The sequence below is a fragment of the Pseudomonas caricapapayae genome (assembly GCF_001400735.1).
GTDB lineage: Bacteria > Pseudomonadota > Gammaproteobacteria > Pseudomonadales > Pseudomonadaceae > Aquipseudomonas > Aquipseudomonas caricapapayae.
In genome coordinates this window covers 1-57,671 of record NZ_LJPW01000152.1, presented here as the reverse complement: position 1 = coordinate 57,671, position 57,671 = coordinate 1, and the positions used below count along the sequence as shown (strand labels likewise).

Below are 57,671 nucleotides of genomic sequence, written 5' to 3'. Positions count from 1 at the left end.
CCCGAGAGTTCAACTGTTCGATGGCCACGTTGCCATCCTTGAAGAGCTTCTTGCGAACTGAACCCGGCCCACTGCCGGTGACTTCGGTACTTTCCAACGCCGGTATAAACGCCTGGAAACCACCGAAATTCCCTGCGACAGCCCACACGCTAGCGGCATCACCAGGGACTTGCACGGTCGAAACCACTCGGCACGATACTGGGTTCTTTATAAGTGTGTCAGGCTTCAGATAGCTGTGAAATGTGCTCATGTCTTTCTCCAGTTACATCAGTAAGGTATTGGCTCAGATAAAGCCGATTTCTTTCAGGTAATCGCAGCCCTTGCGCAGCAACGCCGGGCTTTTCTGTGGGTATTGCTCGCCCATACGGCGGATGCCGGTCAGGGTGTTCTGGTACTCGATCATCGATATGTCGCCGATGTCTTCCTCGAATCCGTCGAGATAGAAACCCAGCACCCCAAACAAGGCGTTATGGCTGTCGACACGGCTGAGTTGGGCTTGCCATTGCTCCACGCTCACCAGTTCGAACTGGCGGCCTGCCTCGCGGAAGGCTTCCACGTAGTTGCTCCAGCTCAAGGGCTCGGGGTTATGCAGGTTGAACACAGCGTGATCTGGCTGATAACGGCTGGCATGGAAGCCGATAAAGCGCGCTAGAAAGTCCACCGGCATCAGGTCGAAGTTGATTGAAAACTCCGGCACCTGACCCAATTGCAAAGAGCCTTTGAGCATCAGCATCAGGCGATTTTTTTGTGGCTGGCAGACGCCGGTGAGGCTGTTGAACGCGATATTGCCGGGGCGATAAATGTTCACCCAGACACCCTGGTCCCGGGCACATTGCAGAACGCGCTCCGCCACCCACTTGGAAAGGTTGTAGCCATTCTTGATATAGATCGGCGCAGTAGCCGCAGCGGGTTGTTCGAGCACGTTGCCTGCGGCATCGATAGCGCTGCAGGCCGACAGGGTCGAAACGAAGTTGAAGACCTTTTTACTGCGCCCCTCACACAACTTCAGGCATTCAAAGACGGGAGCAACATTGTCTGTAACAAGGGTTTCATAGTCCTGAACATGATTCACATTGGCCGCGTTATGCACCAGCGCACCGAACTCGCTGTCCAGCCGTTCGTACACCGCTTCGCCGAGACCCAGCCTGGGCTTCGTCACGTCGGCGGGATAGACCGTCACGCGGCTCAGATCCAGATGATCCAGACGGTTTTCCCGCAGTGCATATTCGAAACGTTGCTGCGCGCTTTGTCCCGGAGTTTCACGAACCAGGCAGGCGATCTCTGTCGCCCCCCAGTTCAGCAGCGCCTCAACGATGTGTACACCGAGAAAACCATTGGCACCGGTAACAATCACCTTATGAACGTCGCCCAGCCTGCTGACCGGCAGTGTCGACAGTTGAATGTCGGGGTTTGCATCCCGCGCTGCCTGAGCGCTGATGGTGCCGGCCGAGGTGCCTGTGCTGTCGATCAGGCCAGCCAGTGTCAGTACGGTAGGCGCTTCGATAAAACGGTTGATCGGGATGCTGCGCCCAAACCGTTCACGAACCCCCAGCAACAGGCGCGACAGCAGGATCGAATGACCGCCAAGATTGAAAAAGCTTTCGTCAGTCGAGATGTCTTCCGCAGGCAGCTCCAACAGTTCGGCCCATAGCACCAGCAGTGCTTGCTCGATCTCGCTCTGGGGCAGACGACACGTGCGCTGCCCGCTGAAGCTCAGCGGTATTTCCAGAAGCGCCTTGCGATCGACCTTGCCATTACTGGCAAACGGCATATCGAGCAACTTCGTATAGACAGCAGGATGCATGTAGTCAGGCAGCAGGCCTTGCACATGGACCCTTAATGCCTGTTCGTCATGCTCCAGACAAGGTTGGGCGAGAAACGCCAGAATTCGCCGCTGCCTGTCGATCACTACGGCGACCTGTCGATACAGCCCGCTGTCGCGCAGGCAATGCTCGATCTCTTCCGGCTCAACGCGAAAGCCGCGAATCTTCACCTGATTATCACGGCGCCCGCTCAATACGATGCCGTCAGCCGTCCACCTGGCGATATCTCCGGTGCGATAGGCCCGCAGTGGCTGCCCGTCCGGTTTGATCAGCCACACATAGCGCTCGGCGGTAAGTTCGGGATTGTTGACATAGCCCAGGCAAACGCCAGGACCTGCGATGTACAGCTCACCCTGCGTGTGCTCCGCCACCGGCTGCAAGTGCTCATCGAGAATCCAGGCCTGGCTGTTGGCAATCGGTCTTCCCAGGTGCCGATTGCTGCTGGAAGGTCCGAACTCGCAGGCCGTGACCAGCACCGTGGCTTCGGTAGGACCATACAGGTTGTGGAAGTGGCATTTTCCGGCGAGCTGCGCAATCACGTGCGGCTCGCAGACATCTCCGCCGGTCGTTATATGCTCAAGCCCCAGCGGCTGATCCAGCGGCAGAATACTCAGCAGTGCCGGTGGCAGAAACGCGTGGGTGATGCCTTGTTGCAGCACGCCGACCAGTTGCAATGGATCACGCCGCTGGTCCTCATCGGGCACCACCAGCTCGGCACCACTGAGCCAGGTGGGGAAGATGTCGATGATCGACGAATCAAAACTCAGCGTAGAGAATTGCAGCACCCGGCTGTGTTCGCTCAGGTTTACATACTCGGCGTACCAGGCCGTGAAGTGGCTTAGGTTGCGTTGGCTGAGCAGTACACCTTTTGGTTGCCCGGTAGTGCCCGACGTATAAAGCGCCATGCAGGGCGCATCAGGATCGGTGCTGACGCCTATCCGCGGTGAACCCACATCTTCCAGGCGCACGGCAGCGATATCCAGCGCTGGAAACTCTGCAGCGGCCAGCGGGTGCAAGCCATCGTGAAGCAACAGCATCGCCCCGGAGTTTTCCAGAATGTACTGTTGACGCTGCACAGGCTGGCCTGGATCAAGCGGCAGATAAATCGCGCCGCAGCGCAGAATCGCCAGAATGCCCGCATACAGCTCGGGTGACTTGTGCAGGCAAATGCCGATCACGGGCGGGGTGTCAGCTTTTGCCTGCGCCAGCAGCGGCAGCAGCAGACGTTGAATGGCGATGCTGTGCGCGTGCAGTGATCTATAGCTGAGCGTCTGGTTGCGAACCGACAGTGCCGGGCGTTCGGCAAACTTCAGCAGTGCCTGCTCCAGCCGGTCAGTGATCGGCGTTTCAGCCAGTGTCAGCAGATGCGATTGTTCCGTTTGATTGAGGTGGTGCTCGAAGAGCAAGTGATCAACCGCCTGCAAGCCATTCAGTCGGTCGCTATAGGCGTGGGTTATGGCAGGCAGACTGTTGAAATACTCATCGTCTCTGGACAACCGACTGACCTGCAACGCCGCCAGATCCACCATGCCTGCGACAGCAAGATCCCGCAGTACGCGGCCGTTGCCTGATGCCTCGGCCGTCAGCCATTCATGAGCAATCAAGCGTCGAGCGTCGGCCGTGCCGTGCCAGCACAGCAGCTCCAGGCGAGGCAGTCCGTGTTCCAGCGCCGTGCTGAAGCCGACCCGCAGGCTCAGATCTGTGCGCTGGTCAGACGGCTCAAGCCGTACCTCGCCCAAATCCAGGCTGCCGTCGTCGATCAAGACGCACGGGTCAGGCACCGTCAACATCTGCAGCGCCTTTTGCTCATTCAGGTGTCGTACGCCATGCCCGTGAGCTTGCAGCTCGGCATTCAGTTCACTCAGGGTCAGGCTGTGACCGATGAGTACAATCTCCAGGCGCTTCATTGCAGCGTTCCTTGCGCCGGCAGGTAGTCCGCCAGTGCACGTTGCACACAGGGATCGTCCAGCATCGAGCTGCTCTTGAAGAAGCGCACGATATTGGCGACCAATGGGTGGTGGCGGTTGACGGGAAAGCTCACGGCCCTGGTCTCGTCCTTGAGCGCCTGCTTGACGGCATCCGGCACCTGCAAGTGCTCGATCAGGGTGAAATCGAAGCCGTTCTGGATGTCGTTGGTCAAATACTGAGCGATGAATACCGGCATGATCCGGGCGATGGACTCCCGATCCTGATCGGTCGCGGTGTGCCAGTAAATTCGTACCAGCCGCGCCCAGAATCCCGAGTGACGTCCCTCGTCCAGCAAATGGTCAGCCATCAGTCCCTTCACCGATTGCTTGACCGAGTCGTCCCTGGCGAACGCCGCTACGTCATTGGTGACGGTGTTCTCCGCGATCGCCACGCAGATCAGTTCGACCGCGCTGCGCAGATGCTCGGGAGCCAGTGCCAGCGCGGCGGGTATGGCTCGGCTGAGTTCGATTTCGTCAGGCAGCCGGATAGGCTCGATGCCGGTCAGAGCGATGGTCTGTTGCATGAAATCCATCGCCACCAGCGCGTGATAGTCCTCGTCGACCACCACTGTCATGGCGTCATAGCGGCAGGCAAACGGGAAGCGAATCGTGAAGTTGTCCTTGGCGATACTGCGCGCGGTCTTGTCGACGATCTCGGTTTCAAAGATCACCACATCGTTGATGAACTTGTAGAGGCTTTGGACCAACGCGTAGTTGCGTAAATGCGCGCATTCGCGGGTAAACGTATCGCTGAGCACCAGCGGCTGACGGCTGACCGGGTAGATCAGTTTTTCATCGTTCTCGACGATCCTGCGTGGGCGAGTGCGAATGGTTGCGCGACCTTCCCACGCATCGATGAACGACATGTAGTCTTCTGCTTTCATGATGGCTTCCTTGTAAAGGCTTCAGGATGTTGCGAACGGGTCTACGCACTGGCCTGCATCAGCGGCGTTCGCATACTCATGCGCAGCGTGTCCCACAGCCGAATTCTGCTTTCCACTGCGGCGATGGCCGCCTGATAAACCTCTCGCTCGCGCTGCGTGTCGCCAGCAACGAGGCGGGCCAGCAGCTGCTCGGCCGCCGGGCCGTGGTCCTCGGAGTCCACTTCGATGTGGCGCTCCAGGTAGTAGCGAAAGGTGGGTGCCTGGTCGACGGTTATGCCCCAGTCATCGAGGATGTTCTGGAACATCAGCGGGATAACGCTCTCTCGACCATGCAGGAAGGCGGCGGCAACGCTGTGTGCCGGTGCATGAAGGGCGGTGTCGAGGGTGTGGGTCACAAATGCCGAAGCGGCCTGGCCTGCGTTGACCCTTTGCAGCGCGGTCGTGTAATGCAGGCCCTGATTCTGCAGTTCGATGAAACGCTCGATCTGTAATGTGCTTGCGCCTATCTCGCGCATGGCATCCAGGTACAGTTCGAAATGGCTGTAATGACCGGTGTCCAATCGGTCATCGGACTCTTCCCCCAGCACGATTTCATTGATCAGCCGGGCAGCGGAAGCATCCTTGGGTGGCAGCCACGGTAATTGCGTGCAGGTCAGTTCCTGTTGCAGGCGTTTGGTCAGGGACATGAAATCCCAGACGGCAAATACATGGGTTTCCATAAAACGTCGCAGGACGTCCAGTGTGGTGATTTCTGCAAAGATCGGGTGACGGCCAAGTTCAGCTTTCTTGTGTTCAAGCAACGTTTTCTCACAATGCATGATGATGATGTCCTTGTGCTCAGGATAGTGATAAGTAGTCGTGCAGTTATTCACGTTATAAGTTGCCGTCAGTGCAGAATGAACGTTATGAAGTACCTGACGGCGGGGCGAGCAAGCGCCTGAGCGTGGCGACGCTCATTCGTCACGCACACGTCGGTTATTTCAATTAAACAGCCGGTCGCCGTTTTGTTTTTTCCGACAGCAGCCCTTGTAAGGACAGTGTCGAGCCAGGCTTGCGGTCAATGACACAGACGGCGAAGAAAACTTAAAACAAATTTAATACGGTACGCAATCATTTTTTTATAATATTAAAGTTGCTGTTTTGCGGGTGCGTAAGTTGTCATGTAAAACATGAGGAATATGTTTTACAGGGGCGCAGGCAACCCGTCCGACTGATTAAGTCAGAATAATTAATAATGAGCGAATGCCTCGCTCGGCGTTGCCGTTCTGCTGAACAATCAGACTGCTGGACTTTTAATGGGCGAAGTTGGAAATGACTTCCAATGTCTGTGTGCCCCGTTCAACAACTCCTTATCCATTGAGTTCAGATGAACAGAGAACTGCCCCCCGATCCCGCGCGGGCAGTTCAGCCGCAGCCAGGGAACACCCTCCGGCAGGTTTCCTCAGGCCACGGCCGAGTTTGCCTTATTCCAGTGTCAGGCCAACCGGCAGAATCAGGAAAACAGCGATAAAAACATCACGCCAGGGGAAAGCCTGACGGTGTTCCAGGCAGATAGGCGGGGAGCACGAGCGGCCAATCTGCAGGCGTTGTGATCGCCCTGCGGATAAGCCGCCTCAATGATTCAGGCGGGGTTTTTCTTTGTTGCGCGGGGTTGTTTCGCGTCGCTGGTTTTCTTGCTGTTCAGATATTGAGTGACGGCCTGAACACCGCGATTGAGGTGGTACTGCAGCGCTTCGACACACGGCTCGACCGCTTTCTGTTCGGCAAGCCGCAGCAGCTGCCAGTGGTCATCCTGAGACAGCTTGCCCAGCCCCATGGCCGACAGGTTGAAACGCAAGAAGCGCTCCTCTTCGTTCAGGCCTTCTTCAACGAGGCGCATCAGGCGCTTGTTATGGGTCTTTGCATACAGCGACAAATGGAACATGCGATTGAGTCTACCGATCTGGCCGAAGTCCGTCTCGACTTCAAGCTGCTCGATATAGCCCGCCGCCGCCGCCAGATCGTCCGCGTCCAGCAACGGGATGGACAGACGCAACGCCTCGGACTCCAACAAGATCCGCAAGGCATAAGCGTCCACCGCGTCCTCGGTTATCAACGGCGCGACGACTGCGCCCTTGTGTGTTTCGACACGCAACAGCGACTGTGCCTCGAGCTGGCGCAGTGCTTCGCGCACAGGCATCCGGCTGACGCCGAACAGGGTTGCCAACTCCTGTTGGCGCAAGGCTGTGCCACTCGGAAGGCTGCCATCGATAATGGCATTTCGCAGTTTTTCTTCAATTACGGTTCTGGCAAGGTGCGCCGGAGGCTGCTCATTGCCCAGTACGGCGCCCAGAAAGGCTTCTCTATCTGATTTGCGCATCGGCCTACTTCTTCATCAACCTGGCTGGACAAGGTCCAATTAAATCGCTGGATTGCCGACAGACTAGCCAAGACTTGCCAGTAAGTCGCGAAAATAGAAGCATCGTGATGTGTTGCAGCGTGCACCGGATTACGTACCAGCCCCGCGAGCTCCAGTAAATACCCGCCTATCTTAGCGCTCATCGGCTCGGCTTACCGGTCGAGCATTCATAGATAACAGGAATTTCACGTTATGCTTTTATGACGTGACGCTCTGAAACGGGCGTTTCAGAGCGCGTCAAAACAGCGTTCGCGGCATAAGGCCGCAGGCAGATCGCCTCAGCGAATCAGGCGGCCTGACACGAAGTGCTGAACGTCATTGAAACCGGGCGTCGACGCGTGCCCGGGCGTCACCAGAGAGTCGATGAATGTTTCGTCCTCAGCGGTGATATCGACCTCCAGCGCCTTGGTGTAGCCGTCCCACTGCTGCTCGGTCCGCGGGCCAACGATTGCCGACGTCACGGCCCGATTGTTGAGCACCCAGGCAATGGCGAATTCGACAATGCCGACCCCCTTGTCCTGCACGTACTCCTGAATTCGCTGTGCGATACGCAGTGATTCCACGCGCCATTCGGTTTCCAGCAGCCGCTTGTCCTGACGCCCTGCACGGCTTTCACTGTCGGGGGCGATGTCTGGCGCGTATTTACCGCTGAGCACCCCACGTGCGAGCGGGCTGAAGGGCACCACGCCCAGACCGTGATACGCCGCTGCCGTGATCTGCTCGACCTCGGCCTGACGGTTGACGATGTTGTACAGCGGCTGGCTGATGACCGGCTTGTCCACGCCCAGGCGCTGCGCGACGTTGACGATTTCGGCAATACGCCAGCCGCGGAAGTTAGACACGCCCCAGTAGCGGATCTTGCCCTGCCGGATCAGGTCGCCAATGGCCGAGACCGTTACTTCCAGCGGCGTGTCCTGATCTTCCTTGTGCAGGTAATAGATATCCACATAGTCGGTGTCCAGGCGTCGCAGGCTGTTCTCGATGGCATTGAAGAGGTGCTTGCGATTCAGGCCGGCCCGGTTGGGCACGCCATCGACGGGTCCGATGGCAACTTTGGTGGCCAACACCCAGTCACTGCGTTGTGCGGCGATGGCGCGACCGACGATTTCTTCCGAGCGGCCGGCGTTGTAGACATCCGCCGTGTCGATGAAATTGATGCCCTGATCCCTGGCCTTGTCGATAATACGCAGGGACTCTTCGGCACCCGTCTGTTCGCCGAACATCATTGAGCCGAGTGTCAGTGTGGAAACCTTGAGGCCGGACTGGCCGAGGGTTCGATAATTCATGCTCAACATCTCCATGTCATTCAGACGAGTTCAGGCAACCCCCACGCCTTGAGCGGGAAGTCGGCCAGCGAGGCAAGCAGCAGGTCCGCATGCTCGTACTGCTCGACCGGCATGTGTGAGTCCGGCACAGCCACCGCGTACATGCCTGCAGCCTTGGCGGCTGTCACACCGAACGGCGAGTCTTCGAAGACCAGGCAATCACTCGGTGATACGCCAAGACGGCGAGCAGCGACCAGAAAGATATCCGGTGCCGGTTTGGCTGCGCCGACTTCCGGGTCATCGGCCGTCACGACGGTATCGAACAGCTCGAACCATGCGCGGTGCAGGGTCGTCTTGGCTTCGAAGTAATGCACTGAAGAGCTGGTGCCCACGGCGATGGGAATATTGTGGGCGGCCAGATGGCGGACCAGCGCCTCGGCTCCGGGCATTGCAGGCGCTTTGGGAAAACGCTCGTCGAGCATGGGCTCACGAATTTCGAGAAACTCGTCTATCGACATCGGCAGTTCAAGCGCCTTGATCACGTAATCCGAGAAGTCCCGGGCGCCGCGGCCAATGGTGTGCTGTTTGATGGACCAGTCGAAGGTGCGACCGTGGCGGCTGGCAATCAAGTGGGTGACCTCGGTGTAAACCCCCTCGGTGTCCAGCAACAGGCCATCCATGTCGAAAATAACGGCCTTTATCGGGCCTCGTTGGTTGTGCTGTTCGCTCATGTGATCACGTCCCGTTCTCAAATTCGTTCCAGCCTAACGTTTCCTTGAATACCGTGGCTACCCTGTGTTTCTGATAATCTTTCGCGGTTTTCAAGCTGTGCTGCCGGTCCCGGTACGACTTTTCCATCATCAGAACGGATATCTTCAGGTCACTATGAATAAATCAGCAGGTATAGCGATTGGCGTCATCGTCGTAGCGGGCGCATTGGTTACGGCAGGTGCCTGGTACACCGGCAATCAGCTGGAAGGTGCGCTGAACGATTCGATCAGCAAGGCCAATCAGGAACTCGCGAAGTCGTTCAAAGGCACCGACACCAGCGTCAAACTGGAAATGCTCTCGCTGGAAAAGCATTTCTTCAGCAGCACGGCGCATTATCGAGTCGACATCCAGAACCTGTCCGATAGCACCCAGGGCGGTCAGTTTCTGTTTGTCGATCAGATCGAACACGGCCCCATTCCGTTGTCGCGTCTGAAGACCCTGAACCTGATACCGGTCATGGCCCTGAGCAATTTCCAGATGGAGAAGAGCCCCAGCGCCGAGAAGTGGTTCGCCATGAGCAAGGACGTACCGCCGCTCAAAGGACAGGCCAGTATCGGCTATGACCGCGCCACCAAAGGCACACTGCAGATGGCCCCGCTGGAAATGACCGACGTGGACGGCACGTTCAGGTTTTCAGGGCTCGACCTGAACGCCGAGTCGTCCGCCGACGCGGAAAAATTCAGCCTTGCGGGCAACATGGATAACCTGCAACTCAATGTCGCATCGCCTGACGGCCCGGTGAGCATCGACGTCAAAGGCATGACTTTCGACACCGGCGGCACTAAAGGCAAGTCCGGTTTCTATCTGGGCCACACCAACATGAAAATCCAGAACGCGGGTTTTCAGGTGGTGGGTAAGCCGCCGGTACAGATCAAGGATTTCACCAACACCAACCTGGCGCAGGAAGATGCCGGTAACCTGGCGGCCCAGATCAACTACGATGCCGACATGATTTCCTACGCGGGCAAGGACGTAGGTTCAGGGCATATGGGCTTCAAGATCGCCAACTTCGACGTAGTGGCCACTCAGGCGCTGTATCAGTTGTATCAGGAGAAGATTCTGCCGCAGCAGCAGGAGGCTGCGCTGGAGAAGCGTCCGTTCCGTCTGGAACTGAGCACGGCTGATCAAGAGCTGATGAACACGCAGATGAAGAAGCTGCTGATTGCCAAGCCGCACATCGAGCTGGAAAAACTCTCGCTCAAGACCAGCAACGGCGAAAGCCACATGCGTATCGCCGTGGACCTGGCCGATCCAGGCCCGCTTGATCAGCCTTCCGATGCGCTGCTCTTGAAGAGCCTGGGCGAAGTCAACGCCAAGGTCGTCCTGTCCAGGCCGATGATCCGCGACCTCGCTACCCAGCAGGCCATTCGTGAAGGTCAGACCGACCTCAAGGTCATTGCAGAGCAGGCCAAGGCCGCAGCTGACATGGCCAGCGCGATGGCTGAGATGATGCAACTGGCCAAGGTCGACGGCGACAACATCGTCTCCGATCTGCGTTATGCCAACCAGATGGTCGACTTCAACGGCCAGAAAATGACCGTGCAGCAGTTCATGAGCAACGTCATGGGCAGGGTCGGCGTGCTGGGCAACCAGTAAGCGTCGGCAACGCGGGTGTCGGGACGGGCAGAGTGCCGACCCGACACCAGGCTCTGCTACTGAGTCAGCCCGCGCAGGGTATCGGCCAGCAGCCGGGTACGTTGCGAAGTGCCCGCGGTCATGTCACTGGACCCTTCCAGCTCCGACAGCAGCCCCGTGAGCGTTCCGACTTCCAGGGATTGCTCTTCGATGTGCTGCGCCACCTTGCGAATCTCCTCGGCCAGACGCTCGATATCCGTACCGATGTCATTCGCGTTTTGCGAGGTTTTCTGCGCCAGTTGACGCACTTCATCGGCGACCACTGCAAAGCCACGGCCCATTTCACCTGCCCGTGCCGCCTCGATGGCAGCATTCAGCGCCAGCAGGTTGGTCTGCCCGGCGATTTGCTGGATCATCTGCACGACTGACTGAATGCGCAGGCTGGATTTGGCCAGTTCCCGTGAGCCAAGCACCACATCGTCGGCCTGGCTGACCAGGCTTTTGACGGTATTGCCAGCCTTGTCGATGACGGTTTCCTGCTGCGTGATGGTCTGGGATAACTCATCCATCGAAACGTGCAGCTCGCCGGAGTAGTGGCGCAGCTGAGCGGCAATTTCTTCCTGATCCTGGTGAGCTTTGACCAGAACATCACCCAGGTCGCTCAGGCCGCCGAACACCGGGCGGATCTGCTCGTCCAGACCGCTCGGGTCAATGGTCTGAACAAAGTTACGCTGTTTGAACTGATCGATCTGCTTGACTACCACATGGCTCAGACCGGCCAGCTTCTTGATCTGCCGACGCAGAAAGAACGCCTTGAACTCGCCGTAGTAGGCAATGAAGTTGTCGATGTAATCGTCACGGAACGGCTGGCCTTCCGGCACTTTGAAAAAGAACACGGCAGTGAGGGTCTGGTTGAGATTCAGGCCCAGAATCTCGCCAAAGGTCGAGAAGCCCACCACCGGCGTTTCGCCAAACACATCGTTCATGCGGCCCAATTCACTGCCGTTGTTCAGGCGACGCAGGATGCAGTCGCTCAACAGGCCAAGCAGCGGCTTGCCGGACTTGCCCTGCAGAAAGCGTGCAAAGTCCTTGCGCGTGGTGTCTATCATCGAGGTCCGCTTGACCATGACCAGCTCTTCGCCGGGTGCCACGTCACAGAACAGATGCACCCGTTCGCTTTCGTAATCGATACGTGCAATGGAGCGTACGAACAATTCTTCGCCCACGCGGATAGCGAACGAATACTGTGCCAGCTTGCCTTCCAGCTCATGCCGCTCACACTTGAGCGCCTCACACAGTGCCGCAACCATTGTGGCGATTTCGCCTCTGGAATTGACCACCTGGCTGATGTAACGCTCTTCCAGCGAGGCGGTCAGAACACTCAGGCTCAGCGGTGTTGCCTCAAAGTTCTGGCTCTTGAACACACCGAAGCGCACGTTCTTCGCACTTTTGAGAAACACCACCTGAGCATGGTTCTCATAACTGCGCTTGCCGTCGTGAATCAGGGTCTTCTTGAAGTCGCCCTTGCCACCTGCAGAACCGCCCACGAACAGGCACGGGAAACGGCCTGATTCGTAGAGGGCTTCCATGAAAAACGACTCTGAAGCCGACAGCCCGTCGAACGTGACGTAGGCCAGCGTATCCCGATGATCGATTGGCGTGCTGACCTGAGCGCGCTTGATCGAGTCCGTCAGGCGCGCAATGCGCTCACGCATCGACAGTCGCTTGCCCGCGCCGCGAATATCTTCGCTGTGCAGCGGAATGTGCACCACTTCCGCGCTCTTGATTACGCTCGAGTCAAACAGCGCCAGTACAATCCGGTCCCACTGATTGCCCGCCGCGCAGTACAGCGAATCGTTGCTGGAGCACAGCTCGCCGGAAGTCGTGCACAGGCTGATTTTTGCGTTGGGAAAGCGTGCGGCGACAGATCGGGCCACTTGATCGAAGTCGACGTGCGGTGAAACGAAACCAGTCAGGTAAACCGGATCAAAGCTCAGTGCAGACAGCTTGTCGTTCAATTCCCGGGCGGACGTAATGACACTGAGTACGCCCCCGGCCCGCGAAGTGCTGGTCCGAAGACGAGATAAAAAGCTCATGGTTGAATCCGTAAGATAAAAGGCAGAGGCCACGCAGAATATGGACCGATCTCTTTTAATCGGCTGCTGACGGGTTGGGGTTAGCCGACGGGCGATGAATTTTACCTATGCGTGCCGCTCAGGATATATGCAGCATCAACGCTCTGATGAGGGCAAGCGTCTGGAGATGCACCGAATCATAGTGATCATTGTGGCAATAGGGCCGTACCGACAGGGTGATGGAGTCGGCCGTCGTAGAGGCCAGATGCACATCCACCGCAGGGCTGCTCAATACATTGGGAAGGCGGGCTATCTGATCCCTGAGGCGCGGGATGATCGTCTGCTCATCGGCGGTGCCGGGCAATACGGCGGTCAGCTCGACGCTGCGGAAATCATTGCTGGAAAAATTGACGATGGTGTCCGAGAAAATCTTGTTGTTGCCCACCAGATTCAACACATTTTCCGGAGTATTGATCGACGTGACGAACAAGCCGATTTCGACCACGGTCCCGGTCACACCCGCCGCTGAAATCATATCGCCGACTTTGAAGGGCCGCAGCACGATGATGAAACCACCTGCCGCCAGATTGGCCAGCAAGCCCGACCACGCCATGCCGATCGCCAGCGCCACGGCCGCCAGCAGTGCCGCAAAGCTGGTGGTCTCGATGCCGCAATAACTCAGAATGGCGATCACCAGAATGATGTTCAGCGTCACCGTGATGAACGAGCCGACATAGCGCAGCACCGTCGGATCAAACCGCTGCCGGGTCAGTGAGCGTTGCGCCATCCTGACCAGCACACCGATCAGCCAGCGACCCACGATCCACAGCAACGCTGCAATCACCAACCTCAGAACAACGGTCGCCCCGTACTGCAGAACAACGTTGAACAACGAACTGACTCTGTCAGTGCCCACATTGATGACATTCAACGCATCCATGAACGCAACTCCTGAATACAGAGCTCGCGCGACAGATGGACTGCCGTGCGGAGCCGTACATTGCGCGCAAATGCGGAAGGACCGCTACTGGTAGTTTTGACTGGAGGCAAAAGGCCTGCAACTGGCGTTTGGGGGCTCAGCAGGTGTTGTGGCTGTTAGCCTACATCGTGTCTATTTATTGTTTTTTGAGATGTAGTCAACTATGTTTTGTACCGTTTTGAATTTTTTAATTTCTTCATCCGGTATATTGATTTCGAATTCTTCTTCTAGAGCCAGGCTGAGCTCGACAAATTCTAAACTGCTAGCCGCGAAATCCTTGGTTATGTCAGATGTCGGTTTTACATCTTCTTGCGCTGCTTTCAAATGCTTGCCCACCAATTCTTTTACACGTGTCATTACATCTTCCATGATGATCATCTCCTTGATCGCGTTTTTTCACTGACTACTGAAGGATGAAATTAGGCCGCGGTAGAAAAGCTGTCTACTGGCATTAATAACAGTTGTTCAACAGTGGGAGGTCTGAGCAGTTTGGTTATGCTCGTATTAAGCCTTTCGAGAAATCGCTACACTCGCCACCTCACCAGGATGACCCAAGGACCTGCAATGCCGTTTTCTTCTGACACACTGCGCCGTACGCTGGTGATGTGGCTGTATGCCGTCGCAGCCGCGCATGTGCTGGGCAGTCTGGTGTTCACCTGGGCCGGCTTTTCCGGGTTGCTCGACGGCTACTTGACCAGCCTCGAACAGGCGTTCTGGACCGAGGCGGTTCCCGCTGCTGCGCGTGCGCAACAGGTCTGGTGGATGGCGCTGTTTGGTGCCACCTTGCAAACGTATTCGGTGTATATGCTCGCGCTTGTGCATTTAGGCAATCGTCTGAAAAGCGCCATGCCCTGGGGTTGGCTGATTGCGGGCCTGCTGCTTTGGGCACCTCAGGACATCCTTATTTCCGTGCGCGGAGGCGTCTGGTCGCACGTCTGGCTCGATCTGGCGGCGCTACTGGCGTTGTTGCCGCCGCTGATCTGGCTGTATCGCCATGATCGCCGTACTTTGGCTGTGCACGCGTCGAAGGAGCCTCGTCATGTCTGACTTGCCGCTGCTGTATCTGCTGGCGGGCAACGGCAGCAGTGCCGAATGGTGGGACGACGCGCTGCCGCATTTTCAGCGCTATCAGGTCGTGCCGCTGGAGCTGCCAGGCTTCGGCAGCAATCCCCAACCACCCTGCGAAGACATTGCGGCCTATGCTGATGCTTTGCTGGCGGCGACGGTTCGAGGCAGCGCAATCGTCGCCGTGGGCGTCAATGCATTGCTGGTCATGCATGCCTTGCAGCGTCAGCCGGGGCATTTCTGCAGAAGCGTATTGCTGGCACCGGTTGGGGCTTTTCTGTGGCAGCGGCGCCTGCCGGCACTGATGTCGCCGCTGCCGATTCGCAAAACCATTCACTGGCTGCTGGCCAACAAACCCACGCTGTTTGCGCACAAGTTTTCCAGACAAGCCTGGCCTGCGGCGCACTATCAGCGCATGGGCGAAGGTTATGCCCGCTGCCGTGCTTTCGTGCCGTATTGGGACCTGTTGCGTGCCGACACCGCGCTGCCGCTGCTGGAGTGGGTGCAAGACCCGATAGAGCTGGTCTGGGGCGATCAGGACAAGGTGTTGGGCATCGAGCAGGCAGCAGCGTGGTCTGCCATTCTGGCGCGTGCCGACCTGACCATCAGCCTGAAACCCGGATGGGGTCATTACCCTTGGATCGACTCGCCCGCCGAGTTCGCACAATGGCTGGAGTCGGGCGAGCGCGGCTTTGTTGCACACACCAAAGGTGGCCGCCTGCGTCTGGCAACCATTGCCGGGCAACCGGTGCCCGATGCACTGTCTCTGGTGCAGGGCGCTGACTCGACGTTGTCCGCGTTTCTGGCCAGTCAGCCTGAAGCTATCTGGGCGGTGCGCTCGTCCAGCTTCGGTGAGGACCAGGCCGATGCGGCCAATGCCGGTCTGAGCACCACTTTTCTTCGTGAGCCCAGCCACAATGTCCCCGCGCGCGTCGCAGAACTGCACAACGCTGGCGTCGAAGAGGTGGTGGTACAGCGCTTCATCACGCCGGTGCTTTCCGGGATCGCTTTCGTGCGTCACCTGTCAGTCGAGCTGGAATGGGTGCAAGGCCATCTGGAGTTGCTGGCCGACGGTCAGGCAAGCCCGGATCGAGCGATCATTTCCCGCCTTGGCGCGGCCTGGAGCAGCGGCAACTTCAAGCCATCCCGCGGTTTGACTGAGGAGCTGCTCTGGGATTTCCTGCAGGGCGTTCTGCGCGTATTCCACTACGTGCCGGGCGATGTCGAATGGGCCTGGGATGGCCGTCAGCTGTGGCTGCTGCAGTACCGCCCGATCAGTGACTACGGCTGGCGCCGACACCTGACCGCCGCCAATATTGCCGAGATCCTGCCGCCACAGCCCAGCCGGCTGGTCGAGTATGCACAGCGGCGTGCCGCAGGCAGCATCCCGGCCATCATGGCGCGCTGGGATTCACGTGTACTGCAGGACAATGAGCCATTTACCGCGTTGTTCGGCGCGGCGTCCTACATCAACAACGACCTGTTTCTTGCACGTCTGGCTGACTGGGGCATTGCGTCCAGTCATTACGCCGATGAGGTCGGCGGTGCGACCCCGCATCTGCCGTGGCGACCACAGCGTCTGGTGCGCTCATTACCCGTGTTTCTGCGCATGCAGCGTGTCGCGCGCGGCCACTTGTTGACCCTGGAAAAACACCTGCACCGCTTTGACCGAGAACTGCATGCCCTGAAGGCCCAAGGTGCCGACGGCCAGCAATTGGCTGACTGGTTCACACGTTTCTACGTGTTCGTCGTACAAGGCAACCTGTGCATCGCTACCTCGCTGGCCAGCAGCGGCGGAGACCTGCTAGGCCGCCCGCCGACGGCTTACGACGACCTTGAAGACTGCCCGCACCGACTGCCCTGGGAAACCGATCCTGCTACGCCGCGCCCGGCGTTCACTGATCTGCCCTTGCAGGCCTTTCCGACCTGGCCGGTTTTCATTCGCATCGCCCATCGCACGGGCCTGCCAGGCATGCGCGGCTACTACCTGCAAGTGCGCGAGTGGTATCGCGATAACCTGATGCGCCTGTTTTTCCGCCTGCACCACGCCATGCCGATTGCAGACAGAGCGTACTGGTTTGCACCCCATCCGGACATTCGCAGCCGTGCAGGCAGCTTCTGGCAGGACGGCCGTGAAGGCACCGAGCAGGCGACAGGCTTTATGATCTATCCGGGTCAGGTCCAAGGCATTCTGGGCAAGGACATCCTGCTGGAAGACACCCTCGACCCCGGACGCCACGCGCACTACCAGAACGCCCGAGCAGTGATTGCGCGAATGGGCGGGCGTCTTTCCCACGGGTCTACGTTGCTGCGCGAACTGCGCAAGCCTTCGGCGGTGCTGCCGAATGTTGATATGGCGTGGGTGGGGAGGGAAGTGCGGTATGTGGATGGAGAGTTGAAGCTGGTGAAAGGGCAGGCATGCAATCAGATCCGCGTCGACAAGGTATAGCCAAACACTTACACGCGATGGAGGGATTTGGCCATTTCCGACTTGGTCCGTTCTCCGTAAGATTGGATCCATCAAGTGGTGAACAGGAGTTCACCAGGATCAAGGATGATCGACCATCGCCTCGGAGGCAGCCGACAGGGAGTCGGGATGGTCTTGGAAAAACCCGCTTCGGCGGGTTTTTTGTTGTGCGCGAGAAAGTCCTCGTTGAGCCTGGGCTATTTGCGCAGTGCCTTTCTGTTGCGCAGGCTTTCACGATGCACCTCGAGATCCCTGCGCCGCCGCATCTCCTGACGGACCTCCTTGCGTTCGGATCGAATAATCCTCCATTGCATGCGCAATTCGCGACCGCGCTCGCTGTTGAGCGATAAAAGGCCCAGCAACGGGAAAAGCAGACAAACAATATCAATGCGGTCATGCCAGAAGTCACAAAGCTTCTGGCTCTGAGTCCGTCAGGTGATGTTCGTCACCTGCGTGTCCCGGCCCATGCTGCGCAAGAACTTTCGCTGCTGCCGAAGCAACTCACGGTAGTCGATGCAGCGATAGTGCATGCCGTGGCGGGGGGCCAGGTCAGCGATGATGTTTGCCAGCGCCGGATAGTGTCGATGACTCCAGCCAGGGAACAGGTGATGAGTCAGATGAAAGTTCAGCCCGCCCACGACATGGTGCAGCCAGCGTGGAGAGGTTTGCCAGTCACAGGTTGTCGAGAAGTTATGTCGATACCAGCCGTGTGGCATCAACGGGCTGCCTGATGGCTGATAGAACTCTGCTTCTGCCCAGTGCGTACCGGGCAGCAGAAATACCACCCAGAGAGAGGCAAGCATCTGGCTGACAAAGTACGCGATCAGCACCGTGGTCCAGCTACCCTCGAATATCACCAGCGGTACTACCAGTACCAGCAGCAGATGGCATGCCTTGCTGGCCAGAAATACTGCCCAGCCTCTGTTTCCTGGAAGAATGTTTTTGGCTTTGAGCGGTGTCTTCCCAAGGCGGTCCGACCAGTCGAATATCCATGAGATGTAGGGCAGCGACAGCGCTGCGACCAAGGGCCAGTAAAGATGTTGATAGCGCATGTGCTTCCGCCAGCCCTGGAAAGGCGACTGTCGCAGGACGCCATTTTCCTCGGTGTCCAGATCGTAATGTTCAACGTTGGCATAGGCATGATGAAACTGCACATGCCTGATCCGCCAATAATCCGGATCAATCCCGAGCGGCAAGGTCATCAACCTCCCCACCAGTCGGTTTGCCCAGGCCGCCCGGAAAAAAGCATTGTGGGTGGCATCGTGAAACACCATTACGTTGAGTAGCATGCCTGTCAGGACAAACATGAAATAGCAGCCTATGAATGCCCACACAGTGTGTTGCATAAGGCTCGATGCATAAAAACCGCCGCACAGCAGGGTAAGGAGCAATGCCGTCACCTTTTGCCGAATGCTTGCGTAGCGATGGTCGTCTGCCAGGTAGGCGTGGGCCGCCTGCTTGAGGGCATGATGAAATGCCTGTTCGCCATCGGCAGGAAATGACAAAGGGGCAAGTGGCTCAGCCATGATGTTTTTCCACCGGATTTGCGGCTGAAATGTTGTAGCCACTAGAGGACAGGGCCACCCATACGCCGTGCAAGGCGAGGGCGACCATCGGCAATTGCCAGTAAACCTGCGACCAGCGGTAATAACCCAGAAAAAGTAACGCCAGCCCCATGCTGACTATCAGCCAGACGGGAACACTCCAGGTCCTCGCTTCGGTCATTCCTCCCAGCGCCACCGAGCCCACCACGAGAAAAACGAACAGGACGACCTGCGGCAAGGTGATGTCGCTGTAGCCATAGCCGTATTGATAGATATAGCCCACCACCAGCGCGAAGAGCAGCAACGCGCCGCTGAAAATGCTCAAACCCGAAACGCGCGAGCGGGTCGGTTCGTTCGATTTTATCGACAGTCGCAGGTAACGCAGAAAAGGCACGTTGCTGGCCCAGAACGGATTCGCGGAAGAGCGAGGCCCTCCGATTCCAAACGTGTAAGGCACATCGGGCAGCCTGGAAAATGTGCCGAACAGCTTGTCCCAGAAAATGAAAGTACCGCCGAAGTTCTTGTCCGAGTAGGCCCGGTCTTTGACGTGATGCACGCGATGATGGGTCGGAGTAACGAAAATCTTCTCCAGCACGCCTAGCCTGGGTGTCAGCGCATTATGGTTAAAGAACTGCATCGAGTAATGCAGGATCGACACTGCGACAAACACATGCAGCGGTACTCCCAGCACGGCCAGAGGAATGAAGAACGGAATCGACGTGAGTGACGAATACCACGAATTACGCACGCCCAGGGACAGATTGAAGTACTCGCCCTGATGATGCACCACATGCACGACCCAGAGAACGCCAATGTGGTGATGCAGACGGTGCAACCAGTAGAAGCAGAAATCCCAGGCCAGCAATGCGAACGCCCAGACCAATAGGGGAGGCCATGTATCCAGCAGGCCAAGGCTCAAGTACGTGGCGGCAAGTCCGTAACAGATTACTTCCAGGCCACGGAACAGCCACAGCATGAGGTGGCCGGAATTCAGATTGAACACCACGTCATGCCAGTCAACCGGCTTGCGCTGCACCCACTGCAGAATGACGGCCTCGCCTGTTACGGCCAGCAGCATGATGATGATCGGAATGGCCAGATCGCTCATTGCATATTCCCTTTAAGTGCGACTGGCCTGCTTCGGCCAAGCGCATCGACCAGCATGCCCGCCACCAATGCGAGCACGGCGCCACTGACCACGTCGATGAACAGGTGACGGCGCAATTGCAGGATTGAATAGGCAATGGCGGCCACCCACAAGATAAACACTGCAGTACGCGCGCTACGCCTTGCTGCACTGATCCCCCAGACTGCCAGCACCATCAGGGCCATGTGCAGGGATGGCAGGCAATTCTGGGTCGAGTCCACATAAGTCAGTGCTGCCAGCAGTGTGGAGCTTAACGTTGTGCCCTCATCGACCGGGTACACCATCGTTGTCGGCCACAGCAGATAGACCGTTCCGGCGCCCAGTGCGGTAAGACGCATAGCGCGAGACAGCCAGCGCACTCGATCAAGTGGGGTCATCAGATAGTCCAGTGGAACAACCACGAAGAACGACAGGTACAACCAGATTGCGTGGGGCGTGAATGCGATCATTCGGTCGAGCGGCGAGGGTGTCATGACCTGGCCGGTGCTCTGCAAATGGTCGGTCAGCGTATAGATCAGACCGACCGAACCCCAGCCAAGCAGCATGTGCCACAACCGAAACATCATTGGGTTGTTCATGCTTTTGCCTGCCGGACAATACGGCGTCGTTTTCGATCGAAGTTCGGCATCACGTTCTGCACTGTCAGTTGCCATTCAAGTTTGTCAGTGGCAATACCCTGTTGTGTGAACAGGGCGACAAGTTGTCTACGGCTGTGCTCCAGTTCGGTTTGCGTACAGTCTGCAATCAGCTGCAACCGGGTTTTCAAAAGCTGAATCAAGCGGTAGTCACTGGTCAGTGGCAGTGCATTGGCAATTGCCCGACTGCACAGGTCGGCAAAGATAATCTGCATCTCACCGTGCTGGTCAGGCAGCGAAAGCTGATCGTCGCGGCGACCCTCGATTCGGGAAATCGCCATCGAATGCTGACCACACGGGCAGGGCTCGGATTGCCTGACCAGTACATCATCCAGCCGGTAGCGTACGATAGGTTGGGTACTGCGAGTGAAGTCGGTGATCAACGGCGTGAAGCGCTGCTCATCAAGCCACTGGGGCTCGATATGCACGAACTCTTCGTTCAAATGCAGTGTGCCATGCGAGCACGTGGCCGCCAGAAAACCTTCGGTTGCCTGATAGACCTCGCCGACCTCGCGGAACACCGTGTTCAGCAACTGGCGATCCTGCGCATCCAGAACTTCGGCGACGGAGATCACTTTCTTCACGTCGAGTTGGATCTGCCCGCCCAGAACGGCCAGGGCCAGGGCGCGCAGCACCTGTGCTGGCGCAACGATAATGGTCGGCGCCTGTGCTTGTAAGCGAGACAACTGCTCAGTGAACGGCGCGAACAGGTCATAAAAGGCCAGGCTCAGCCAGCGATTGTCGACGCTGTGGTACAGGTTATTGTCCGCACGTAAAAAGAGCGCCACTCGCTCACCCGCGAAAATACCGTCTGGGAGCATCTTGGCAAGCATCCCGCCCGCCCAGATCTGCTGTTCCTGCGGGCTCACGACGAAAACGCCGCGCTGCCCTGACGTGCCCGAGGACAGCCCGACGCTAAAACGGCCGATGCGTGGCGTGAAGTCGCGCTCGGCTTCGCCGCGCCTTGCGCAGGCCAGCAACTGATCACGTTGCAGACCTGCGGTGTTCATCTGGTCGAACTGCGTCATCATCAGCGCTTTGTCCATCAGCGGCCATTCGTTGAATGGCAGAGCGCTGTAAGCCCGAAAATAAGGACTTTTGGCCAGCACCCTATGGGCAAAGCGTTTCAGTTGCCTGCTCTGAAAATGCTCCAGTGCCTGGCGACTGGAAAAGCGCAGGCGACGCGCTCGCCAATAATGCCAGAGCGTCATCACCGGGATCATAAATCCCCCTCGTGGCACAAACGAATATCCACATGGCCTGCTGTCCACAAAAGGTTCAGACGGTTCAGCGTCTGGTAGTAGGCCTTGCTGTCGTCCATCAGCACGTTGGCAAGCACGGAAGGCCCGCGCAATTCTTGATAGCTCAGCGGCGACCATGCGGAATCACTGGCCAGCAGTGTCCAGCCATCTTCGGTGAGAATAAATGCACCCAGGTGTCCGGCGGCATGACCTGGTAGCGGCACCAGAACAATCTGCCCGTCACTGCCCGGTAGTTCGTAGCCATGTGTAAACGGTGCCAGTTGCTCAGTCAGGCTCACCCGCTCAAAGCCCTCGACGAACTGCAATGCTGCCTCGAAACCTTCCGGAATCAGTCCAGGTACGAAGGCGCGCTTGAGCGCGGCGATGCCACGTAATGAGCGGGTTTTCTGCCAGCCTTCGCCCGAGCAGATAAAGTCGAGATGACTGAAGTCCCGTAGGCCGGCGATGTGATCGGCATGAAAGTGGGAAATGATCAGCGCCTGAATATCGTTGGCTGCGTAACCTGCATTACGCAACTGATCCAGCAGCGTTTCACCCGCATCCAGGTATACCGGGGTAACCTGGCTATAGATGCGGAACACTCCCGACCGGGTATGCTCCTGAAAATGGTTGGCGTAGCCGGTATCCCATAACCAGCGGCGATCGCCGACCTCCAGCAGATACGCCCTGGACGGAAATTTGCAGACCCGCAGGCCGGCACCCTGCAACGCCATACAACCGATATGCGTGCAGTAACCCACTTCGAAAGTGGTGATGCTAGCCATGGCGCTTCACCGCTTGAGACTTAAGCCATTGCCCCGTGAGCTGAATACTTTCTTCCATCGTATACCGAGGTCGGTAGCCCAGTTCTTCAATGGCTCGCGTCTGGCTCAGGGTCATATCGAAGTTCACAGCTGCCACACTGTAGCGGGTCAGCACGGGCTCCTTACGCGTTACAGAGGCCAGCAGCTCAAGTGCAATCGCCAGTGTGTGAAGCAACCTATAGGGCATGGGCTGAACACGATAACGAAGGCCGAGTTGATCGTGCAGTAACAACTGCAGGGTATCCACCAGTCGCATGGGCTGATGATTGGTGACGTTGTAGGCGGCGCCGGAAGACAAGGAATTGTTATGGCTCGCCAGGTCCATGGCGTGCACAACGTTCAGTACAAACGTAAGGTCCAGCACTGCCTGGCCACCACCCGGCAAACGCAGCACGCCCCGGTCGCGCTCTATCTGGCCCAGAATCCGGGGCAGAATCACCCGGTCATACGGGCCAAACAGACCACGGGGCCGCAGAATGATGAAAGTGGTCTGTGGATAAAGTGGTACTAGCGCCTGTATGGATTGCTCTGCCTGGTACTTGCTGCTGGCGTAGTGATTGGCGAATCGTCGGGCACGGTATTGCTCGTCAATACACTCATGATTCTGAAAGTCGAAGTAAATGGCGGGCGTGGAAATATGCACGAATCGCGAGACGCCGCAATGTCCGGCTGCCTCGGCCAGCTTCTGTGTTGCTACAACGTTGGCCTCATCAAACTCGACCTTGCTGCCCCAGGGAGAAGACTTCGCGGCGCAGTGCCAGACGACGTCGCAGCCGAGCATCATTCGCTCGCATTCCTTCGCGGTAGCCTTGGTCAGGTCCATTGTCGTGAATTCGGCTCCCTGATTTCGCAGCAGACCTCCCACTGTTGGGTCACGTCCGATTGCATGCACCTTATGGCCAGCGTTCAACAGCCAATCAGCTGCATTGCGTCCAAGGCCACTGGTGGCGCCGGTCAGCAGAACCTTCATGGCAGCAGCACCATGCCCGCCAGTGTCAAACCTGCAGCGGTGCCTATCAGCATTACCGGCTTGCCTGGCGTGAAGCGGCCGGTAGTAAAGGCAGTATGCAGCGCTGTTGGAATCGAGGCCGATACCTGATTGCCATGATAACGATAAATATCTACCAGCACTTCAGAAGGTACTCCCAGACGTTTTCGCATGTGCTCAAGCGAAAGATGGCTGGCTTGGTGAGGTACGACGGTGACGATATCGGCCAGGGTCAAACCGCTGCTTTCGAGTAATCGTGCGAGATAGCCCTCGATCAACGCGGCAGCCTGACGAAACAGCTGCTTGCCCTTCATGTGGAACAGAAAGTCTTTGTCAGTCATGCCGGTACGCGGATTACGGCGTGTGCCGCCTGCTTGAATCTCGCACAGGTCGCTACCTTCCGGGTAAGTCTCGGAGAGGCTGCTCAGAATGCCGCTGCTGCCGTCACCGCGTTCGACAATGGCGCAGGCTGCTCCGTCGCCGAGGATCAGAGAGCTTTCTTCGTCATCCCAGTCGATACCACGTGAAACGAGATCTGCCGAGACGATCGCGATGCGCTTGTAGATCCCGGCATTGAGCAAGCCGGCAGCGACCTATAGCGCCGTAATGAAGCCGACGCAACTGCTGTTGATATCAAAGCCCGGCGTACCCGGTGGCAGATGGGCCGCCTTGAGAATCAATGCTGCCGTGCAGGGTAAGGCCTGCATGGGTACTGCCGAGGCCGAGATCAACAGGTCAATCGAACCCGTCGGGATCTGCTCCCTTCTCAACGCATCCTGAAATGCTTGCGCTGCCAGTTCGGCTTGGCTGACATCGAGTGTTGCGTGAAAACGGCAATGTACGCCAGAGCGCTTTTCGACATAACCCGCAGGCTTGTTCAATAACGTGTCCAGCGCAGACGACTCCACTCGATTTGCGGGCACCGCTACGCCAGTCGCAATAATTTTCAGTGGCAGCAGGGCTGCGTGGGAAGAGGGCGCTGTCATTGGAGTCCTGGCTTCGCATCCATGTGGCAATTACCTGAATGACTGATTCACTATAACGCCGGCTGAACATGGCATGGGTCGATGGATTGTGAACCCTCATGCTCGGCAAAGGGGACGGTGTCATCGGTAACCTTTTCGGGTTAGAGACGCATGCCTTTGAACGGGTTCCAGCCTTCCTCGCCTTTTACTTCTTTGAGGTAGTAGGAGTAGTTGACGGTCAACGCATACATCAGGGCGTAGGCCACATTAAGACCTCCCCCAAGCGCGTAAGGAACCTCGGTTCCCAAAAGCGTGCATACCAGAAGGATCAAGGCGTTGGTCGCGAGCATTATGCCAATCAACGCAATGCCTTTTTTCCACAGGCCCAGCACGAAGAAATAAATGGGGCCAAAGAAATACGCGATGACGTTGAAATTGATCCGCATTTTCTTCCTGAAGCCAGGAAGTGATTTGAGGCCAGCCTTGAACCGCGGGTCGTTCGGCGCACCATACGTCTCGAAGAAATTGAAGCGCTCCTGCCACTTGGCGCTGTAGGTGTCAGTGCTGCGCGTCTGATCTGCTGTGCTCATGGTACTGCTCCTGATGTTCCATTGGGGTGACGTCTTTCTTCCGGGAAATTCTGTGTTCTGGTGTTTTTCTGATCAGGATGCAGAGTGTATGGAGTTTTCGGATGGTGTACTACGCAACCGCATAACCTGGGCGCTAAATCGCCACAATTCTTCATCTGGTCAGTCCGATAGACAGCCACTTCATAAAGCCGCTCGTTTTTCCGGGCAGGTTGCTGTCAGATTATCGACTGCCACGGCTGCCCCATCCCCACGACTGGACGTGCCTCAACCATCTTGCCAAGCGCATCAGGTTCAATGCTGTGCTTCCAGGATACTGATCGTGGGATTCTGGTAACGTTCGTCAATGGTGACTCCCATTTCCTTCAAACGGCTTTCCGCGATCGCACGTTGCGATGCCAGCTTTTTCAGTAGGTCGGGTAAAAGCTCTTTCATGCGATCGCGATCAGATGAATCAAAGTACTCTGAAAAAAATCTTTTTTCGGATTTGAAAGTGAGCGTAAAAAGATAGGTCCCGGTTTTAGAGGGTTCTTTTTCACTGTCTTCCCGTTGAACACTGACTGTAAGGTATTCATTACCACGGTAAAATGACCAATCACTAAAGATGGGCATTGACCGCCACAGCTCTTCGGGTAGTCGTATTGACGGATCACTCCAGGGGCCTGTCATAACAGGCTTACCGAGTACTTCATTCACCGTGCTAAGCTTGCTTAGTTCTGTTCCGGAAATTCGTGGTTCACCGAGACGTATATACCGTTTCCAACCCGCATTTTGGAGTGACGTCAACAGCTCATAAAATTTTGATTCCGCTTCAGTGTGTAATGAGTCCTCGGGTACTTCAAAAGGATTCAGACTGATCAGCTCGATTTTGTTGTCGTCTTGAGTATAGATCGGTACTGAAAAAGCAAAGACTCGCTGAATTTCAAATCTGGATGTTTCTCCACCTAACATCATGGTCAGAAATTTTCCGCTACGTACGGGTTGTCGATACCGATACCAGCACAGCTCAGAGTCACAGTCACTGAAAAGATCTGATCCTAGATTTTTCTTGGTGGTCTCGATAGTATCTCCAAGCCACAATTGCACAGCGTTGTTTTTTTGCATGTTATCCCAGCATCCAGAGAGTAAAAGAAATGTGAGGAATAAAATAAATCTCATGTTCGCTCGTTCCAGGTGGAAATAGTACTGATTGCCGAGTTCATATAGGACGCTGAAGAAAACATTTTCTCGTGATAGCTGTTGGCAATTTCAGTAATAAAGACCATTCGGTCAATTTTGTCATAAAGTTCCCCCTTGGTCATGACGTTGTCCAGCGCTTTGGTGTTTGTTTCACATGCGGTACTTAATGCAGCCAGGCGGCGTGGTACCCCCCAGTTGCCCTCGACCACGGCCTGGGCGTCCAGTAACCTTCGAAAAACGACGTCTTCATAAATAAGTGGTTGTAAAATCTTGACTTGCTCGTGGTTGGCGATAGCGATTAAAGATTGATACTGAAGCGCCCGTCGGTCTGATACCGTCGTCATGCTTTCAGTTTTCTTTATGAATTCAAAGCCCTGTCTGAGGTAGGGGGTGACTTTGAGATTATTGATTTTTGGTACGGCAGCACTAAACCAGGGGAGTTTTTTAAAACTGGCTTGAAAGTTATCTTCGCAGTCTCCAATGCTTCGACTGCCTATGCATTCAAAGAACTGCTCGGGGTAGTTTATATAAAACCAATGCCAAACAAAAATATCCTGAAAAAGCCAAAAATTCCCCATGCCCAAAAATTGCTTTGACAAGTCCAGCGATAAGTCCATTAACGGAACCGCTCTCATCTTAGTATGGGTCGTATAGTCCAGCGCACACATGACCTGCTTGCTGGCGAATGCTGCCAATCCGGTCCAGTAGAATCGCCCTTTTAACTCAGGTTTTCCCTTGGGCTCAAGCTCAAGATAGATTCGAGCGTAATTACCTGCGATACGCGCAGCGCGCGTGCTGAAGTCGCTTATCAGCTGGTATCGGGGTGGCTGCTGGTAAGGTGCGCGTGTCTGTACGCTCAACCGCCTTACGGCAACTTGCTGACCGATTGACCATAATTGTCTACACTTCGGGTTCAGATCGTTGATCGAGCAAGCCTGAGTGTTAAATTTAAAGTCATTCTTCATGATTTTTTACTCGGAGAGTATTTGTCCGCCCCCGCGGGCACGATCAACTCATCAGGCACCAGCGTAATCTTGCCATTACCAGGCTTGTCGCTAAAAATCCGTGGAATATTACCGTCCTGGTCGGTAAAAAATATTTTCTTGCCTTCGTCAGGAATATCAACCTCGACCGCGACATCCTCAAGCGGTACACCGTGGCTGGTCATGAGGCGATTTTGCTCGTCATACAGCCCTGCGGGTACTGCGATGGGAAGCTGCTTATTTGCGTAGTCCATGCTTGCGGGACCGCTGAGGGTCTTTTTGGCACCTTTGATGTCTATTGTGCCTGGCGCATGCACCTCGATATTGCCGCGTATGATCCTGATATAAGCGCCGCCACTGGTGAGCAAAATTTCCTTCTGTGCAGACATTTCCACTAACTGTGCAAGAGAGGTGATTTTCATGCCCTGCTGCGCGGTCAATTCCATCGCATCACTCTGCGCCTGCAGCTCGATCTTGCCCTTGGCTGCAAACAGCTTGGCCCCGGCATTCTGCGCAAACAAGCTGATGCTTTGCGCCACGCTTGCGAGCAGGGATTTGCCGCTGGCGATGCTCACGTCTTCACCGGTGCTCAGGGTCAGGTGCTTGCCGCTGTGCAGGTGGGTGCTTTTTGGGGTGGCGGTGGCGATGTCGGCGGGCGAGGAGGCGATCAGCAGCGGTTGCTGGTAACCCGGTGTTTTGCCGCGTCCACCGCTGCGGATTGCCCAGGCAGTATCACCGCCGTTGCGTTGTTGTTCGCCGGGGCCCTGGCTCGGGGCGCCGTCGTCGCTGCCGTAGGTCACGTCGGCATCGCTGTTGAGCTGGGTGAGGCTGTCCAGGCCTTCCTGCATCGGCAGGGCGTTGTGCTGTTGGGCGGTATCGGACAGGGTCTTGACGCGTTGCTCGCTGTTTTTCAGTTGCTGCTGCGCTTCGCTGGCATCGATCTGTGCGCCCTGGGCACCGCTGCGTTTCCAGGTGCTGAGGTAAAGACCCTGCTGGGCGCGCAGGGCACCGTAAGCATCGGTGCGTAACTCGAAACCTGTACCGCGCAGGCCGCCGCGATTGTTGCCGCGCTGGTCGATCAAATAACCGAGGTTGAGCTGGGTATGCCCGTGGCTGCTGTGGATCTGGGTGCGGACCTGGCCCGTTGAATCGTCCATCACCCACTGGTTGAAACCGCCGCCGCCGACTTCCTTGCTCTTGTAACCGGCCATCAACCCGCTGGAGTGCCAGGCGGGTTTATGGCCGCCGTAGACCTGGCCCATGACCAGCGGTCGGTCGATGTCGTTGTCCAGAAAAGTGATGACCACCTCTTCACCGGCACGGGGCACATGCACACTGCCCCAGTCCGGGCCGCTGCTCGGTTGCATCATGCGCAGCCAGCAGGAGCCCAGTTCACCGTCCTGGGAAAGGCGGTCCCAGTGGAAGCGCACACAGATTCGGTTGAGGGTGTCGGTAAACACTTCATGGCCACTGGGCGTGACAACTACGGCGGTCTGTTGGCCGAGGCTTTTAGGTTTGGAGTGCTCGGCGGGACTGCGGAACGGCACGCTGTGCAGTTGGCCTTCGAAACGGTTTAGGAAGAAGCCATGACTGCCCACACCCAATGCATCGGCCACTGCTGCCACGCCCGGCAACCCCGACTGCTCAGGGCGCACCGACCTGAACAGCGCTGCCAGACTGCCCGGCACTTCGCGTCTCTCCTTGGCCAGTGGCAGGTTGCTCTCGGCGAACATCTCGACTTCGATCAGCAGGAACTGACGCTCTTCAGCCGGTTTACGCGCATACAGCGGATGCTGGGTCAGTTCAAACCAGCGCCCGGCTTCCATCTGCCGCACGCCGCTTTGACCTTGCACACGACGAGCCTGCGACTCACGCTGCTCGATCTGTACGCGGCTCAGCCATTCGCCGCGGTCCTGCTTCTGCCAGCCGTACTGGCCCTGATACTCGTAACGCTCCAGCGCCTGCGGGGCGGAAGCGGCCTGCAAGGCCGGCATCACGGTTTCGCGGGGCTGGCCGTGGGCCAGGTAATCGACACTGCGCCAATGCAGCTTGCCGCTGAGCAACTGCGAGCCACTGCTCCACTGGGTAATGCCGTCCTGTTTCTCGGTGGCGTTCTGAGTGTGAAAGCGAACGCTCTGGGGTGCCAACGCGGGCAGGGTGTCGACGGTGTCAGTGAAGACGATGCAATGCTTGTCCGCAGTGTGTTCGACGTACCAGAAAAGACCTTCCTGCTCGCACCAACGCTGCACGAAGTTGGCGTCGCTCTCGTTGAACTGAGTGACGTAGGACAGCGGTGCGTATTCACGACGCAGGTCCAGGCGGTAATTGCCCTTGGCCTGTTCGTACATCGAGAAAACGGCTTCAAGAATCGCCGGCAGATTCTTGTCCTGCCAGATGCGGCAGTCGAGCCGGTACTCGAGCAGGCTGAACCAAGGCGCGAAGACCAGTTGCCAGTCATGCAGACCACCGTCATTGCCCAAGTAGCGCACGCTCTCGACCAGGCCATGACGCTGCGCGGGAGAACCGTCATCGCAGAGGATGGCCAGGCTGACGGGTTGGCCGATGAGTTTTTCAGGATCGTATTCGGTGTCCTGCACCACCACGTCGAGAGTGTAGCGGGGCACACGGCCGATGCGCTCGACCCCGTGTACGCGCAGGGCCTGAAGCTGATGCTCGCCCAGCGGCGTGGTGAGTTGCAGCAAGCGTCCGCTCTGGCTGAGGGCGGTACCGAATGTCAGATCCATGGTGTAGCTCCTTTACTGCTTGAATCGGTTTGCGACGTATCTTCGGTTTAACCCGCTTCTACGGGAGGTTTGGCATCTTTATAGTTTTCATCGATCTTGATGCCCATTTTTTTCAGCTGCGCCTCTGTCTTTTGGCGCTCTTTCCCCATTCGGGTTAATTCAGCAGGCAGGAGCTCTCTCCAGCGTTCACGGTCTTCGGCTCTCACGAATTCGGCGTAGAACTCACTTTCTGATTTGAACATCCATGTGAATAAGTAAGAGCCACGGTTCTGCGGGTCGTCTTCGCTGTTTTCGCGTTGTACCATCAAGTCAAGGTATTCATTGCCGTTGTAAAATCTCCACGGATCGAACATGCGCATCGAGACCCAGATCTGCTTGGAAAGCTTGAGGTTCGGGTCCATCCAGGGGCCTGTACCGACATTTTTACCTAGCACTTCATTTAAGTTGGTAAACTTGCTGGCTTCTGTACCGGGTATTCTCGCTTCATTAGGAAAAATGTAACGCTGCCATCCTGCGGCGTTTAGATGCTGTACTTGTTGATAAAAATACGCCATTGCGTCTTCATGTTTCGCATGGGTTGACACTCCTGCTACATACACGTCTATATCTGTAATAATCCTTAGGGTATTGGTGACGACAGTGGTCGAACTAACGTTCTCAATCGCTAATAGGGTGGATGCTGAGCGTACCTTGACAGTGATCAGTTCAGAGGATTTTGACGGCACTATAAATTGGTAGAGACACATCGTATCATCGCAGTCTTTTCGCAGTTTTACAGATGTTGAAGCCAGGACAGTATCAATTGATCCTCCAAGAGAGAGTTCGATCTCACGATTTTTTGTATTCATATCCGAAGCCTCACAACCGGTCAGTAGTATGAAAACTGCTATCATATATTTAAGTGCGTTCATTCCACGTCCCTATCGTCATAATTGCCTTTTCCATCTCGATATTTTTTCTCTGCATTCTCCGATGATACGTAGAGGCAATTGTTGTAATAAAGATCATTCTGTCCTCGGCGTCGTACAGCTCGCCATCGGACATGATGACATCCTGCTCCGGGTCGCCTGTATCGCATTCAACATTCAGGGACGCCAGTCGGCGCGGAACACCTCTGTACCCCTCGACCCACGTTTGCATGTACAACAGTGCCCTGAAGCTTTTATCCTCGTATATCAACGGTTGCAATATCATCAGTTGTTCATGTTTGGCAATTGCCAGGAGGGACTGAAATTTGTATTTTTCACGCAGTGTACCTGCCGGCTCCTTCTCTATAGCCGATATCAACTTGAAGCCGCTTACCAGATAATCAGTCACCTTCAGGTTATTTATCCTTGGCAGTGCATCATCAATCCATGGCAATTGTGCAAAGCTTTGTTTGAATCGCGGATCATACGTACTAAAGTCCCGGGTTTTTATGCACTCATTGAATTGCTGTGGGTAATTGATATAAAACCAATGCCAGACAAAGATATCCTGGAACAACCAGAAGTTTCCCTTGCCCAAAAATATCTTGGTGATCTCCAAGGGCGGTACGGCGGGCGGCAAATAGCGCATCTTTGTGTTGCTGGAGTAATCCAGTGCACACATGACCTGTTTGCTTGCAAACGCCGCTAGTCCTGTCCAGTAAAACCGTCCTTTTTGTTCGGGCTGGCCGTTGTGCTCTTGCTCCAGGTAAATACGTGCGTAATTGCCTGCGATTCGCGCAGCCCGTGTACTGAAGTCCTTGAGCAGTTCGTATCTGGCTGGTTGCTTGTATTCAGCGCGGGTCTTTACGCACAAGCGCCTGACAGCCACTTGTTGGCCAAGTGTCCACATTTCAACACAACCTGGATTCAGGTCATTGACGGAGCAGGGTTTTGAATTGAGTCCAAAGTCTTCTTTCATGAGTCTTTACTCTGTCCATCTTGTTCGATTCTAAGCGGGTCGGCGGTCTCATCGTCGGCCTGCGCCGTCGCCGTGCCCCTACTCACTAACCAGGCTTGTGTTTGAGTGGACGCGTACCTGTCGAATGCCAGAACTGATCCGTCTTGTGCTTTGGCGGCGTGAAAAGCAAGCGCCAGCGAACTCAGCTGACGCGCACTCTTTCCTCGCTCGCCTGCCAATGACGCCTGGCCGGCAACGTGCTCCGACACTACAACGTGTGGCAGGTGGGTACTGACGTAATGAGAAAGCTGCTCGAGACGCCTGTCGTGAAAATGACCGTCGATGATGAGTGCCTGGATGTCGTTCGATTTAACACCACCCTGTTCGCAAAGGGCTTCTGCGAGGTGTTGCAGATCGGCGCTACTTTGCCTTGGCTGCAAGGCACGTGGAGAGTGTTCGCGGGTCATTGCCGGATAGAGTTGCCAGGTATTTTCTTCGTCAGGGTTGGCATGGTCCACGCGCTGCAGGTTCAATATTGCAATGCTTTCACCGACCATGACGTCGTTGGACAGAGCGCCAGCCCGGTCTTTTGTCGCCCAGGTGTCTATGCTGACGCATAGCAGGCCCGACGCGTCCGTATTGTTTTGAAGCGCCCAAGGCAACCATTCATCGAAGTCTAACGACGGACTGTCGAAACCCTCTCCAGGCAGGTAATCAAACGGCCAGATTTCTACGACTTTGTTCTCCCAGGCTGATGGGGAGACGTCCGTCGGCGCAAACAGGATGACCTTTGTGTTTTCCCAGTCGATGTTGGCTGTGAAATCGTCCCATTGTGCGAGCATGGCCTCAAGCAGTTGAAGCGCTCGGGGCAACGTATCGATTTCCGGTTTGTGCTGGGGCAGACTAATTCGGCGCAGGTTATAACGGTGGCCCGATGGACTGACCAATCTGGGGTCGTGCTCAAAATCGCCATTAACGGCTCCGAGCCATGTCCCTGAAGCAGCTTGAGCAGGTTCGAGGTTCGGCAGCCATAGCCAGGCGTTGTCTATTTTGACGCGCGTGAGGTCATAGTCTGCCGGCGGACGTGTCGGAGTTGCCTGACGTTGTTCCTGTTCGCGTCGCTCGCCAATGACATCCCATAAAGAGCGATGACCTTGGCCATAGGGCTTCAACATGCTGTCGTCCTTAAAATATGCCACAGTCACTGTTGGTGGCGATCAGACTGGAGCCACACGCAGTCTTGTCGCCGTGGCGGGCAACCGGCCGGCCATCTACCAACGTTGACGTGTCGCCTGTCGCGATTGCACAGACCCCATGCGGGCACATGACTTTGTCGCCGACCCTGGCCACAAGTCGACCATTGACCAGAGTGGTCGGAGATCCTTCGACAACGACCCCGGCCTTGTCGGTCGGGTCGTTCAGCAAAATGATCGGACGCATGTTGAAACTCCTTTTGGTGGCTATCACAGCCTTTAGTCGCGCTGTTGCAGGGTGCCCAGAACATCGCGGATTCCATCGACGACGCTACCATCCTTGATCACATCGCTCAGCCAGCTTTCCAGCGGCATATTTCCCCACTTGATTGCACGCTCTACCAGGTAGGGCACCGGACTGTGTGGTTCTGTCTGTTTGAAGAACTGTGCCACGCCTTGCAATAATGCAAACGCTTCGTCACGGGTCAGTGGCACGGTGCGCATCGGAGCGTTGGCTGCAGGACTGTCGTTGCGTGCCGCTGGTCGTTCGTTGACGGGCTCGTCTGTAACGTCTTCTTTTGTCTGGCTTGCCGGTGCCACGAGTTCGACACCGCGGTCCTTGAGCAGTCGCTCCACAAGCTGTCGAGCGTGAGTGAGTACATCGTTGAGGGCGAGAAAACTGGGCATATCGCGTTCGAAGACGCTATCGATGGTTGATTGCAGCTGTTTGCATGCAACCAGGCATTCACTCATTTCCGCGTATTTGCGGTTCAGGTGATCTGTGTCGGTGAGTACTACCGAGCGCTGGAACAATTCAGCGTTGATCTTGCCTTCTTCGAGGGCCTGATTCATTGCCGACGAGTTCTGTCGAGCCAGGTTTTCAACTTGTCGAGATTCATCATATTTGAACAGGCTGTAGCCCTGTCCTTGGGTAATCGGTAACGTACGGACCACTTCGGCCAAGGTTGTATTCAACCACCCCAAGCGAGCAGAACGCTCTTCGGTGCCGTCTTCCAGAGAAGGGAACAGGGTGTCCCAGAAATCTTCGAGCATGGCTTGAGCCACTGCCAGCGCGAAACGGATACCGCGGAAATGATATTTGTGCGCCAGACCTTCACCTAGCCATGCGACCAGCATCAAGTCTTTGCTCTGTTCTGCAATCCCGGCGCTGGCCAGTTGCACAACCTGTTCCCAGTCGGCCTGTTTCAGATCGGTTTGCCAGTCACCCTGAGTCAGATAGTCGACATCGGCGCGGCGTGCCTCCTTGATCTGATCGAACAGGCTGGAAAAACTCAGGTCTTCGCCCGCGCCACCCTGAATGGGTGTACGCAATGTGGCCAGCGAAAGGTCTTCGAGGATGTCAGACATGGACGGCTCTGCATTCAAAGGTGAAAAGAGAAGGCCACCGCGCCCTTGCAGGCGCGGGACCCTCGATTGAGCGGCCGAACAACTTCAGTCGCCCGAGGCCCTACTCAGGAGTAGACCTTGTTCAACGAGCGGTCCCAGCCGCCTGCAACTTTACCGCCGCCTGCGCCATCGGAACGCTTCTGCTGGGTGTAGGCGATCTTGATGCGGGAGAAGTTGAACTTGATCTCTTCCAATGGCAGATCGCTCTCCGCCTTGGTTTCGCCAGCCACAGGCATGTTGCCCAGGAAGGTGACAGAAGAGATGACCACTTCTTCCAGTGTGATGGTCATGTAGGTCAGCTTGTCGCCGCCGGCACGGTTAAGGTTGAGGACAACTTCCTTGATGTGCTGGCCTTTGCAGCATGACTCGAAGGCTTTGGGAGAAGCCTTGTCGACATACTTGATAACCGTGAAGTCGCTCAGGTTAACGCGCTCGGAAGATGCGCCTCCAGACGAACTGGCAGTTGCCGAAGTCGCCTGTGTAGCGCCGTGCGTGTAGCTCAGGATTTCGATCCAGTCCTTGAACTTGTCATCCAGACTTTCGCCCGGGATGCCGTCAATTTTGAGGAATGCGTCAAATGCCATTTTTCATTTCTCCTTAAAAGGGCTTTCATTGATCCACAAGTTGGATCGCCCTGTGTTTGACCCTGCCACATAATGGCTGGGCCGTTCTAAAGCCATGCGTGCCGAAGCAGGCACACACATGGCGATCGTTTTACCTCGGGGGGGCGGCTCAGTTAAGCGCTCGCACCTCTATTTCGACTCGTCTGTTAGGCTCGAGGCAGTGGATAAGCTCGGCGCGCGGCATCTGCATATCGCAATGCACCAGTGGTTTATTGCTGCCTTCGCCGACCGCGTCGACCAGTTCGCTCGGCAAGCCTTTACCTACCAGGTAGGTTTTGATGGTTTGCGCGCGCTGTCTGGATACCTGCAGGTTGCTCTGCGCATCGCCAATCTGGTCAGCGTGGCCCGTGATCACGATCTTGCCCACGTTCGGTGTGTTCAGCAGTTTCCCGGCGATGGCGCTCAACTGGCGTTGCCCGGCAAGCTCAAGACTTTGAAAGTCCGCGCGACCAAACGCAAACAGGGTATCGGACTCCAGCGTGATGGTTTCGATAGCGCGCAACGACTGTGAGAGCAGGCTATTTATGTAATTGCGCGAGCTGGAGATCAAGAATGCATTGTTGAGAATGCGTGGTACGTCAAGTTCACGGATCTGATCGCTATAGAACGCAATCTGACGCCCGGCAAACTGATAGTCGTCGACCTCGCCAGCAGCTTGAGCTGACACGTTTGTGTCGCGTTGAACCTGCTTGTAGATCGCCGGGTACCAATAATCAGGAATGCGAGCCTTTAAAACCGCAGGATCGGCTTGCTCACGTTGCCCCTTGGACAGCATCAAGTAGGTATCCAGCGTGGTCTTGCCAAAGGTCGCAACTGACTGTGCGCGGTTATCCACAGGGAGCGCGCGCGGCTCGACGCTGTCGATTCCCGTCACGGTTGTAAGCGTCGGCGCGTTGCGCTGGTATATCTTGATACTGCTCAACAGGTACAACGAGCGGGTCAGGTTATCGGCCGTCGGTTTGAGCATCACGCTTTCAAGACGTGCGAAATAGCGCTGACGTACATAGGGCTCCACGTCATAACCCTTGTACAGCCCCAAACGCATGCTCAGCGGTACGCCGCCACCGTGGTGACGAGTATAAAGATCTGCTGAAGTCTGCCGCAGTTGATCCAGCGTCTGCCATTGGGTGTATTGGCCGCTGGTGTGTTCGTCTTTTTGCTGTGCTGCGGCCAGCCCGCCGGAAATTGCCTGAATGGCTGCTTTATTATTGCTGTACGAAATGCCCCAGCCTACACAAAGCAGCAAGCCTGCCAATGCGGCTGTGCCGATCCATATACCTTTGCGCCGGGTTTCGCTGCGATTGCTGGTGTACAGCGCCACAAGATGTTGATCAGGGATAATGACCTTCTGAAAAAGGCTGTTGATAAACATCGGCTGCGTCTGCCCGGTTACCGGCAGTTCGGTCGACGAGTCAGCCAGTGCAAAGCGCTCGGTGACATGCTTTGCATACAATCCCTGCGCAGCTTTATCAGCGTCGAGTGCACTGGTGAAATAGAAGCCGCGGAGCAGCTCGGCACTCTGATAGGGGTTCGCTCTGAGCAAGTCGGTAACGAAAGTCTCAAGCAATGGTTTGAGCGCTGTCAGTTCCAGAGGGAAGCGATACGCCGCCGGGTCCTGTCTGGTCAGCTGAATGTCCTGTTGCACCAATTGCTGATCGGCAATTTGCTGCCAATGGTCTACCAATTCGCCCATTGCTGCGGTGAAGCGCTTGCCCCAATCGGACTGCCTGAAACCTTCGTGAGCAAACGTCTTGCCCATTACTTCGCCACGAGTCTGGTTATCGAGCTGGCGATAGAAGTGAGTGAAGCCTGGTATCAGGTCGCTTTTGGTGAACACCAGATAGATAGGCAGGCGCAGCTCAAGCAGATCATGCGCTTCCTGAATGCGTTCACGCAGGCGCTTGGCAAGACGCTCGAGGCTGTCGGGCGTTGACTTCAGAACGTCCTCTACACTCACGGCGACGATCAGGCCGTTAAGCGGGCGGCGTTGCCGGTGTTGCCGAAGCAGGCTTAAAAACGCACGCCATTTGCCAGCCTCTTCCTGGTTATCCATATAGCGGCCAGCAGTGTCCAGTAACACTGCTTCAGAACTGAAAAACCAGTCACAGTTGCGAGTACCGCCTAGTCCTGCGACGCGTGCGCCTTCGCGCTCCGCATAAGGAAAATTCAATCCTGACTGATACAGCATGGTGCTTTTGCCGGACGCAGGCTGGCCGATTACCAAGTACCAAGGCAAGGAATAGAGTGCGTCTTTACTGGATGCTTTCTTCTCTGAATTGCCCTGCAGGCGCTCGATGCTTTGCAGCAGGCGCTCGCGTAGCAGACTGACTTCCTCGCGATCCTGAGGGCTGGAATTCAATACGGCCTGATCGGCGTCATCACGTAGCAGCGCTTCAAGATCGTGGCGCGGTGCGTGGCTTCGTCCCATAAAAAGGACATAACCAGCCGATAGCAACAGAAACACACCTATCCCTGCCAGCAGGCTATGAAGGGACGAAAATCCCATCGCTACACCGATCGACCACACCAGGAAGATGGCCAGGAAGAACGCAATCCCCAGAACATATGGCTGGTACTTGAGAAAGTAATATTTGAGCCTGTTCATCAATACTGTTCATCCCGAGCGTTTATAAAGCGCTCAATAAAGTCGTTCAATGCAAGGTGATCGGCAGGCAACACAAGCGAGTCGGCAGACGCGGGCTCCGGTAAAGGATCCAGTAGGTTGTAGCGGTCCTCGGGTGCAGCGATACCGGTCAACATCCGATACATTTCACTGTTTCCACGCGACGGAAAGCACAGCAGCCCCGGACGCATAAAGCTGTCTACCAGCACGCTGACATCCGGCATGCCCGTTTTGCCGCGCAGACGTGACAGCAATGTGCACCACAAGTCAGCCATCGGCCGCTTCAGACCGCTCTCCGCCGGCAGAGGCAGGCTTATCGCGGGTGGCTCACTGTCCCTCATGGCCTTGCGCAGTTTGTAAAGGCTGGCCAGCCCCGACTGAGTACCGAACTCCGGATAGCTGTGTCGCAGCGGCCGCGACACATCACGCAGGTTAAAGTCCATCAGAAACTTGTCATGCACACGTCGATAGAGATCCAGGTCCTTGGCGGTCCACAGACGCATGGTTCTGAGTCGAGCAAAAATCTGTTCTATGTCCGTTCCCTGTGCGGCCTGCATGAGAAGCGGTTTTATCTGCCCCGCGAACAACTCGCACAACGTGTGCGGATTGATGAACGGGTCGCTGGTATCCACCTTTATGCTTTGAAACACCATAAATGGATAACGTCTGCCGCTGGCGTCCCGCGAGCTTATGAATCCGCCCAGCAGCCACTGTCCATTGCGACTGCGGTATGAGAAAAAACATACGGGCAACTCATCAAACAATTCCCGCCAATCCTCACGCGTCTGCATGCGCCCCAGACTGTTTTGTAGCCACAGATCGAACTCACATACCTCAGGCATGGCTCCGTTCAAACTGACGAAGTCGGCACTCGCGGGCACTTTGCCAAAACATCCGATCATCAGCCTGTGCCCCCTCTGCGATGGCTTGCCATAATCAGTTTTTCTGCCCAGGATCGTTAAGCACGCTTAATGATTTGACCTGTGCCAGATCAGTCATTTTGACGCCGCCATAGTTACGAACGACCAGGCTTACCGGCCCTGCGGCCGACTGCCAGCTGAAACGCTGCTGAACCGTATCCAGATCAGTGACCCGAGCACTGTCGTTCATTTTCAGCAGGCCCCAGCGGCCTGGGTAGTCGAAAACAGTGATGCGTTGACCTTCCAGCGTCACAACGTCCAGACGTGCGCCCGGTGCGTTGGAGGTACCCGGCCAGGAGAACCGGTTCCAACTGGTACGACCGTTTCGATAATGCTGTTCCTGCCCGTCGAGCGTGAAAATGATGTCCGTGTAACGAGCCGATGGCTCCAACATGATTTCGAAGCCGTTTTCCCGATCAGACAAACTGGCGATGACCTGTCCTACCGAGCTGGCCTTGTCGATACTGTCGATCATGCGTGTATTGACCAAAGGCGCGGCGTTACCGCCTGTACCCATGCCCAATCCTTCGCCGCCGGCGAGGTTGCCGATTTCGTTGCGTTTGAACGCGGGCAGCAGACCTGTTTCAGGATCGACGAAACGCTGCAAGTCCTTGACGGATGCCTCGTTTTCACTGCCAGCCACAATGGGGTACCGGTAAGCCATAACCTGTTTCCAGGGGCGGGCGACATCCTGCGACCATGCTTTTGCGATCTGTTGGCCAGCCGGGTCGCGAAGTGTTTCCCAAGCATATTGCAGTGGCGAGTTGAACAGGCGTTGCAAGGAGTTCGACAGGCCTCCTTCGCTGGTATCGACACTGGTCTCGATGTAGTTGCGTACCTGTGTAACTTCAGACGGCTGTCCTTCCAGTGTTTCGCTGATCAATAGCTTGCTGTTCTTGCCGACATCCTGCGATCGCTGAATATTGGTCAAACGCACTTTGAGCTTGCGTAACGCTGCCAGATATCGATCCATCACCGTGCTGTCCGCGCCTTCTGCATTTTGCGTTGCGAACAGGCGTGCGACGGGTTCGAAGCGTTTTGCCAGACTCCCATCGTCAACACGTGGCAATGTCACTACCAGGCTTTCGGCTTGCTCGCTCTGGGTACTGAAGGTGCCTTTGATGCCGCTCCAGAACCCGTCGTCCGCTTTGTTCGGAGACGCCGCAGAGTTGACTTTGGGCAAGTCCCACGACGTGTTTTGGTTCACCGCGTGCAACAGACTCTTGACGGGGGAGTTCTGCACATCGCTAAGTACTGACAAACGCTCGGTAGCATTGGCCATGTCGGTGAAATGACGCACACCTACGCCTCTGAGCATCCTGAACCAGGCATCTGCGTAGTCGGCTTTGTAGCGAGCCATCAGCTCGCGCACGAAGTTGGCTTTCTGAACCATGCCGTTGCTGCCTTCGCTATCGAGTACCCAGTCACTGTCGTTGCGTAGATTGCCTGACAGCAACTTGATCAGTTCGGGCTGCAGAAACTCTTCCCAACCTTGTCGGGTGTAAATGGCAGGTACTGCTTCCGCCGAAAATAACTGATCACGTCCGGCTGCGGGCACCATGTCCGATAGCGTAAGCGACGGGAACTGACGGCTCGACTCCAGTTGAAGGCGCAGATACTCACGATCAACCAGAGAGCTGGCAATCATGAAGGAGCGCAGGCTCTGCCGTGTTTCGTTGACCAGTTGCTCATTACGTCGCAGCGCTGGCGCGGTGCCTTGTTGCAGGTAGCGCACATACATCGCGGTATTGGCTTCAATCAGTGCCGGACTGATTTCCTGACCCTCGGCCTGCGCCGCCAGTGCCCAGACTTGAGGAAGTTCATCAGCAACGAATTCGGCATCGCGGTGTTCATCCGGGCGCGACAGAATCAGGTACAGCTTAAGTGCGCTGTAGGCCTTGATCACTGAAGATACTTGTTGCTCTGTCAGCCGGCTGAGGCTGTCTTCCGACAGTGACAACCCGGCAGTCAGTGCGGTGTCTTCGGCAAGATCCGTAGTTGATTCGGACTTGGCGTTATCGCGAAGAGCATCCAGCGTTCTGCGACGCCCAGCCTCACCTGCCTCGTTGACGCCCGAGCGTAGCTGGCCGGTCAGATCTGCGCTGTTACGCGGAAGGCCGACCGTCGCTTTCAATGCGCTGAGACTCGGGTTTTTTGCTGGTGCTTTTATCGGGGATTTGGTCGAGCGGCGTTTATCAGTCGGTGCCAGCGGGCTTCTATCCACCGTCTGGGCAAACTGATTCAGCTCGCGCAGTTGTACTTGCAAGTACTTGCCTATTGGCTCCAGCGCTTGGGTACGTAGCTGCTGCAGGTACGCCTCACGTAGTGGGGTCAGCAGATCATCGCCGCTGTACAGGCCAGCGCCCAACGCGAAGGGTACGCCGTGATTGTCGTATCCTTCGAACTCGCTCAGGTAAACACGCAATGTTTCCATTGCCTGCCCTGAGCGCAACCTGTCTGACCGGTCGGGTGCAGTCTCAAGCTGTTTCAATTCGTTTGCGATGCCCGTCAGCATTTCACGGTTTTTGTTATAAGAAACCGTCTCCCACGCTATCAGGCCTATACCTGCCAAAGCCGCTATCGCGATCAATGCAGGTGTCAAAGATCGTGTGCGGCCCAGGCGCGAGTAGTAAAGGCTCAGGTTGCGATCCGGGAACACTACCTGACGAAATGTCTCAGTAATGAAGTAGCTCTTGTCGCCTATCTTTCTACATGTATCGCCGTGTACCGGATGCTCTTTGGGCTCAAGCGCGTAGTAATCTCCAAGCGCGTCCTCATAGACCGGTGGCAACTGCTCATCTGTCTGCAGGGCGCTGGTAAAATAGACACCTCGCACGATGGGAGGCGTATGCCCTTGCGCTGAGCGCTCAAACTGGTCAAGAAAACCAGAGATAACGGTCGACAGTTCGGCAAAGTAATTGGGGAATTGCAGCAGCTCGGCGCTGGCGGTTTTGCCCCCGATAATGAGCTGGGTGTCCACGTGATGTCGCACGCTCTCCAGCAAATGGGCAAATTTGGTTTCCATGACAGCTCGCAGGCCTTTGGCGCGCACATCCGACAAGGCGAACGTCATACCCAGAGGCTGCTGGCGTTGTGCAGTGTCCATACCGTCGAAGGCCTGGTTGAAGCCTGGCAGCAGATCTGTCTTGCTGAGCATCAGATAAAGCGGAGGGTTGACGCCCAGACACTCGCTGTATTCATCGATACGAGAAACCAGACGAGCAGCCAGGGCTTCACGTTCGGCCAAGGTGGCAGAGACAATCTCTGGCAGGCTCACCACCAGAATCAACCCGTTGACGGCGGGTTTGGCGCGTTGCTTGCGCAGTAGCTTGAGGAACGAGGCGAACTCGCTGGCTGACTGGTCATCGCGCAAGTAGCGGCCCGCAGTATCAATCAAGACTGCGTCAGGACTGAAATACCAGTCGCAGTGCTGAGTCCCGCTGTCCATGCCGCTCGCCTGAGCTCCGGCAATGGTCGCTGACAGACCTGAACGTGTCAGTAGCGAGGTCTTGCCCGAAGCTGACATGCCGATGACCAGATACCATGGCAGGTCAGAAAGCGCAGATGCTCCGCCGCCGCCCGCAGAGCGCGATGAGCGCAGCATCGATATCGCATGTTTGAGGCGCTCGCGCAGTACGTGTTGATCACGAAACTCGCCCTCGGCCCCTAGCGACCTGTCTACCTCCAGTTGCACAAGGCTTTCGATGTTTTGTTCGGCGCGAATTCTGCGGTACTGACGCAGCACAATAAGCAGCAGACAGAAGGCGCTGATCAGCGCCATGGCCACGTAAACGTTTTCCCGCGTGAAATTCCAGCGCGGTAGTGCCAGCCAGCAAGCGAGCAAACCGACGGTCCACAGGAGTGCCAGTGCAAACCAGAAATTTTTCAAACAACGCAATAATGCTTTCATGTCTTCCTGACCGGATCCGTAACTGAATTAAACGCCGAACAGCTGACGGACCTGTTCGGCCAGTGCTGCCACCTCTTTGCCCAGAAGCCAGTCCAGGGTCAGATAAACGGCACCGCATATCAGTGCGATGAGTACCAGGTAGAGCCATAAGGGGACTTCATAGCGAAACATCTGAGACACTTGATCAGGCAGTGCCCAATCAGGAGAAAGCGCCTTGCGCGGGGTTCGGTAGCGAGCGATGTCCTGACCCAGGGTATTGGCGATATAACGAAGTTGATCTTTCTTCTCGAGGCTATACTTGCCTTCAAAGCCCAGTGCCAGGCACAGGTGATAAACCTCAAGGACATCAAGGTTGCGCTTCACGTCGGTACGTAATGCCTCGAGTTTCTCGAAGAAACCCTGACCCGCCAAATGGACACCAAAATACTGAAATTGCAGTGGATTAACTTCAATCTGATTGCGTATTTCACTCTGCCCGGCATTCAAGACGCTTTCATCCAGAAACGCACAAAGCGCGTATTGCGCATCCCTGACTTGTTCGACGCTGTAGTTGGCACGACGCGCATCCCGCTCAAGCGCGGGAAAGAATTCGTCGACGCTGGCACGCAGCCTTGAGACGTCGCGCACCTTGCTTCCGCGACGAATCATCAGCGCCATGGTCATGAAGTCCTTGACCATATCCTTGAGTGTCAGTGTTTGCGCTGGGGCAGTAACGCCGCCTTGCATCACGGCATCATTCATTTGAGCACCGCCATCAGTTCAAGCTTGAGATTTTTAAATGCGCTGGGTACATAGAACGCGATGGCGTTAGCTTTCATCATGCGTTCGTAGACCCGGCCATGGGGTTCGATCGAGAAGTATTGGTTGTCCAGACGAACGGGAATGGCATTTGGGGTTCGCACGCAGTGGCTGAGCGCCGCTCCTGGCATTGCCGTATTGACCACGACTTCAATGTCTTCCGGCGAGCCGACCTTGAATGCACGTGGTACCAGTTCAAGAACCTGAGCCCCCGGCATGTCTGCGTGAACCGCAATGTAAAAGTCAGCCTCACTCAAGCGTGGATCGTTCAGGCGGCCCACAAAATAGGACGTACGAGTCTGTTCCAGGCTGATCGGAATATATTGGTTGGGCACAACACTGTTGAGCAGTTCGCGAACCAGCCTGTCGAGCTTTATCATCGAAGTGGCGGGATCATGATGATCGTAGGCAGGGATGTCATTGAGCTGCGCACTCAGGGAAAAAGTCAGCAGACTGCCCGCCAGCTCAGCCAGAAAGCGATACAGTTGCTCTGGGTGCAGCCTCGGATGCTGAAGCAGGTGAGCAAGACCCGGATACGCGCGATTGACGGTATAAAGCAGCCAGAACAGGCTGACATCGCTCGACCCGAATTCAGCGATCTGGTCAGCTCTTTCCCGGCGGCGGCCAGACAGTGTTTCGCTCTTGCTCTGCAAAAGTGCGAGCAAGCGCTGGGCAATTTTCAGCAACGTTTCATGCGACCCGATGTGCAGGGCAGGATGAATGAACTGAGTGTCCAGGCTAAATCCGTTAATGTTGTTGCGCTGTAGCAGGGTTAGCGGGCAATAGCTGTAGCCATCGAGTGAATCACCATCGATCAGCAGCACAACATTAAGTCGCAGACTGGTAATTTCGTTTTCCAGCTCGCCTTCATTGATATCAGGCAACATATCAAATGCTTTACGGTATCGACGCGCGCCTTTGCGCTCTTCACCTTCGTCAAGGTAATTGGCGCTGTACGGTTCGGCCAGTTTCAACGCCGCGTACACCTTCAGCTCCGAACCGTGCTGCACATCTTTCAAATCGCGCGCAGCAGGCAGAGGGTCGTGCTGCGGGGCGTCAAAAAGCGAGCCGTCCGGGAAAACCATCTGTAGCCGCTTGAGTTGCAGCACTCCGTTGACCAAGGCTTGCTCATCCACTTCCAGAAGCTGCACGCCCCAATGAAATGGCGACGAGCGAAGCGTCGCCTGAGCCAGCTGGTTCTGGTGGAACTCATCCTGATACTGGAAGTGCTGTGGCAGAAGGAACATGCCTTCTGACCACATTACACGGCTCTTTTTACTCATTTAGCACCTTCCAGAGCTGAATCAAATGTATTGCTCAGCGACTTCTTAATAGAATTGTTGGCAGCGTCTTCGGCAGATTCGACGGCCTTTGACTGCATGCGCTCCATAAGCCCAGGCTCCGTATGCTCTGGCTGGGCTGGCTGCAATGGCGCGATGATTTGTTCTTCAGGCATCTGCAGCACATCTTGTCCACGCTCGGCACTGATGCGGTTCACGTCCAGAAGCACGCGGCCGCCCTCGGATGAAAACAGAATCCCGTCCTTGCGAAACGCGTCGGCATTGAATGCCATTTTCCAGCGGCCGCCGCTGTCATCACGAAAGAAGGCCGCTACTGCGATGTACCGTGCTTCCTTGGCCAGTGGCCAGGTCTGGACCTGACCCATCCCGGGCAAAACCACGAGTTCGCGGGTATCGAGCACGGTGTTGCCGAGTGTCTGTTCGGGGTGCTCCAGCAGCATGTTGGAGTCCGCGCTGTTGAACTTGTCCAGCGAGGTCAACTGATAAACCCTGGTCACGACGGACAAAGGCATGCCGGAGGTATTGGGGTTCAACTGGTTGCCGCCGTCCACGGTCAGAACAATTTTTTCATCGCTGCTGAACAGCATGTCGCCTGCCCATGTGTCATCGACTCGCTTGCTTACACGGTCAGTGATGCCGCAAGCGGTCAGCCCTAGCAACATAATCAAAACACCCAAATACCTGCCCATTTTGCTGCTCCTGAAACACTTCCTATCGACGCCCGGCAATTCGGGCGACGCTGAATCTCATCCGGATTTCGGTTGTCGTCTATGCCACGGTGTACGAAAAGCCTCCGGCCTCATCAAGGCCGATGCTCATGCTATTGACGGGTTTGTCTTCTGCCATCCGCGCCAACACATGCTCTGCCAATTCAGGCATCAATGTGCCGGACAGAATGTTGTCGATGTTCCGGGCCCCGCTGTCGACTTCTGTGCAGCGCGCAGCAATCGTGGGCACCAGTTCCGGGCTGAATTCCAAAGAGGCTTGATGATTTCGTTCGAAACGCTCACGGATACGCGCGAGCTTCAGACCGACAATGCGTTCGAGCACGGCGTCCTGTACCGGGTAATACGGAACAATACTCAAGCGCCCGAGAAATGCAGGTTTGAATACGTTGTTGAGCTGGTCGCGCAGGTCTTCGACGATCTGGGCGGGGGCGGGTAGCTCGCTGACCCCGAGACACGTTTGCATGATGTGTTCGGTGCCGACATTGGACGTGAGGATGATCACCGTGTTACGGAAGTTGATTTCGCGTCCTTCGCCGTCATCCAGTACGCCTTTGTCGAATACCTGGAAAAACAGTTCGAGCACGTCCGGATGGGCCTTTTCGACTTCATCCAGTAATACGACGCTGTAAGGTTTGCGACGCACAGCTTCGGTCAGTACGCCGCCTTCGCCGTATCCGACATAGCCCGGAGGTGAACCCTTGAGGCTGGAGACAGTATGGGCTTCCTGATACTCGGACATATTGATCGTGATGACATTGCGTTCGCCGCCGTACAGCGTATCGGCCAATGCCAGTGCGGTTTCCGTCTTGCCAACACCGCTTGGGCCAAGCAACAGAAATACGCCGATTGGCTTATTGGGGTCTTCCATGCGCGCACGTGAAATCTTGATGCGTTTGCCTATTTCATGCAGAGCATGGTCCTGACCAAGAACGCGTTCGGCCAGCAGTGCAGGTAAGCGCTGGACGGTATCAATCTCGTCGCGCAGCATTTTGCCCAGCGGGATACCTGTCCAGCCGGAGATCACTTCACCAATGGTGGCACCGTCTACCAGCGCATGCACCAGAGGCTGCTCACCTTGAACTTTTGCAAGCTCGGCCCGAAGGTCGGCCAGCTCGGCGCGGTGGTCCTGCCCTGTGGTCTGTTCGCTAAGTTCGTGCAACTGTTTGACCAGTTCCAATTCGCGTTGCCACTGTGTGACCAGTTCCTGTTCGCGTTTCTCGGCGTCGGTCAGTTCTGCACTGAGTTGAGCAAGTCGGCGCTGATGGTCGCTGCCTTTGATCTGTTCCTTTTCCAGCAGAGATATTTCAGTGCGCAGGTTGTCAATCATGCGCCGGCAATCTTCGAGCATTCCGGGCTGTGTTGTCTGTCCCAGCGCGACACGCGCGCAGGCGGTATCCAGTACGCTGACGGCCTTATCCGGCAATTGCCTGCCTGTGATATAGCGATTGGACAGGCGGACAGCCATGACGAGCGCTTCGTCCATGACCGCTACCCGATGGTGTTCCTGCATTTTTTCCAGGAGGCCACGCAACATGTAGATTGCCTGATCTTCTTCCGGCTCCTCTACTTTTACGACCTGAAAGCGGCGTGCAAGGGCGGCATCCTTTTCGAAGTATTTTTTGTACTCAGCCCACGTAGTGGCGGCGATAGTTCGCAGTTCGCCGCGTGCCAAGGCTGGCTTGAGGAGGTTGGCCGCATCGTTCTGTCCTGCCTGGCCACCTGAGCCAATCAGCGTATGGGCTTCATCAATGAAAAGAATGATTGGATGTACGCTGCGCTTTGTTTCTTCGATCACTGATTTGAGACGGTTCTCGAACTCGCCCTTGATCCCGGCTCCTGCCTGCAGCAGGCCCAGATCGAGCGTATGAATAGCGACATCCTTGAGTGGCGTTGGCACATCGCCCAGAGCAATACGTAATGCCAAGCCTTCAACTACCGCGGTTTTACCGACACCGGCTTCTCCCGTCAAAATCGGGTTGTTCTGCCGTCGACGGGTGAGAATATCGACCATTTGGCGCACTTCGAATTCGCGTCCCAGTACCGGATCAATACGTCCTTCCCGCGCGCTGCGGGTCAGGTCCACGGTGTATTGATCCAGGGCAGGAGTCTTGCCGTTGCCCTTGGTTGCCGGTCGTTGAGTATCGTTTCCGGCTGGCAAAGAAGCGCTTTGCTGTGACTCGCTGCTGGCTGAAATGAAGTCCTCGAGATTGGCTTTCAAATCGTCGACATTGATCTTTTCCAATTCAGGAGCTGACGCGGCTATGACCCGACGCAGTTCCTTGTCGTCGAGCAAGGCCTGTAGCAAAAAGCCGCTTCGGATAAGGCTTTGGCCATATTCGATAGAAGCCAATACCCAGGCTCGCTCGATCAGTTGGGTTATGTGCGGGGATAACGCGGGGGTGCGAGTATTCCCTGTCTTGAAGTCACTCATGGCGCTCGCCAACTGTGACTGCAGACGCTCTATCACTACATCGTAATGGCGCAAGATCGGCAGAAGATCGTTATCGTCGCCTTCAAGAAGCTGTAGCAATACATGCTCGATATCGACTTCGTAGTGACGTTCCGCAAGGCACAGCGCAGCGGCGCTTTCGGTTGCGTTGCGGCAGGTGTCATTGAGCTTGGCAAAGAGTGACTTAAGGTTCACAGGGCGACCCCATCAAAAGGAATACGGAAAACAGCGCAACGTGACGGATTTACTTTTTCGCCAGGCCGTTTCAGCCAGCCAAGCCAGCCCAGCGCTGTGTTTGTGTTTCGGCCTAGACGCGCCAGCGGAATCGCCTCAGGTTTGAGCTGCGGAGCAAGTTCAAAATCAAGGGTAGGACCGAGATAGAAGCGCACCACATCAACCAGTTTTCTATAGTCGTCATTACCTGGTTGAAAACGCTGATATTCAGCGAGGTCCAAGGGACCAATGTCGATACGTACGCAGGATTGGTAGTCCCATACGCGATTGCCAGCCACCGCGCTTTCACCGAGAGATGCATTGGCACGCCCCAGTTGCGAGCACTGCTCCGGCTCAAGTTTCAACCAGCGTCCGGCAAAGGCGCGCAGTGAAAAGGGTTGCCCGAAGTAGAAGCTCAACATCACTTCCAGGTTGTGCGGATTACGAGGCCGCTGGGTGAACAAGCCCGAGAAGTAGGTGAATAACTCCTGTCGAACAGGTGAGCCGCTCGCGCCAAATTTTCGCTTCTGACTTTGCTTGCCGAAACCCACCAGATTGAGCATATAGCGCTCGAAATCCGATGAACCCTTGCGCTCATGTTCGATGTGAAACTTGTATTTCTGCCATGACTGATAGAAGAGAGCGATCATGCGATGAGAGAACACATCCAGAAACGCATGGGCGCCATCGTCCCTCTGCTGGATATGCCGGTTCATGAGTATTTCAGTGTAGGGACGGGGAAGTACCCCTGACGGCCCTATCAATCCCATGAACGTTACCTGCACTTCGGTCAATGCCTGTTCAGTTGCAGTCGAATCATCGAGGCGCTCGAATTTGAGATCGCTGACTTCGCTCACGGGAAAGTTCAGCGACAGCTGCGTGCGAAAACGCAGCGGGTCCTCATGCGGGCGCGCTTCGGGATCAATACGTCCTGCTCTGCTGTAATGCAGACGCAACAACCTGACCAGTTGAAAAAACTCAAACCGGTAAGGCTCTGCGCGTGCCTGATCGATCAGACCAGAGGTTGATCGCCCGTTCTGGGTGGCCATTGCACAATTCTCTTTTCCCGCTGGCGGGTACGAAGGGTAAGTTGGGTAAAACTGTTGACGGTGCAGTACTGTCCGAAAAAGTGGTCAAGGACTTTGCCGAACAGGAATACGCCGCTGCCGATGTATTGGCTTTCGTCCAGTTCCAGAGTGATACCTACCCCACGCACGAAGTTGGGACGGGGGTGGCCGATACGTACGACAACAGCCTCACTCTTGATCGATAGGATTCCGCTGATCTGCTTTCTAACCGCCAGTCCGCGTCGATAGTTGTAGAGGCTCAGCATTTCCTGAAGCACTTCCTTGCCCTGTGACACCAGCGACATGTGATTCAGGGACAAGTGAGAAATCAGCCGCCAGATCAATCCGTCGCCCAGAGGCACGCGCGCTGTCACTGTAGGTTTGCGCAGTAGCCGGATACCGTCGACCACACCATCATTTTCAAATATGAAGTCGCTCTGGCTGCCTCCATAACTGAGCAGTTGCGGTAAGTCCCGGTTACTGCAAGTCAGGGATATGCTCAACGAATCACTGCCTGCGTCGATGAGGTCGAGCTCGCGGTCCACGACTCGTATAACCATTTCTGTGCCGCCCTGCTTGCTGTGCCGGGAGGGGCGCCGCCGGCCGATCCAGTAGCAGGCGTCTGGCCCCAGGTCGCCTCTGGGCTCGAAAAACGGGTTGCATTCGCTGACCGTGTCAGCCCCGGCTATTTTTTTGACTCGCTGCACTCGGTCGATGGAGACTACTTCTGCATGTCCCTGCAGCCTGACATCGGGGGTAACGGCGTATTCGTGCCGTGTATGAGTGAGCTTGACCGGCTCGGCCTGTTGTTTGAACAGGTTGATGATCGGAGTGCATCCAAGTTTGAAATTATTACGCCCCAGATTTTGTGCAAGCCGCGCAAGCCGATCGCCCATTTCGTAATGGTCAAAATAGAAGTTGATCTCGATATCCTTGAGGTCTCGATCAGCCAGGCTTCTCTTGAGTCCTCCAATATCGACGAACATGAATTTGTCCGGAAACGTGAAGTAGTCGTGCAGCAGTCTGTACCCGAGAAACGAGCGTTCCGAGTAATCCACCAGGCCTTCATCGCGCTCAAAACCAACCGCTTTCAACGCACCCCGTGGCAAACCGATTTCCCGACGTTTTCCCTGTTCTGTAAAACTTACAGTGGCCTTCGACAAATTGTTGAATAGCAGTTCGTACAATTGCAGCATCAGCGTGCTTTCGCCGTCGAGGAAAAAGCGCAGGGACTCAATATCCAGTTGCCCGAAGTGGAGATGGGTGGTGGCGGTCAGGCCAATTTTCAGGCAGGCCACCAGATCTGCACTGTGTCCATTGAAAGCAGAACGCTCCAGTTCTACAAACGATGCATCGCGCACTGCGATAGGCCACAGGTCGACCGGGTAGCAGGTTCTGAACTTACAAGCCACGCCCTCTACGGTCTTGGAACTTATCTCCGTATGCCGTTCGATGGTGTAGCAAGCCGTCAGCGTAGAGGTTGTACCGCTACTGAATTCTGCGATGGACAAGGCTGGCGTCGGACGTAGGTAGTGTGGGTAAAGCACTTCAAGAAAGGCTTCGACAATTTCGGGAAATTCGTCATCAAGCTTTTTGTGTATGCGAGCCGCCAGAAATGAGAAGCCCTCAATCAAGCGCTCGGCATGGGGGTCCTCGCAGTTATCACCTTCGATGAGTAACCGCGACGCAATTTTCGGGTACTCACGTGCAAACTCCTGCCCGAGAAAGCGCAGGTGCGAGAGCTCCTTTTCGTAATAAGGCAGCAGATCGTCGAGAATCAATTGAGGTTCTGCACTTTGTATTCCTGGGTATTGACTTGCAACACCGCGTCGAAAGAAACCTGACGCGTTGCATCCTGAAGATGCAGCACTGCGTCAACCCGAAAAGTAAGCATGCGGTGGCCAATCTGTTGGTTAAGCAGTTGCACTTTTACAGCGCGAAAACGTGGGTCACCGACCGTGATAGCACGCTCCAGTTGAGCCTGTATGAGGCGTCGGTCTTCAGGGTCGAGCACGCCTTTGCTGGTAAAGTCGGGCATGCCATATTCGAGAATCGTTCCCGCCAACTCCGGATAGTCATCGAGTTTCGATGCGACGAGGCACTGACGTGTATTAACCAGTGTCTCGAGATCTCTAATCAGGCTGGTCTTGTATTCGCCCAACGAGCAGAGGCGTTTGGAAACCGCCTCGCTTGCTTGATGAGGAGCGTCATCAAGCAGGCGATCAAGTAGCGTAGGTACTAATTGAGGAGAACGACTCATTCAACGATGCCTCCCTGGCTGATGAAGTAGGTTAACTGCGCGTCGACTGTGGCAGCTCTGCCACGAGGCGGAGGGATGCTGTCAGCTCATCCAACTGATAGTGTGGGCGCAGGAACGCAACCGCTTTATAAGCACCTGGTTTACCTGGCACTTCAACAACCTCTACGCTTGCTTCTCGAAGAGGAAACTTGGCTTTGGCTTCCTGGCTCGCGGTGTCATCAAGCAGAACATAGTCTGACAGCCATTCGTTGAGGAACGACTCGACGTCCTTGCGGGATGCAAAACTGCCGATCTTGTCGCGCATGATCGCTTTCATGTAGTGAGCGATACGCGAGGTCGCGAAGATGTATTGCAGTTGCGCCGACAGGCGTGCGTTGGCGTTGGCAATGTCGGTGTTGTACTGCTTCTGCTTCTGGGTCGACTGGGTGCCGAAGAACGCGGCGTAGTCGGTGCCTTTACAGTGCACCAGAGGAATGAACCCCAGGTCTGACAGCTCCTTTTCGCGACGGTCGGTGATAGCGATTTCAGTCGGGCATTTGAGCGCGATTTCACCGTCATCGGTCTTGAACGTATGAGTGGGCAGGCCTTCGACCAGACCACCACCTTCGACACCACGGATCGCCACGCACCAGCCGTAGCGGGAGAATGCATCGGTCACGCGAGTGCCCAGTGCGTAGGCAGCGTTCATCCACAGGTATTTGTTGTGGTCGCGGCCATCGACGCTTTCGACGAAGTTGAATTCTTCGACGGGTGTGGTATCCGGGCCATACGGCAGGCGGCCCAGTACGTGCGGCAGGGTCAGGCCGACGTAGCGGGAGTCTTCAGAGGCACGGAACGACTTCCACTTGGCGTATTCGACGGTGTCGAAAATCTTGGCCAGATCGCGAGGCCCGGCCATGTCGGTGAACGAGTCCCAGCCGAACAGTTCAGCCGAAGCAGCGGAAATGAATGGCGCGTGGGCCGCAGCCGCAACGTGCGAGATCTCTTCCAGCAGGTACATGTCTTCCGGGCTGCGGTTGAACTCGTAGTCACCCAGCAACATGCCGAACGGCGCACCACCGAAGGTGCCGTACTCTTCTTCGTAGATCTTCTTGAACAGTGCGCTCTGGTCGAATTCGGACGAGGCCTTGAGGTCACGCACGAGGTCTTTTTTCGACGCGTTGAGCAGGTGGATCTTCAGCGTGGTGCTGGTCTCGGTCTGGTCAACCTGGTACTTCAGGCCGCGCCAGGACGCTTCCAGCTGCTGGAACTCACGGGCGTGCATGATTTCGTTCATCTGCTCGGAAAGCATCGAATCGATCTCGGCGATGCGCGCGTCGAGTACGGCGATCAGGTCCTTGCTGGGCGTCATCTCGCCTTCCAGCACCTGAGCCACCAGCTCGCCGATCAGATCGCGGGTACGGGTGCGCTCGGTTTCGGAGCGCGCAACGCGGCTTTCGGAAATGATGCTGTCGAGCAGGGAGGATTGCGGGGCGAAGTTTTCAACTTCAACCGTCGTGCTGTCCTGCTGAGTCACGGGTTGCTTATCGGTCATCGTCAGGCTCCTCCTTACTCTTTGCTGTCGGTGGCAGGAACAGCGGCTTCACGGCCGAATTCCTTGCCCAGGGTTTTCAGCTTTTCAGTGTTCTGCAGCACGTCCATCAGCAGCTCTTCAAGCTTGTCGTTGCCGCCCATCTTGTTACGCAGGTCAGCCAGCTTGTTGCGCACTTCCAGCAACTTGCGCAGCGGCTCTACCTGACGCACGACGTTCTGCGGCTCGAAGTCTTCCAGCGCATTGAAGTTCAGCTCGACACCGAGTTGGGTGCCGTTTTTCGCCAGGGTATTGTCGACGCGGTACGCCAGGCGCGGCTTGATGCCTTTGAGAACGCCATTGAAGTTGTCGCGGTCGATGAAGATGAACTTGCGATCCTTGAGTTTGGGCAGCGGCTCCAGCGGATTGCCGGAGAAATCGCCCATGACACCCACAACGAATGGCAGCTCTTTCTTTTCCTGAGCATCACCAATTTCCACGTCGTAGGTGATATGGACCCGAGGCGCGCGAACGCGGTCAAGTTTGTGCTGGGTACTTTCCTTCTTCGCCATCGTCATCTCCTGTGCGAGCAACTCGCTGCAAGTCGTTTGCGTACCGGGCCTGCGGCAGGCCGGGCGCGATTAGAGTCCTTCAATCGTCAGCAAAAGACGCTGACGGATTTCATCGTTCATTTCCAGAATATTTTCGTGTCCGACCAATTCTTCGAAGCTGGTATTGCCTGCAATCTGTGTGCTGTTGCGAATGACCGACTCATCCGGCAATTCGGAGCGAACAGGCGAGCTGATCACACAGAACGGCAGATCGCCGAAGTCTTTCAAACGCTCGAAGCTGACCGGGAAGCGCAACCCTTCGAACAGGCGGCTCATGCCCGGCGATTTGCTGAGGCAGTAGAACAGGACCAGATAATGCACAACGTAGCGGTACAGCTCTGCGCTGCTGCGATTCGGGTCTTTGATGACCTTGCGAAACTGCGCCAGATCGAACGAGTTGAAGCCCACCACCCAGCGCACCGGACTGGTGATGCGAATGGTCTGCCCGCTTTGTGACAACACCATGTCGTATTCGAGCGGGAACAGCTCGGGCGTTGTACTGATCAGGTTCAGCGGCACTTCCAGTTCATTGACCAGCTTGAACGGCTCTGCCGATGCAATGCGGTCGTAGAGCTCCTTGAGCTCCTTGAAGTGGTGCTGGGTCTCGCGGCCGCTGCTGCGTTGCGCGCCCTGCAGGTATTCACCGAAGAATGTCTGCGGGCGTATCAGCAACGCGAGGGTCGACAGGTAGTCAGATGCCTGCACCTTGAGCGCGTCGGAAATAGCGCGCGTCTGCTTGCGCAGCTTGATCAATGCTTCTATATCGAACGTCTGAGTCATCGGTACATCGTCCTTGAACCCTTCACGACCGCTTCCCGGATCAGACCGGGGCGGGGAAGAGCTGCGAGTTTCTCGACTGCACACCTACTCACGAAGTGGTCCTGCCCTGTGTGTCACTGCATGACACACCGCCACAATAATGAGGGAGGATTTAGTGCTGGCATATGGATGTCGTCTAGCCAGCAGTGTGGTCTATGGCACTATTTTTAGTAGGAAAGTTCCTACAGACGGTGGATATTTTCTCGGTTTCGTTACACTAAGCAATGATGACTATGAGCCATCATTGGGTTGCATTGCACCCTTAATATAGCTGTAAGTATTGATTTTAAAGGGCTTTAGGGCGTTATTTGGATCCGATCAGGGGTGCAAATTAAGCTTAGAAGGATGAACTGATTCACCCGATTCTCAAGTGTCAAAGACGATAAGTTCGCGATACTTGCTTAGAGTCGGATATTTCATGAACGGCGGATGATGGCACTGCGAGGGTTCAGGTGGGCAATGGAAGGACAGTAAAACGAGGCAGAAGAAAATACCTCCAGGCGTAAGAGCGTCTGTCGCCACAGGAGGTTGGGCAGTGGGAAGGAACCCTATCGATAACTGCTCGTGGCTTTTTCGACAGCCAATAAAAAACCCGCCGAAGCGGGTTTTTCCAAGACCATCCCGACTTCCTGTCGGACGCCTCCGAGGCGATGGTCGATCATCCTTGATCCTAGTGAACTCCCTGTTCGCCACTTGATGGATCCAATCTTACGGAGGGCGAGTCAGGGCGGAAATAGCCAAGTTCCTCCACTGCGTGTAAGCCTTTCGCTATACCGCCAGGGCTCAGGTTCAAACGGCGTGGTGGGGGGAGGGGATTCTGGCGTCAGGAAAATTCTCGAATCCGGCGGGGCGACTGACAGCAAAAATCGCAGGCAATAAAAAACCCGCCGAAGCGGGTTTGTACCAAGACCATTCCAACTCCCTGTCGGCTGCCTTCCCGGCGATGGTCGATCGTCCCTGATCCTGGCGAACTCCTTGTTCACCAGTTGTTGGATCCAATATTACGGCGCTGATGAAGAGTGCAAAATAGCCAATGTTCCTCATCGCGTGTAAGCCTTTGGCTATACGTGTCAGGGATTTTGCTGATTATCAGCCGTGCAGAGACCCGCCGAACACAGGTTTATGGCGGCGAGAATACCGTGCCAGAGCGGTTTCGAGTGCTTTTTAAGGTGAGAACGTCGCTGCCACTTCACAGTAGCGCTGTTCGGCATTTTTACTGCCCTCGTCGCGATTTCGCGCCGCGCGTTTGGTCCATTCCCGGCATTCTTCCCTGAAGTTGACCTGCGCGGCCTTGCGGCATTCGCGCCGTTCGACTGAGCGAATCGCGAAATTCTCGCAGACGCTGTCGCCGTCGATCGTGTTGCCGTAAACCCGCCACTGCGCGCGGTAGCGGTTTCTGCCGTCCCATTCACGGATGGACGCCGTCGCCACACTGTAGGGTCGGGAAGCACGGGCTGCATTGCGCGCAGCGTTGTTCTTGAAGTCGGCCAGGTAGTCTGCAGACACCATGCCTGTAGCAGGCTCTGCCTGAGCAGGGCGAGGGATCTGGCCGAATCGGCAGTTCAATACGCTCTCGTCGATGACGTTGCCATTCTTCATGCAGTTATCCAGCGGCTGCACGTTAACAGGCTGTTCCTGTGTTGCGGAGACAGGCAAGAGCCCAGGGCTTCGGGTCGAGGGTGCTGGCGAAGTCGTTTCGACCGTTGCGGGTTCGCCTTCGGCTGATGTCGTCTGTGTTTCAGCTTCAGGCACAGGCTGCTCGACGACGGGCACCGGAATCGCTTTTGGGCCTCGCACGTGCGAAGCGACCAGCCCGGCCAGGCAACCGGCAACGATCAGGCCTGCCAGCCATAGCCCGTAGGGGCGCGACTTGTCCGGTCGAGCGTTACGTTTACGGCCTGGATGTGCGCCCAGAACGACGTCGACCTGGCCCGGCACGAGGCGCTGAATGCGGATAATTCCGTCGTCTTCGGGTTGTTGTGTGGAATCCATTCCTGCTCCAGATCAAGCGTTACGGAGTAATCGCCGCGCGCTGCTGATACAGCAGGCAGCAAATTTCAATTCTATCGGCTATGCGCTGTGTTTCTGTAACGCATCGGTGCTGTATGCCTTTGATGCATCACGTTAAGGTTGGCGCCGTTTTATTTGACTGATGGATGGGCAACACATGCACCAGCGTCTTGAGCAGGTTTTTGGTTACACGCAGTTCCGTCCAGGTCAGGAGGCCGCAATCAGTGCCGTGCTGGCAGGCCGTTCGGCTGCGGCGATTTTCCCTACCGGCTCAGGCAAGTCGCTATGTTACCAATTACCTGCGCTGCTGCTGCCCAATTTAACGCTGGTGGTTTCACCCTTGTTGGCGTTGATTCAGGACCAGCTCGCCTTCCTGCATCGCCACGGCATTTCGGCAGCAAGCATTGATTCTGCGCAGAGCCGCGATGATGTGGCCGACGTCATGGCGCGAGCGCGCTCCGGAGAGCTGAAGATCCTGATGATCTCAGTCGAGCGTCTCAAGAACGAGCGTTTCCGCAATTTCATCGCCCAAGTGCCGATTTCATTGCTGGTGGTCGACGAAGCGCACTGCATCTCGGAATGGGGGCATAACTTCCGCCCCGACTACCTGAAGCTGCCGGACTACCAGCGCGAATTCAACATTCCCCAGGCATTGCTCTTGACCGCCACGGCGACCCCGCACGTCATCACAGACATGCAGAACAAATTCGCCATCGCCCCCGAGGATGTCATTACCACCGGCTTCTACCGCGCCAACCTGCAGCTGTGGGTCAAGCCGGTCAGTGGACGTGACAAACGACGCCAGCTGGTGGAGTGGCTCAACGAGCGTCGCGGGCAGCCGACCATCGTTTACGTGACCCTGCAAAAGACAGCCGAACACATTGCGTCGCACCTGGAACAGAATGGCCTGCCCGCCAGTGCTTACCATGCCGGCCTGCCCAACGATCAGCGCGAGTCGATCCAGAAACGTTTCATGGGCGGCAGTCTGAACTGCATCGTGGCAACCATCGCGTTCGGAATGGGTATCGACAAGAGCGACATCCGTAACGTCGTACATTTCGACCTGCCCAAGTCGATTGAAAACTACAGCCAGGAAATCGGCCGGGCGGGGCGTGATGGTGCCGCCTCGGATTGTCTGGTGCTGGCCAACCGCGACAGTCTCAATGTGCTGGAGAACTTCGTGTATGGCGACACGCCGGAGCGCGAGGGCATTGCGCGTGTGCTGGAAGATCTGCTCGGTGCCCGTCATGACGGGCA

The 57,671-nt window shown here is 56.1% G+C and carries 43 protein-coding genes and 4 pseudogenes (1 of these 47 running past the window's edge); 4 read left to right on the top strand and 43 right to left on the bottom strand.

The window, feature by feature from the left end:
* The 7 genes from ALO80_RS22855 to ALO80_RS22825 all read right to left on the bottom strand — a co-directional run.
* Positions 1-250 carry the 5' portion of an SRPBCC family protein gene (locus ALO80_RS22855; protein WP_055010647.1) on the bottom strand. The gene continues 227 nt to the left of window position 1, outside the view, so the window shows 250 of its 477 coding nt (coding positions 1-250); its start codon is at positions 248-250; its stop codon lies off the left edge, out of view.
* A gap of 33 nt (positions 251-283) precedes the next feature.
* Positions 284-3,730, bottom strand: a complete 3,447-nt coding sequence (locus ALO80_RS22850) for a non-ribosomal peptide synthetase (protein WP_055010646.1) — start codon at positions 3,728-3,730, stop codon at positions 284-286.
* Positions 3,727-4,674: a diiron oxygenase gene (locus tag ALO80_RS22845; protein ID WP_054985026.1), complete on the bottom strand. Its 948-nt coding sequence runs from the start codon at positions 4,672-4,674 to the stop codon at positions 3,727-3,729. Before ALO80_RS22845 ends, ALO80_RS22850 begins: the two co-directional genes overlap by 4 nt.
* 41 nt (positions 4,675-4,715) lie before the next feature.
* Positions 4,716-5,492, bottom strand: coding sequence for a DUF3050 domain-containing protein (locus tag ALO80_RS22840; RefSeq protein ID WP_055010645.1), 777 nt, complete (start codon positions 5,490-5,492; stop codon positions 4,716-4,718).
* Positions 5,493-6,295: 803 nt separating this feature from the next.
* On the bottom strand, positions 6,296-7,033 hold the full coding sequence (locus tag ALO80_RS22835) for a GntR family transcriptional regulator (RefSeq protein ID WP_054985028.1): 738 nt from the start codon (positions 7,031-7,033) through the stop codon (positions 6,296-6,298).
* Positions 7,034-7,350: 317 nt separating this feature from the next.
* Positions 7,351-8,358, bottom strand: coding sequence for an aldo/keto reductase (locus ALO80_RS22830; protein ID WP_055005704.1), 1,008 nt, complete (start codon positions 8,356-8,358; stop codon positions 7,351-7,353).
* 20 nt (positions 8,359-8,378) lie between these two features.
* Positions 8,379-9,068 (bottom strand): HAD-IA family hydrolase, encoded by a 690-nt coding sequence (locus ALO80_RS22825; RefSeq protein WP_055010644.1) that lies wholly within the window; start codon positions 9,066-9,068, stop codon positions 8,379-8,381.
* A gap of 154 nt (positions 9,069-9,222) precedes the next feature.
* Between ALO80_RS22825 and ALO80_RS22820 the strand changes: the two genes are divergently transcribed.
* Positions 9,223-10,704: a YdgA family protein gene (locus ALO80_RS22820; RefSeq protein WP_055010643.1), complete on the top strand. Its 1,482-nt coding sequence runs from the start codon at positions 9,223-9,225 to the stop codon at positions 10,702-10,704.
* 56 nt (positions 10,705-10,760) lie between these two features.
* On the opposite strand, the pseudogene ALO80_RS32655 reads toward ALO80_RS22820, so the two are convergent.
* The 4 genes and pseudogenes from ALO80_RS32655 to acpP all read right to left on the bottom strand — a co-directional run.
* Positions 10,761-11,117, bottom strand: a pseudogene (locus ALO80_RS32655) (methyl-accepting chemotaxis protein); the annotation flags it as partial.
* A 555-nt stretch (positions 11,118-11,672) separates the two neighbouring features.
* Positions 11,673-12,779: pseudogene (locus ALO80_RS32650) on the bottom strand (FIST signal transduction protein); the annotation flags it as partial.
* A gap of 118 nt (positions 12,780-12,897) precedes the next feature.
* Positions 12,898-13,698: a mechanosensitive ion channel family protein gene (locus ALO80_RS22810; protein WP_055005700.1), complete on the bottom strand. Its 801-nt coding sequence runs from the start codon at positions 13,696-13,698 to the stop codon at positions 12,898-12,900.
* A 171-nt stretch (positions 13,699-13,869) separates the two neighbouring features.
* Entirely contained in the window at positions 13,870-14,106 is a 237-nt protein-coding gene (acpP, locus tag ALO80_RS22805) for an acyl carrier protein (protein WP_055010649.1), read from the bottom strand.
* 195 nt (positions 14,107-14,301) lie between these two features.
* On the opposite strand from acpP, the gene ALO80_RS22800 reads away from it, so the two are divergent.
* Together ALO80_RS22800 and ALO80_RS22795 are read left to right on the top strand one after the other, a co-directional pair.
* Complete coding sequence (locus ALO80_RS22800) at positions 14,302-14,784, top strand: hypothetical protein (RefSeq protein WP_055010641.1); 483 nt, start codon at positions 14,302-14,304, stop codon at positions 14,782-14,784.
* Positions 14,777-17,251: an alpha/beta fold hydrolase gene (locus ALO80_RS22795; RefSeq protein ID WP_055010640.1), complete on the top strand. Its 2,475-nt coding sequence runs from the start codon at positions 14,777-14,779 to the stop codon at positions 17,249-17,251. The genes ALO80_RS22800 and ALO80_RS22795 overlap by 8 nt, the downstream gene beginning before the upstream one ends.
* A gap of 215 nt (positions 17,252-17,466) precedes the next feature.
* Here ALO80_RS22795 and ALO80_RS29990 read toward each other — a convergent pair.
* The 32 genes and pseudogenes from ALO80_RS29990 to ALO80_RS22630 form a co-directional block, all read right to left on the bottom strand.
* Positions 17,467-17,652: pseudogene (locus ALO80_RS29990) on the bottom strand (hypothetical protein); the annotation flags it as partial.
* A 48-nt stretch (positions 17,653-17,700) separates the two neighbouring features.
* Entirely contained in the window at positions 17,701-18,795 is a 1,095-nt protein-coding gene (locus ALO80_RS22785) for a fatty acid desaturase family protein (RefSeq protein WP_055010638.1), read from the bottom strand.
* Entirely contained in the window at positions 18,788-19,921 is a 1,134-nt protein-coding gene (locus ALO80_RS22780; RefSeq protein WP_055010637.1) for a sterol desaturase family protein, read from the bottom strand. The genes ALO80_RS22785 and ALO80_RS22780 overlap by 8 nt, the downstream gene beginning before the upstream one ends.
* Positions 19,918-20,538, bottom strand: coding sequence for a phosphatase PAP2 family protein (locus tag ALO80_RS22775; protein ID WP_055010636.1), 621 nt, complete (start codon positions 20,536-20,538; stop codon positions 19,918-19,920). Before ALO80_RS22775 ends, ALO80_RS22780 begins: the two co-directional genes overlap by 4 nt.
* On the bottom strand, positions 20,535-21,818 hold the full coding sequence (locus ALO80_RS22770) for a F390 synthetase-related protein (protein WP_055010635.1): 1,284 nt from the start codon (positions 21,816-21,818) through the stop codon (positions 20,535-20,537). The genes ALO80_RS22775 and ALO80_RS22770 overlap by 4 nt, the downstream gene beginning before the upstream one ends.
* Complete coding sequence (locus ALO80_RS22765) at positions 21,815-22,621, bottom strand: MBL fold metallo-hydrolase (protein ID WP_055005693.1); 807 nt, start codon at positions 22,619-22,621, stop codon at positions 21,815-21,817. The genes ALO80_RS22770 and ALO80_RS22765 overlap by 4 nt, the downstream gene beginning before the upstream one ends.
* Positions 22,614-23,630 (bottom strand): NAD-dependent epimerase/dehydratase family protein, encoded by a 1,017-nt coding sequence (locus ALO80_RS22760; protein WP_055005692.1) that lies wholly within the window; start codon positions 23,628-23,630, stop codon positions 22,614-22,616. The genes ALO80_RS22765 and ALO80_RS22760 overlap by 8 nt, the downstream gene beginning before the upstream one ends.
* A pseudogene (locus ALO80_RS32365) lies at positions 23,627-24,634 on the bottom strand (3-oxoacyl-[acyl-carrier-protein] synthase III C-terminal domain-containing protein). The gene ALO80_RS22760 and the pseudogene ALO80_RS32365 overlap by 4 nt, the downstream one beginning before the upstream one ends.
* A gap of 140 nt (positions 24,635-24,774) precedes the next feature.
* Positions 24,775-25,203: a DUF2628 domain-containing protein gene (locus ALO80_RS22750; protein WP_055010634.1), complete on the bottom strand. Its 429-nt coding sequence runs from the start codon at positions 25,201-25,203 to the stop codon at positions 24,775-24,777.
* A 291-nt stretch (positions 25,204-25,494) separates the two neighbouring features.
* Positions 25,495-26,358: a hypothetical protein gene (locus ALO80_RS22745; protein WP_223813441.1), complete on the bottom strand. Its 864-nt coding sequence runs from the start codon at positions 26,356-26,358 to the stop codon at positions 25,495-25,497.
* Positions 26,355-27,344, bottom strand: a complete 990-nt coding sequence (locus ALO80_RS22740; RefSeq protein WP_055010633.1) for a DUF2515 family protein — start codon at positions 27,342-27,344, stop codon at positions 26,355-26,357. Before ALO80_RS22740 ends, ALO80_RS22745 begins: the two co-directional genes overlap by 4 nt.
* Positions 27,341-30,106: a type VI secretion system Vgr family protein gene (locus ALO80_RS22735; RefSeq protein WP_055010632.1), complete on the bottom strand. Its 2,766-nt coding sequence runs from the start codon at positions 30,104-30,106 to the stop codon at positions 27,341-27,343. Before ALO80_RS22735 ends, ALO80_RS22740 begins: the two co-directional genes overlap by 4 nt.
* A 47-nt stretch (positions 30,107-30,153) precedes the next feature.
* The gene (locus ALO80_RS22730) at positions 30,154-31,017 is read right to left on the bottom strand and encodes a hypothetical protein (protein ID WP_055010631.1); all 864 of its coding nucleotides are present in this window, start codon (positions 31,015-31,017) and stop codon (positions 30,154-30,156) included.
* Positions 31,004-31,993 carry a DUF2515 family protein gene (locus ALO80_RS22725; RefSeq protein WP_055010630.1) on the bottom strand — a complete coding sequence of 330 codons (990 nt, stop codon included), beginning with the start codon at positions 31,991-31,993 and terminating at the stop codon, positions 31,004-31,006. Before ALO80_RS22725 ends, ALO80_RS22730 begins: the two co-directional genes overlap by 14 nt.
* On the bottom strand, positions 31,990-33,147 hold the full coding sequence (locus tag ALO80_RS22720; RefSeq protein ID WP_055010629.1) for a hypothetical protein: 1,158 nt from the start codon (positions 33,145-33,147) through the stop codon (positions 31,990-31,992). Before ALO80_RS22720 ends, ALO80_RS22725 begins: the two co-directional genes overlap by 4 nt.
* Positions 33,148-33,157: 10 nt before the next feature.
* Positions 33,158-33,412 (bottom strand): PAAR domain-containing protein, encoded by a 255-nt coding sequence (locus ALO80_RS22715; protein WP_024959075.1) that lies wholly within the window; start codon positions 33,410-33,412, stop codon positions 33,158-33,160.
* A gap of 32 nt (positions 33,413-33,444) precedes the next feature.
* On the bottom strand, positions 33,445-34,533 hold the full coding sequence (tssA, locus tag ALO80_RS22710) for a type VI secretion system protein TssA (RefSeq protein ID WP_055010628.1): 1,089 nt from the start codon (positions 34,531-34,533) through the stop codon (positions 33,445-33,447).
* Positions 34,534-34,637: 104 nt separating this feature from the next.
* Positions 34,638-35,156, bottom strand: coding sequence for an Hcp family type VI secretion system effector (locus ALO80_RS22705; protein WP_005730234.1), 519 nt, complete (start codon positions 35,154-35,156; stop codon positions 34,638-34,640).
* Between the two features lie 148 nt (positions 35,157-35,304).
* Positions 35,305-37,800 carry a type VI secretion system membrane subunit TssM gene (gene tssM / locus ALO80_RS22700; protein ID WP_055010627.1) on the bottom strand — a complete coding sequence of 832 codons (2,496 nt, stop codon included), beginning with the start codon at positions 37,798-37,800 and terminating at the stop codon, positions 35,305-35,307.
* On the bottom strand, positions 37,800-38,720 hold the full coding sequence (gene tagF, locus ALO80_RS22695; RefSeq protein ID WP_055010626.1) for a type VI secretion system-associated protein TagF: 921 nt from the start codon (positions 38,718-38,720) through the stop codon (positions 37,800-37,802). The genes tssM and tagF overlap by 1 nt, the downstream gene beginning before the upstream one ends.
* Before the next feature lie 34 nt (positions 38,721-38,754).
* Positions 38,755-42,648, bottom strand: coding sequence for a type VI secretion protein IcmF/TssM N-terminal domain-containing protein (locus ALO80_RS22690; RefSeq protein WP_055010625.1), 3,894 nt, complete (start codon positions 42,646-42,648; stop codon positions 38,755-38,757).
* Between the two features lie 27 nt (positions 42,649-42,675).
* A complete protein-coding gene (icmH, locus tag ALO80_RS22685) occupies positions 42,676-43,389 on the bottom strand; it encodes a type IVB secretion system protein IcmH/DotU (RefSeq protein ID WP_010406254.1) in 714 nt (237 codons plus the stop codon).
* On the bottom strand, positions 43,386-44,729 hold the full coding sequence (tssK, locus tag ALO80_RS22680; protein WP_003372334.1) for a type VI secretion system baseplate subunit TssK: 1,344 nt from the start codon (positions 44,727-44,729) through the stop codon (positions 43,386-43,388). The genes icmH and tssK overlap by 4 nt, the downstream gene beginning before the upstream one ends.
* Positions 44,726-45,436 carry a type VI secretion system lipoprotein TssJ gene (gene tssJ, locus ALO80_RS22675; RefSeq protein WP_055010624.1) on the bottom strand — a complete coding sequence of 237 codons (711 nt, stop codon included), beginning with the start codon at positions 45,434-45,436 and terminating at the stop codon, positions 44,726-44,728. The genes tssK and tssJ overlap by 4 nt, the downstream gene beginning before the upstream one ends.
* 79 nt (positions 45,437-45,515) lie before the next feature.
* The gene (gene tssH, locus ALO80_RS22670) at positions 45,516-48,119 is read right to left on the bottom strand and encodes a type VI secretion system ATPase TssH (RefSeq protein WP_055010623.1); all 2,604 of its coding nucleotides are present in this window, start codon (positions 48,117-48,119) and stop codon (positions 45,516-45,518) included.
* Positions 48,116-49,186, bottom strand: a complete 1,071-nt coding sequence (gene tssG, locus ALO80_RS22665; RefSeq protein ID WP_055010622.1) for a type VI secretion system baseplate subunit TssG — start codon at positions 49,184-49,186, stop codon at positions 48,116-48,118. Before tssG ends, tssH begins: the two co-directional genes overlap by 4 nt.
* Positions 49,150-50,982: a type VI secretion system baseplate subunit TssF gene (gene tssF / locus ALO80_RS22660; protein ID WP_055010648.1), complete on the bottom strand. Its 1,833-nt coding sequence runs from the start codon at positions 50,980-50,982 to the stop codon at positions 49,150-49,152. Before tssF ends, tssG begins: the two co-directional genes overlap by 37 nt.
* Positions 50,982-51,464: a type VI secretion system baseplate subunit TssE gene (gene tssE / locus ALO80_RS29985; RefSeq protein WP_083493380.1), complete on the bottom strand. Its 483-nt coding sequence runs from the start codon at positions 51,462-51,464 to the stop codon at positions 50,982-50,984. The genes tssF and tssE overlap by 1 nt, the downstream gene beginning before the upstream one ends.
* 31 nt (positions 51,465-51,495) lie before the next feature.
* Complete coding sequence (gene tssC / locus ALO80_RS22650; RefSeq protein ID WP_055010620.1) at positions 51,496-52,998, bottom strand: type VI secretion system contractile sheath large subunit; 1,503 nt, start codon at positions 52,996-52,998, stop codon at positions 51,496-51,498.
* 14 nt (positions 52,999-53,012) lie between these two features.
* Entirely contained in the window at positions 53,013-53,546 is a 534-nt protein-coding gene (gene tssB / locus ALO80_RS22645) for a type VI secretion system contractile sheath small subunit (RefSeq protein ID WP_055010619.1), read from the bottom strand.
* A gap of 69 nt (positions 53,547-53,615) precedes the next feature.
* Positions 53,616-54,365, bottom strand: a complete 750-nt coding sequence (locus ALO80_RS22640) for a hypothetical protein (protein WP_002551426.1) — start codon at positions 54,363-54,365, stop codon at positions 53,616-53,618.
* Between the two features lie 1,203 nt (positions 54,366-55,568).
* The gene (locus tag ALO80_RS22630; RefSeq protein WP_055010617.1) at positions 55,569-56,396 is read right to left on the bottom strand and encodes a hypothetical protein; all 828 of its coding nucleotides are present in this window, start codon (positions 56,394-56,396) and stop codon (positions 55,569-55,571) included.
* 175 nt (positions 56,397-56,571) lie between these two features.
* On the opposite strand from ALO80_RS22630, the gene ALO80_RS22625 reads away from it, so the two are divergent.
* A partial coding sequence (locus ALO80_RS22625; protein ID WP_144434245.1) for a RecQ family ATP-dependent DNA helicase occupies positions 56,572-57,671 on the top strand: 1,100 nt, incomplete at its 3' end.

Bases quoted from the DNA above. Each gene is read 5' to 3' on its own strand.
- ALO80_RS22850 (WP_055010646.1), bottom strand. From the start codon at position 3,730: ATGAAGCGCCTGGAGATTGTACTCATCGGTCACAGCCTGACCCTGAGT.
- ALO80_RS22845 (WP_054985026.1), bottom strand. From the start codon at position 4,674: ATGAAAGCAGAAGACTACATGTCGTTCATCGATGCGTGGGAAGGTCGC.
- ALO80_RS22840 (WP_055010645.1), bottom strand. From the start codon at position 5,492: ATGCATTGTGAGAAAACGTTGCTTGAACACAAGAAAGCTGAACTTGGC.
- ALO80_RS22835 (WP_054985028.1), bottom strand. From the start codon at position 7,033: ATGCGCAAATCAGATAGAGAAGCCTTTCTGGGCGCCGTACTGGGCAAT.
- ALO80_RS22830 (WP_055005704.1), bottom strand. From the start codon at position 8,358: ATGAATTATCGAACCCTCGGCCAGTCCGGCCTCAAGGTTTCCACACTG.
- ALO80_RS22825 (WP_055010644.1), bottom strand. From the start codon at position 9,068: ATGAGCGAACAGCACAACCAACGAGGCCCGATAAAGGCCGTTATTTTC.
- ALO80_RS22820 (WP_055010643.1), top strand. From the start codon at position 9,223: ATGAATAAATCAGCAGGTATAGCGATTGGCGTCATCGTCGTAGCGGGC.
- ALO80_RS22810 (WP_055005700.1), bottom strand. From the start codon at position 13,698: ATGGATGCGTTGAATGTCATCAATGTGGGCACTGACAGAGTCAGTTCG.
- acpP (WP_055010649.1), bottom strand. From the start codon at position 14,106: ATGGAAGATGTAATGACACGTGTAAAAGAATTGGTGGGCAAGCATTTG.
- ALO80_RS22800 (WP_055010641.1), top strand. From the start codon at position 14,302: ATGCCGTTTTCTTCTGACACACTGCGCCGTACGCTGGTGATGTGGCTG.
- ALO80_RS22795 (WP_055010640.1), top strand. From the start codon at position 14,777: ATGTCTGACTTGCCGCTGCTGTATCTGCTGGCGGGCAACGGCAGCAGT.
- ALO80_RS22785 (WP_055010638.1), bottom strand. From the start codon at position 18,795: ATGGCTGAGCCACTTGCCCCTTTGTCATTTCCTGCCGATGGCGAACAG.
- ALO80_RS22780 (WP_055010637.1), bottom strand. From the start codon at position 19,921: ATGAGCGATCTGGCCATTCCGATCATCATCATGCTGCTGGCCGTAACA.
- ALO80_RS22775 (WP_055010636.1), bottom strand. From the start codon at position 20,538: ATGAACAACCCAATGATGTTTCGGTTGTGGCACATGCTGCTTGGCTGG.
- ALO80_RS22770 (WP_055010635.1), bottom strand. From the start codon at position 21,818: ATGATCCCGGTGATGACGCTCTGGCATTATTGGCGAGCGCGTCGCCTG.
- ALO80_RS22765 (WP_055005693.1), bottom strand. From the start codon at position 22,621: ATGGCTAGCATCACCACTTTCGAAGTGGGTTACTGCACGCATATCGGT.
- ALO80_RS22760 (WP_055005692.1), bottom strand. From the start codon at position 23,630: ATGAAGGTTCTGCTGACCGGCGCCACCAGTGGCCTTGGACGCAATGCA.
- ALO80_RS22750 (WP_055010634.1), bottom strand. From the start codon at position 25,203: ATGAGCACAGCAGATCAGACGCGCAGCACTGACACCTACAGCGCCAAG.
- ALO80_RS22745 (WP_223813441.1), bottom strand. From the start codon at position 26,358: ATGAGATTTATTTTATTCCTCACATTTCTTTTACTCTCTGGATGCTGG.
- ALO80_RS22740 (WP_055010633.1), bottom strand. From the start codon at position 27,344: ATGAAGAATGACTTTAAATTTAACACTCAGGCTTGCTCGATCAACGAT.
- ALO80_RS22735 (WP_055010632.1), bottom strand. From the start codon at position 30,106: ATGGATCTGACATTCGGTACCGCCCTCAGCCAGAGCGGACGCTTGCTG.
- ALO80_RS22730 (WP_055010631.1), bottom strand. From the start codon at position 31,017: ATGAACGCACTTAAATATATGATAGCAGTTTTCATACTACTGACCGGT.
- ALO80_RS22725 (WP_055010630.1), bottom strand. From the start codon at position 31,993: ATGAAAGAAGACTTTGGACTCAATTCAAAACCCTGCTCCGTCAATGAC.
- ALO80_RS22720 (WP_055010629.1), bottom strand. From the start codon at position 33,147: ATGTTGAAGCCCTATGGCCAAGGTCATCGCTCTTTATGGGATGTCATT.
- ALO80_RS22715 (WP_024959075.1), bottom strand. From the start codon at position 33,412: ATGCGTCCGATCATTTTGCTGAACGACCCGACCGACAAGGCCGGGGTC.
- tssA (WP_055010628.1), bottom strand. From the start codon at position 34,533: ATGTCTGACATCCTCGAAGACCTTTCGCTGGCCACATTGCGTACACCC.
- ALO80_RS22705 (WP_005730234.1), bottom strand. From the start codon at position 35,156: ATGGCATTTGACGCATTCCTCAAAATTGACGGCATCCCGGGCGAAAGT.
- tssM (WP_055010627.1), bottom strand. From the start codon at position 37,800: ATGAACAGGCTCAAATATTACTTTCTCAAGTACCAGCCATATGTTCTG.
- tagF (WP_055010626.1), bottom strand. From the start codon at position 38,720: ATGATCGGATGTTTTGGCAAAGTGCCCGCGAGTGCCGACTTCGTCAGT.
- ALO80_RS22690 (WP_055010625.1), bottom strand. From the start codon at position 42,648: ATGAAAGCATTATTGCGTTGTTTGAAAAATTTCTGGTTTGCACTGGCA.
- icmH (WP_010406254.1), bottom strand. From the start codon at position 43,389: ATGAATGATGCCGTGATGCAAGGCGGCGTTACTGCCCCAGCGCAAACA.
- tssK (WP_003372334.1), bottom strand. From the start codon at position 44,729: ATGAGTAAAAAGAGCCGTGTAATGTGGTCAGAAGGCATGTTCCTTCTG.
- tssJ (WP_055010624.1), bottom strand. From the start codon at position 45,436: ATGGGCAGGTATTTGGGTGTTTTGATTATGTTGCTAGGGCTGACCGCT.
- tssG (WP_055010622.1), bottom strand. From the start codon at position 49,186: ATGGCCACCCAGAACGGGCGATCAACCTCTGGTCTGATCGATCAGGCA.
- tssE (WP_083493380.1), bottom strand. From the start codon at position 51,464: ATGAGTCGTTCTCCTCAATTAGTACCTACGCTACTTGATCGCCTGCTT.
- tssC (WP_055010620.1), bottom strand. From the start codon at position 52,998: ATGACCGATAAGCAACCCGTGACTCAGCAGGACAGCACGACGGTTGAA.
- tssB (WP_055010619.1), bottom strand. From the start codon at position 53,546: ATGGCGAAGAAGGAAAGTACCCAGCACAAACTTGACCGCGTTCGCGCG.
- ALO80_RS22640 (WP_002551426.1), bottom strand. From the start codon at position 54,365: ATGACTCAGACGTTCGATATAGAAGCATTGATCAAGCTGCGCAAGCAG.
- ALO80_RS22630 (WP_055010617.1), bottom strand. From the start codon at position 56,396: ATGGATTCCACACAACAACCCGAAGACGACGGAATTATCCGCATTCAG.